A 54,435-nucleotide genomic window follows, 5' to 3' on the forward strand; every position below is an offset into this window, starting at 1 on the left:
CCCTCCTCTGTACAGCCGGCTGCACCACCCAGCCGTCGGTCGCCGGGGAGAACGCCACCCCAACCGTAGCGGACACCTCGCTCCTCGTCTACTCCGGCGCAGGCCTCAAGAAGCCGATGAGCGAGATCGGAGAGGCATTCACCGATAAATACGGCATCGGTGTCGAGTACACCTTCGCCGGTTCGGGCACGCTCATGACCCAGATGGAACTCTCCCGGAAGGGCGACGCCTTCATCCCCGGCGGAACGCCGGACTACCGCATCGCCCGGGAGAAAGGGCTGGTCGGAGAGCCGGGGTACGTCGCCTACCACGTCCCGGTGATCGCCGTCCAGAAGGGCAACCCGCACAACATCACGTCGGTCGACGACTTCGCCCGGCCGGGGCTGAAGATCGCGCTCGGCGGCGTGAACTCGACCTCGATCGGCAGGGCCGGCGACAAACTCTTCCGGGCGCACGGTATCCACGACGCCGTTGAAGCGAACGTCGTTCTCCGGGCGCCGACGATCAACGAAGTCGTGGTCGCGATGAACATGGGCACGGCCGATGCCGCGCTCCTCACGCTGGACCAGATCAACCCCGAGAAGATGGATGCGATCGATCTCCCACAGGAGGACAACCTCGCCCTCATCGTTCCGATAGGAGCGACCACCTTCACAACGCAGCCCGACGCCGCTCAGGCGTTCGTCGAGTTCGTCACCTCCGACGAAGGGAAGGCGATCTTTGCAAAGCACGGGTTCCCGACCTACCCCGACCCGGCGTACGCAGGGATCGAACCATGAGCGGTGCTGAGTACCCCTGCAGGGCCATCGGGATCGCCCGGACGCCGTTCTCCGATCCGGCCGCCACCCCGATCCAGGCGGCCTTCTCCACCGCCCGCGGGACGGTGGAGGTCTACCCTGAGTTCCGGGACGGTCTTGCGGCCCTCGCGGAGTTCTCCCACATCATCCTCATCTATCGGTTCCACCGGGCCGCCGGCGAAGAACTCAGCGAGCGGGCGCTCATCGACGGTGCGGAGCCGCACGGCATCTTCGCCACCCGGCACTTCAACCGCCCGAACCGGCTCGGCATATCGGTCGTCAAGATCGTCGGGATCGACGGCACGACGCTCACCGTCGAGGGTGCCGATCTCCTGGACGGGACTCCGGTCCTCGACATCAAGCCCTATATCCCGGCGTTCGACTGCATCCCGAATGCGACCTCCGGGTGGGTGACGCCTCAACACGTCGGGCGGATCAGAAACCAGAGCGCATCCATCTAGGTTGGTCGGCCGTGCCCCCGAACCGGGATGCCCTCCCCCACCCCACACCGTTCAAGGCGCTCTTTCTCGCCGCCCTCTTCGGCCTTATCGCCTACATGGTCGTCGTCATCGTCGGCCTCGTTGCCTATCCGCCGCTCCCGGCCCTCCTCGAGAGTCTCGCATCCCCCGAGATCCTCTTTGCCGTCGAACTCTCGCTCGTCACCTCCGCGATCTCCACCGCCCTCTGTGTAACCGCCGCCGTGCCGGTCGCCTACTCGCTCGCCCGGTTCTCGTTCCCCGGCAGGAGGATCGCGAACACCATCTTCAACATCCCGCTCGCCCTCCCGCCCCTCGTAGCGGGCGTGGCGCTGCTCATCTTCTACGGTCCTTCAGCGTTCGGGCAGATGCTCTCCGCCTGGGGGCTCGACGTCGTCTACACCCCGCTCGGCATAATTGTCGCCCAGTTCTTCGTCAACCTCCCCTACATGGTCAGGGTCGCCCGGTCGGCCTTCGAGACGATCAACCCCCGCTACGAATATGTCGCCCGGACACTCGGCTGCACCGAATGGGGCGCGTTCCGCCAGGTCACCCTGCCTCTCGCCCGAAACGGCCTTATCGCGGGCCTGGTCATCACCTGGTCGAAGTCCATCGGCGAGTTCGGCGCGGTCCTCATGCTCGCGGGAGCCACGCAGATGAAGACCGAGACCCTGCCCATCGCGCTCTTCCTGAACATGTCGACCGGGGACCTCGACCTCGCCATCGCCGCATCCGTCATCCTGATCGTCATATCGGTGGCGTCGCTCTCCGTCTTCGAACGGTACTCCGATACCCGGGAGGTCTTCTGAGATGCTCGGGATCGCCGGACTCTCCAAACGCCTCGGGGATTTCACGCTCACCGATGTGAACCTGACCGTCGCGGACGCCGAGTACTTCATCATCCTCGGCCCGACCGGCGCCGGGAAGACGATACTCCTTGAGACGATCGCGGGGATCTACGCTCCCGACGCGGGAACGATCACCCTCGACGGCCTCGATGTGACCGCCACCGACCCGAAGGACCGGGAGGTCGGCATGGTCTACCAGGACTACATGCTCTTCCCCCACCTCACGGTCGCGGAGAACATCGGGTTCGGTCTCCTGCAGCGCAAGGCCGAACCCGCCCGCATCCGGGAGAGCGTGCAGGAGATCGCAGGCCTCCTCGGGATCGGCCACCTTCTTGAACGCACGCCGGGGACGCTCTCCGGCGGCGAGCAGCAGCGGGCGGCGATCGCCCGGGCGCTCGTCCTCCGGCCCCGCGTCCTGCTCCTCGACGAACCGCTCTCGGCGCTCGACGCCGTCACACGGGACCGGCTCCGGGAGGAACTGAAAGCCGTTCACCGGGCGACCGGGACGACGGTCGTTCACATCACCCACCACTTCGAGGACGTATTCGCCCTCGCCGACCGGGTCGCAGTGATGCAGGACGGAAGGATCGTCCAGACAGGCACGCCCGACGAGATCTTCCGGAGACCCGCCACCGAGTTCGTCGCCGCCTTTACCGGCATGGAGAACGTCTACTGCGGGGTATCACGCGTCCGGAACGGGGAAGCGGCGATCGACCTCGGGGAGATCGTCGTCCGGACGGTCACCGCGATAGAAGGCGACGTCTGCGTCGGCATCCGGCCGGAGGAGGTGATCCTCTCCCGCCAACCGTTCGAGTCGAGCGCCGCGAACACCTTCCGGGGCACGGTCACGGCGATCCGGCAGAACGGCATCTTCTCGCGGGTCTTCGTGGACACAGGGCTGCCCTTCGTCGCCGTCCTGACCCCGCAGAGCGTCGCCCGCCTGGGCCTCGTCGAGGGGGAGCCCGCCTACGTCACCTTCAAGGCATCTGCGGTCCACGTCTTCAAACGGTAGCATTTATCCGGTCGCCCGGCGCAGGGGCGAACCGATGGAGACCGACGAGATCCGGGAAGAACTCATCTTTGCCGCCCAGGAAGCCGCCCTCGCCGAGCGGTTCGGGATACCTGCCGAGGCGCTCGTCCCCCTCCTCTTCTCACTGTGCTACGGGGGCGACTGGAGCTACGCCGCGGAGGGTCTCACCGCCATATCGGCCGTGAAGAAGACCACGGTCTACGATGATGAACGGCTGGTCGGCTACTCCCTCGAAGAGATCTACCTCTTCGTCGACCCGGTACTCCTGCACCGGGAAGGAACCGTCTACCGGCTGGAGAAGTGCGGCAGCGCTCCCGCACGGCTACTCGTAAAACGGCCCTACCGGGTACGGCTCGGCGCCCGCCGTATCATCAGGGCGACCGTTCACCCGCTTGAGCGGACGATCCGGACTGAAGACCTCGGTGCCGTGGAGATGGCGTTTACGGGCTCCACCGCCTACGGGATCGACCACGAGATGGAGCACCTCGCCGGACGCGGGATCCACGGGGAGGGGCTCCGGACCTTCCGGTGGGGAGGTTGAGAGTCCACTCCGCGGCTCTCGCGCTCAAAAAGACTTCCTGCCCTCTCATACGCCGGATCTTCGTGGGGCTCTGACCTGCCCCTTACGCCTTCCGGAACAGGTTCTTCTCCGCACCGCACCGGGAGCACGCCCAGGTTTCGGGCAGGTCTCCAAACTCCGTGCGGGGCTCGATACCGTGACCGGGCTCGCCGGCCCTGGGGTTGTAGACGTAGCCGCAGAGTCCGCACCGGTATGAATCCATCATCTCTTCACCTCACCGCCCCGACCGGCCGCAACGTCGACGGGGGCACGGCACCATGTACCCTCGTGGGGATAAGTACTCCGGTCAGGGGATCGGGAGATAAGGTTCCCTGCCGAGAGGGTCGTCACGGCCGAATCGCTCTTCGAGGCGGGGAGATGGGGGTTCCGGTTCAGGCGAAAAAGAGGAGGCAATACGCCAATCGGCGCATATCGCCGGGATAAAAGACCGAATCCCGGTCAAGAAAGGCTCTCCCTTACACCTTCTTAAACCGGCTCTTCGGCGCACCGCACCGTGGGCACTTCCAGGTCTCGGGCAGGTCTTCAAAGGCAGTGCCGGCCTTGACACCATGGGCGAAATCGCCGACAGCGGGACTGTAAACGTAGCCGCACAGCGTGCAGCGGTATGAATCCATTGCTTCATCACCTCTCCGCCCACCGGCCGCGAGGGCGGCAGGACATGAGATCTCGTATACTCCTGCGTGAGAATAAACACTCCGGTCACGAGCCCGGAAAGAGCAACTCTTTCCCCGTGCACCCGTCGAGAACGATCGAGCGGTCTCCCCGCTCCGAGGCGAACCGGATCAGGTAGACCGGGTAGTAGATCGTATCGAACCCCACGATCTCCGCCGTGGGTTCGAGCCCTTTGAGGATCGTCCGGAGCGACGACTCCGTGGCCTTCGCCTCGAGAGACTCCCCGCGGAGGGGCTCCATCGGGAGGTCGCCTGACCCCGGACGGAGAGCGGAGAGCGCGGGGACATCCTCCGCGAGCAGGGGGACGTAGACCGTCGTGTCGCCCACCGTCTTCATCTCCGTGATGAGTTTCGCACCGGTAAGACTCTTTATCGCCTTCTTCACCGCAGCCGGCGGGAGATGGGTGTCGGCCTCGATCTCGGTCAGGGTCGAGCCGCCGTTCGCGAGCCCGGCAACGACCCTCACCGCGGCCTCATCGAGCCCCAGGAGCTCCGAGAACCCCGGCCGGACTTTCAGGCCGCGATCCATCTCGACGATGCAGCCGGTAAACCCGTCGATGACGAACGACGCTGTTTTCGTAGATCTCCGGAGCAACCCGCCGATGTAGCGGATATCCACCCGGTGGAGCGGCCGGTAGACCCGCTCTCCGGAGACGATCCGCTCTTCCGGCTCAAGGATCAGGAACCGGCGTTTCCGCCTGGCCTTCGCGATATCGAGCGCCTCCTCGCGGAGCAGCACCGGGATAACCGCATTCGCGGCGGCCTGCGGTGCTTCTGCCGGTTCTTCCCGGGGGAGATCCTCGGGGCCGCACGGTTCGGTGCGGGCCGGTTCCGCCCGGGCGGGTTCGGCCGGCCTGGGCTCTGCCGGCCTGACCGGCCGCGCGGGCACGAGCCGGGGCGTCAGCCCCCGGTGCTCGCAGAGCCGGTCGCGAAACCGCATCCTCACCTTCTCGCGGGAGAGGCCGCCCATCACGAAGAACTCCCCCGGCTCGAGTTCCGCGAGCTCCGCGACCTCTTTACGGGACGAAAAGAAGAGGCTGACCGCTTTTAAGTCGTTTTCGATCGAGAGTTTCCCGATGACCTGGTTGTTGCACTGCGAGAGGACGTTCTTCGTCACGAGCGACGGGCGCTGGGTCGCGACCAGCATCCCGAGCCCGCGTTTGCGCCCCCGGCGGGAGATCTCCTCGATCTTCTTGATGGAGTCGCCGGACTGGGGGATGAACTTGTCCGCCTCCTCCACGATCAGCAGGAAGGGTTTCTTGAGCCCGCTCTCGAGATCGTAGAGGATGTCGGCGAGGAGAGCCACCTTCTCCTGCATATCGGTCTCCGAGACGTCGAAGATCACCGCCGTCCGGGAACAGATCGCGTTCTGCATCAGTTCCCGGAGGTTCGCCCGCTCGATATCGATGTCGCAATCGTCGCCGGAACCGATCCAGAGGAGGTGGAACCGGTCCCTGAGCGAGGAGTACTCCCCTTCCGTATCGATGAGACAGAACCCCACCCGCGCCTGCAGGAGCTGCTCGCAGATGACCGCGATGCTCCAGCTCTTCCCGGCACCGGACTGCGCGATGATGCAGGTTCTTCCCGTGACCAGTTCCTGGGCGTCGACGGCGACGTCGCGGTCGCCGTCCTTCCCGATGACGATCTCCATCCGCTCAAGAAGATCACAGGACGGCGGGAGGTTTAACGCTTCCTTTTCGATTCAGGAGGGTTCGTTCGGGGGATTCGGAGCCTCTCATCACTATTTGTTCCTGCGGAGCGAGAGAACAACCCCGAAGGCCGAGAGGACCGCGAGCGCGAGGAAGATCAGGTGCAGGCTCAGCAGAAAGTCCGGGAACACCGCCGGCGTGACGACGGTCGACCCCATGACGACCGCAAAGACCACGAGAACCGCTCCCATGCTGAGCATCATGCCGAGCGACCGCATCATTGCCGTCATCGCGGATGCACACCCGTAATCCCGCTTCGTGACGGAGCCCATGATGGCGGTGGTGTTCGGGGACGAGAAGAGCCCGACCCCGACGCCCAGCAGGACCAGGAGGGCGACGATCGCGGCGATCGGCATCGTCGGAGAGAGGAAGGAGAAGCCGAAGAGGGCCACGGCCGAGAGCCCCATCCCCACCGAGGCGACGAGCCCGGGCTGTATTCGGTCGGCGAGGCGGCCCGCCGCCGGGGCGACGAAGATCTGGACGACCGGCTGGACCAGGAGGAGGGTGCCTGCGGCGGCGGGTTCGTAGCCCCGGACGTACTGGAGGTAGAGGGAGAGGAGGAACCCGACCGCATACGTGGCGCTGTAGTTGATCAGGGCGGCCCCGTTCGAGGCGGCAAAGACCCGGTTCGACGCAAGCAGCGAGACCGGGAGGAGAGGGGAGGGATGCCGCCGCTCCACCTGGTAGAAGGCTGCGCCGAGCAGGAGGGCTGCCGCGAGGAATGCGAGGCCGGTCGGGGTGGTCGCTTTGGCCAGACCCAGGAAGAGGCAGAGGATCAGGGCCGAGGAGAGGACCAGCCCGGGGATGTCAAAATCTTCGCGGTGCCGATCGTTCAAGAACGCCGGGAATTTGTCTGCAGAGAAGAGGACCGGGACGGCGATGAGCGCGGTCACGACGAAGATGCTCCGCCAGCCGAAGAACTGGGTCAGGATGCCCCCGAGGAACGGCCCGAGCGAGAGCGCGGCGTAGACGGCCGTGATGTTGAGCCCGATCGCATAGCCCCGCTCGCCGGGCGGGTAGAGGTGGGTGATCAGGGCCACGCTGTTTGCGTAGAGCATGGCGCCGCCGATCCCCTGCAGGAACCGGAAGATAAGGAGCGTGCCTATCGTGGGCGTGAAGATGGTGAGGATGGCCCCGGCGGTGTAGACCACGATCCCGGCCATGAAGACGGTGACCTTCCCGCGCGAGTCGCCAAGCTTCCCTGCGGGGAGGAGGAAGATGACCGACGCGAGGAGGTAGGCGCTGGAGACCCAGGCAAGCGTAGTGGCGTCGGCTGAGAACTCGGTCCCGATGACAGGCAGGGCAAGATTGATCGCGGTGCCTGTGAAGGGGTTGAGGAACGTGGCGATGGTGATCAGTATCAGGATGAGTTTTCGCGAATACGGCTTGCTGTCTTCCTGCTCCACGGATATCCCTCGTGCCCCCGAAGCGTCCCGATCCCGGCCCGGGTATGCGTGATAAGGGTATTTGCGGCGGGCGCAGATAAGGGCACCGTCGCCGCCCGCGGACTACTTTAACGAGAACAGCACCGGAGAGGATATGCCCGACCCTCCTCCGGAGACCCGGGAGGATCTCCACGACCTCTCGATCCGGCTCATCCTCCTCCTCGGCACGGCAAGCCTCTGCGGGAGCCTCGTCTCGAACGGTGCCAGAAGCGTCACCGGCCCCTATATCCTCCTCCTCGGGGGGAGCGCGGCAATCGTCGGGCTGGTCGCCGGGGCCGGCGAGTTCATCGGGTATGCCCTGCGGTCGGCCACCGGCATCTACGTCGGCAAAGACCACCACTACTGGAGGGCGGCGACGGCCGGCTACAGCCTGCTCGGCGCCATCCCGCTCCTCGCCGTCGCCGGCCGGTGGGAGACCGCCGCCGTCCTCATCATCGCCGAGCGGATTGGAAAAGCCGTCCGGACACCAGCCCGCGATACGATCCTCTCCCACGCGACGACCGCCGTCGGGAGGGGATGGGGGTTCGGCGTCCACAAGGCGCTCGATCAGGTCGGTGCGGTCGCCGGCCCGCTGGTCATGGTCGCCGCGCTGGCCGTCACCGGCGGATACGCTCCGGGATTCCTCCTGCTCGGGGTCCCTCTCGCCGGCGTTGCAGCCGCACTCTTCCTCGCCCGGTCGGAGGTGCCGGTGCCGGGATGCCTGGAAAGCGAGGAAGAGGGGAACAGGAACGATCTACCCGGGATCGTGCCGTATGCCGCGTTCATATTTCTCGGTATGGCCGGGTTTGCCGGTTTCCCGCTCATCTCCTTCCACTTAAAAGCCCAATCGGTCGTCCCCGACGCCGCCATACCCCTCTTTTACGCCGCCGCGATGACGGTCTCGGTCGCCGTGGCACTGCTTGTCGGGCGGGCCTTCGACCGCGCCGGCACCCACGTCCTCCTCGCCATCCCCGTCCTCAGCATCGCAACGGTCGTGCTCGCATTCTCGCCAGAACCGGGCGCGGCCATCGCGGGATCGCTTGTCTGGGGAGCCGGGATCGGGATCTTCGAACCGGTTCTCCGGGCATCGATCGCAGAGTCAACGGCGCTCGACCGGAGAGGGATGGTCTACGGAAGCGTGAGCGCGGTCTTCGGGACGGCATGGTTCGTGGGGAGCGCCGTGATGGGCGTCCTCTACGAGGTGTCGATCGGGCACATCATCGCATACGTCGTCGCCGTCGAGGCTGCGGCGGTCGCCGCCTACCTCTGGATGTACCGCTCCCGGATCGCGGTGAGGCTCCAGGAGGGGCTCGGGGATATCATCCCGTGACCCTGCACCGCGAGACCATCCATGCTTTCAGCGCCCCGCCGATCGCACCGCCGACGGCGCCGAGGATACCGAAGTAGACAGCGAGGGCAAAGAGGAGGACGGCGATCCCGAGGCCGATGAGGGCGCCGATAGGGCCGAGGAGCGCCGTCCCGCCGACGACGGCGACGACCGAGAAGATCGCGGCGACGATGAGCCCGCCGAAAAGTCCGCCGAGCGCGCCCCGAGCCGCCCCCGGAGGCCCGAGATAACCGCCGATGATTCCTCCGACGATCGGACCCCCTACCGGGAAGAACGGGCTGATGAAGAGCATGAATACGATGCCTACAAGCGCAGAAAGCCAGTAGGGGCGATCCTGTTTCGCCAAACGCGCCTCCGAAATGAGAAAAACCGGGGAAGGGGGCCGGCGTTCGACCTCCGATTACCGCCGGATCGCCCCGGCGATGACGCCGCCGATCAGGGAGAGAAGACCCTGGTAGACGAACGCCATCACGATGATGACGAGCGACGTTCCAAGGCCCGCGATGAACCCGAACGCCCCGAGGAGAACCGTGCCGCCGATGAGAAGCAGCACCGCGATGACGACGGCACCGAGGATGCCGGCAAACAGCCCGGCCTTCGCACCGTTCCCTACCCCGCCCCGGACCATCCAGCCCGCGACGAACCCGCCGATCAACGGCCCTATGACCGGCAGCAGGAAGCCGAGAACAAGCCCCACGAGCCACCCGACGATGACGCCGGTCCAGAAGTTATCCGCCATATTCTTCCATCACCGCCGGGGATTCGGAGACGTGGTATATAAGCGTTGGGGCGGGTGACCGGTCACGGGCGGATCCGGGTTCCCGCCCGCCCGGAAAGCGCCCGGAAGGCACCCTCCAGCGACGCGATGGTCGCCCGCTTCCCGCCGGCTTCGAGGAACCCGAGAGCCGCCTCGATCTTCGGCCCCATCGTCCCGGGAGGAAACTGCCCCGCCGCGAGGTGGCGTTGCGCTTCGCGAACCGTCATCTCGCCGATCTTCTGCTGGTCCGGCCGCCCGTAGTTCAGGGCGACACGCTCGACGTCGGTCAGGATCAGGAGGTCTTCGGCACCGACGAGCCGGGCAAGGAGGGCTGCGGTGAGGTCCTTGTCCACGACCGCCTCGACGCCCCGGAGGGTGCCTCCACCGTCCGCGACCACCGGGACGCCTCCGCCGCCCGCGGCGATCACGATCGTCCCGGCTGAGAAGAGGGTGGCGATCGCCCGCTCCTCCACGAGAGCGACCGGACGCGGGGAGGGGACGACACGCCGGGAACCCTGCCCCGGGATCCGGACCATCCGCCAGCCCTTCTCACTTTCGAGCCTCCTCGCCTGCATCGCGGTGTAGAACGGGCCGATGGGTTTCTCGGGGTTCGTAAATGCCGGATCGTCGCCGTCGACCAGGGTCTGGGTGAGCACCGTCGCGACCGGGCGGTCGAGCCCGGCCTCCCGGAGCGCCTCCTGCATCGACTGCTGGAGCATGTAGCCGATCATCCCCTGGCTCTCCGCCCCGCAGACGTCGAGCGGCATCGGCGGGAGGGTCTCCTTCGCGAGCTCGTTTTTGAGGAGGATGTCCCCCACCTGCGGCCCGTTCCCGTGGGTGACCGCGACGGCGTAGCCTTCGGCTGCGATCGTTGCGATCTGCCGCGACGCCTTTTGGACGTTCGCGAACTGCTCCTCGGCCGTCCCCGTCTCCCGGTGCTGCAGGATGGCGTTGCCGCCGAGCGCGATCACCACGGCTCTCCCCGGCATCCCGTCACCCCCGCTCCAGCGTGCAGGTCATGCAGTGGGGGCCGCCGTAGCCCCCCGTCAGGTTCTCGAGGTGCAGCGGGAAGACCTCGATGCCGTGCCGGGCGAACTCCGGCTTGTGCGGGAAGATCCGGCCTTCGTTCATTATCCGGCGATAATCCTCCTTCGCGTGGCGTAAAAGCCGCCCGTAGCGCTCCGGGTCGCGGGCGGCCTTCCGCTCCAGGTTAAGGAGCACCGTCCGCATCACCCGTTCCCCCTCCACCGCGAGGATGCTCCCGTCCCGGACACAGAGGACGTTTGCGGCGTAGGAGAGCTGTTCGAGAATAGAGAGATCGATCACGGAGAACCCCTTCGACCGGATGTAGTCATAGAGGGTTGTCGTCTCGCCGGAAGGCTCGTAACCCCCTTCCGACCGGTGCCGGACCTCGACCTGCGCCCGCCGGAGGAGACGCTCTGAACCGAGCACCACCCCGCTTCCCGCGACGTTGAAGTAGGTGTCGAGGTGCATGTCGACCATCGGGTCGGGCCGGTCGCCCGGGATGAGCGGGTGGCCCGGCTGGTGAACGATGCCGATCTCGTCGAACCCCGGGGCGAGATCGAGGAACCGGGATACCCCCTCGCGGTTCGTCCGATCTCCGGTGCCGACGAGGGCGAACTCCCCCATCGGCATGAAGTCGCCGCCCTCGAACGTCCCCGGGTCCTCGACCGTCCCGGCGATCGGGATGCCGAGGATCTCCCAGAGGAACCGGGTGATCTCGGGCTCCCTTGCCCGCTGCCGTTTTGCTGGCCGGCCGACGACGAGACCGCGGGCGGTCGCCGCCTGCTGGTCGCGCATGAAGTAGAGGTTTGCAAGCGGGCTCTGCCCGAGGATACGGACGTCCACCCCCCCGCGGGCACCCCTCCCGCCCACGTCGATGATCGGATTCAGGAGCAGGAGGGTGAAGAAGTGCAGCGAGTCCAGGGCATCGGCGTTCTGCTCCATGCTTCGCCGGGCTTCCGCCACCTCCCTTCTGCCGCCCCGGACGGCGACGGTCTCGTGCACCCAGTCGACGAGCCGCCGCCGCACCGCCGGATCGCGGTCGGCTGCATCGAGAATCGTCTCCTTGAGCCGTAGCACCCGAACCCCGAACTCCTCCCCGAGCGTGCGCTGGAGAGCGTCGTGCTCGCACCGCGCCTCGTAGCGGCTGAACGCCCGTTCATAGAGCGCCGCGTACGGCTCAAGCAGCCCGAAGAACATCTCGATCCCCGGCCGGTGGACGGCCACCGTCCGGAGGCGGTCCCATTCCGCCCGAACCCCCGCCGCCATCCGGTTCACCTCTCCCCCCGGGGAGCGGCGAAGAAGTACGCGATCATCACCCCGACCGCCGTCGCCGCCGCGAGCACCCAGTTCACCCGGCCGCCGAGGGTGAAACTGATGCCCGCAAAGACGATGAACGCAAGTATACCGTAGAGGAGGAGTTTTACGTATCGCTGCATCGGAAGAGTTTCCTCTTCCGGAGAACGGATAAACCTGTCGTAGGCCGGGGCCGGAATCCGGGATCCGGGAAACAGTGCAGGAAAACCGGTTTCGGGGCTTCAGATGCGCCCGTACCCGGCCGGGAAACAAAACCGCAAAAAATATCACCCGGAGAAACAACCCACACTCAAACCAGTGCTCTATCCGGCACACGGAGGTGTCCACATGAGGATCAGACCGTATAAACCCCCCATCTCGACGACCGCAAAGCCGTTTCGAATAGTGCGGAGACTGCAGCGCAACCCGACCTACACCCCGATCAGGATCGGGCCGGCGATGAACGCCGCCGTCCTCGCAGCCCTCTCGGCGACATCCTCCATGTCGGGGCTGACCATCGGGGTCTGTATGCGTCTCGTGGGGCTGTGATACGCTCCGGACGCGGAACCGGATCTGTTTCCCTTCTTTCCGCCGGAGATCGCACCGTTAGCCTGCGCTGTCCAGAAGCGACGTCCTGACGGAACAGAGTTCGAGAAGACGCGAAGGGGAAGACAGTTACAACCCGATAAGATCCATCGCCCAGAGCCCGAACCGGACCATCCCCGTCCGCAACGTGCCGAGGAGGTTGTTCCCCTCGACCGTGGCCGTGCCGTTTTGCATCGCCGCCCGGAAGGTGTCGAACGGCCGGTCGGAGACCATGACCTCCTCCACCGTCGCGGCGTCGGCGGTCACCGTGGCGATCGGGTCCGGGCAGCCCTTCGCGTCGAACTGGACGATCTTTTTGTCGTGGAACGTGATCCCGATGACCAGCACGCCGTCGGGAGACACGACGTAAAGGTTGACCTTCTCATCCGCAAACGGCCCGGTCACCCATCCCGGCAGCCGGTCGGCGTACTCGTTGTAGGTCAGGGTATACTCCCGCATCGCGAAGAGGAGTTTCACCTCCGCCGGGGTCAGGTCGGCGTTCTCGACCACGAGCGCGCCCGCCGGTGCGGTGAGCGCCAGCGCCGCGAGGAGAAGGACGAGGACCATCCGGGCGCCCGGGGTCATCGAAGAGCCCCCGCCCGCGCTCCGCGCTCCGGTGCGCCGGCCCGGGAAGCGATGCTCAGCGTGGAGCGAGCCCGCTCATCCCCTCCCCGGGTCGTCAAACTGCTGCCGTACATGCCGTCTCCGGAAATGGATGGCCTATCCTGGTATTTCAGGATATCTATCCGGCCCGGGTGCCGAAGGGACGCCGGGGCGTATTTGCCGCCCCGGCCGGCACCCCGAAGACGCGGGGGGGGCGACTGCGCAGGTTCACGCACGGGGCCGCCGCATTCCGGGAGGGAAAAGGAGATATGACGGCATCGTGCATGGGGTATAAAGGCGCGGGAGCGGACGGCAACCGATGGGAGGAGACGATATCATCGAGGTGCGAGACCTCGAACATGCGTTTGGCGACTTCGCGGCGGTTCGCGGCATCAGTTTCACCGTCAGAAGAGGCGAGATCTTCTCCTTCCTCGGCCCTAACGGCGCGGGGAAGAGCACCACCATCAACATCCTGACGACCCTCCTCCCCCTCCAGAAGGGTGCGGTGCGCGTGGCCGGGTACGATGTCGCACGGGAGTCCGGGGAGGTCAGGAAGGCGATCGGCATCGTCTTCCAGGACGACGTGCTCGACCGGGATCTCACCGTTCAGGAGACGATGGAGTTCCACGGCCGGCTCTACAGCATCCCCCGGGAAGAACGGCGGCGGCAGATCGACGACCTGCTCCGGGTCGTCGAACTTGAGTTCAAACGGGACGAGCGGACAAAGAACCTCTCCGGCGGGATGAAACGGCGGCTCCAGATCGCTCGCGGCCTGATGACCCGGCCCGAGGTGCTCTTCCTGGACGAGCCGACGCAGGGGCTCGATCCCCAGACGCGGATGCGGATCTGGGACTATATCCGGCAGGTGAACGGGGCCGGGACGACGATATTTTTGACGACGCACTACATGGAGGAGGCCGATATGCTCTCCGACCGTATCGGCATCATCGACCACGGCAGGATCGTCGTCACCGGAACCCCGGCCGAGCTGAAGAACGCCCTCGGCGAAGACGTCGTCTACCTGGAGACCGACGACGACAGAAGGGCCAGGGATGCCCTTTCGGGGATCGAAGAGATCCGGTCGGTCACGGATTCGACCCGCGGCCTCTCGGTCACGATATCGGCAGACGGGAGTCACTGCCTTCCGATAATCGTCGATGCGGTGCGCAGCGCCGGTATTGGGATCTCGAGCGTGAACCTGAAGAAACCCACGATGGACGACGTCTTCGTCCACTACACCGGAAGAGAACTGCGCGATACGGGGGCATGAACGGATGGCATGGGAGTTCCTTACCGTCTACTGGCGGGAGATGATCCGGTTCGTCAGGTTCAGGACACAGCTCTTCTCGTCGCTCCTGCAGCCGGCGCTCTGGATGGCGTTCTTCGGCGTCGCGATGTCCTCGAACTTCGACCGGTTCACGTCGTCGATCCCGGCCCCGGCCGGCGTCGTCCCCCTCGACTACCTCACCTTCATGGCCGCCGGGGTGATCGCGATGACGACCCTCTTCACGAGCCTGTTCGGAGGGATGAGTCTCCTCTTCGACAAGAACTGGGGGCTGATGCGGGAGATGCTCGCAAGCCCCATGCCCCGGACGCACATCATGCTCGGGGTCAGCCTCTCGGGGATGACGAAATCGTTCATCCAGGTCTCCATCATCATGGCCTTCGGCCTCCTCCTCGGGGTGCAGTTCTTCCCGGGGTATTCGGCCGCCCGGACCGTCCTCTCGATCCTCGGCATATTCGCGTTCGTCGCCGCCTTCTCGCTCGGGTTCCTGCTCTTCTCCTCCGCCATCTCGATGCGCCTCGAAAGCCCCGAAGGGCTGCAGGGGATCATGACGCTCCTCACCCTGCCGCTCTTCTTCGTTTCGAACGCCCTCTACCCGATCCAGGCGTTCCCGCCGCTTTTGCAGGCGCTTTCGATCTACAACCCCCTGACCCACCTGGTCAACGGGATCCGCTACTTCGCCCTCGGAAACGATTTCTTCGCCGTCGGCGCCCGCTACACCTCCAGCACGGTCGACGTCCTCGGGTCGTTCGCGTACCTGGCAATCTTTGCGGCGGTGATGTATCTCCTTGCCCGGCGGACGTTTGAGAAGGCGGTCGTGACGTAAGGGTAATCTCCTATTGCAGCAGAGAGAACGACCATGCAGCGAACCGTATACGCGGTGCTGGCCCTTGCCGTCCTCACCACCGTTCTTGCCGGATGCACCGGGGTGCCGGGCCTCGAGGAGACGGAGCAGTTCGACCGGACGGTCGCGATGGAGCCCGGGAGCGGCATCGTCGTGATCAACCGCAACGGAAACGTCGCCGTGACCGTCCGCGAGGGGAATGACGTCGGCATCACGGCGGTCAAACGATCCGTATACGGCCGGGGCGAACTCGATAAGGCCAGAATCGAGGTGACGGAGGGCGATCCCCTCAGGGTGGAGACGGTGCATACCGGGTTCAACCCGCGGGTGAGCGTCGACTACACGATATCCCTGCCGCCGACCGTCGTCCTGCAGAGGATCGAGAGTTCGAACGGCGGGATCAAACTCGCGGGAGTGCGGGTTACAGAGACGGAACTCCTGACGTCGAACGGCCGGGTGATCGTCGACGGCGCTCCCGGCGGCGATCTCGCGGCGACCTCCTCGAACGGCCGGATCGAACTCTCGGGCGTCGAGGGCTACGTTACTGCGACGACCAGCAACGCCGGCATCACGGTGGAGGACTGCGGGGGAGTTGCAGGGCTCTCGACCTCGAACGGAGCAATATCCACCGAGATTTCCGCCATCCGGGGGGACGTGACGGTATCGTCGAGCAACGCCGGCATCACGCTCAGGTTCGCAGAGGATCTGGACGCCCGGCTGGCCGCCACCACCTCGAACGGCAGGATAGCGGTTCACGGTCTTATGCTCCGGCTCGAAGAGTCGACGGGTACCTCGGTCTCGGGAACGCTCGGCAACGGGGGGCCGACCGTCACCGTCACGACCTCGAACGCCGGCATCGACCTCTTCGGCCCCTGACCGGCGCGCTCCCCGTAACCTTTTATCTCCTCCGCACATATCTTCGAGCATCCGATGATCCGCCATGACGCACCTTCTGTTCTTTGCCGTTGAGGGGATACCCTGCGCTCTTCCTCTCGCCGATATCCGGCAGGTTGTCGGCATGGTGGAACTCCAGCCGGAGACCGGCAAACGCCGCGGGGGAGCGGGAACCATGAACCTGCACGGCAGAACCGTCCCGGTCTACTCGCTCCGGAGTCTTCTCGGGCTCGCCGAGCGCCCTCCTCTCCCCACCGACGTCCTCATCATCGCTCACCCCCCCGGAGAATGCGCGGCCCTCTGGGCGGACGGGGTGCGGGGGGTGCAGGAGAGCCGGGTGCAACTCCCGCCCGACGCCTCCCCCTCTCCCGGCGCGCTGCCGACCGAAGAAGGAGAGATCATCATCCACGATCTCGGCGCGTTCCTTGCAGCGGAAGAGACCGCGCACCACCTCCTCCCGGCCGGCGCGACCGTTACCGGGGGGGCGGCACCGCCTCACGACGCCGAAAAGGCCGGTGAGATCCTCGCAGAACGGGCGCGGGCGTTCGCGCGGCCCGAGAAAGAGAATGGCGAGACCCCGTTCTCGGAACTCCTCACGTTCAGGCTCGCGGGTCAGGAGTACGCCATCAAGACACAGTACATCCGCGAAGTCTTCATCATGCACGAGATCACCCCGGTCCCCGGGGTTCCCGACTTCATCGTCGGGATCTGTGCCGTCAGGGGCGAGATCATCTCCGTCGTCGATCTCCGCGCACTCTTCTCGATCCCGAAACACGGCCTGACCGACCTCAACCGGGTCATCGTCCTCTCCGACGGGACGGTGACCTTTGGAATTCTTGCGGACTACATCACGGACATCTACATCCGGCCGACCGATCAGTTCTCCCCCATAGAGCCCGGCACGACGCCTATCGAGCAGCGTTACCTCCTGGGCGCCATAGACGAATCGGTGATCGCCCTCGACGCGGCCGCGATCCTCGCCGACCCCGCGATGGTGATTGACCAGACGAGAAAATAGACCGGTTTTATATCCCAATTAGCGGTAACGGGAGCCCTGAACGTCATTCACGGGACAGATCATTATTTAACCCGGAGTGTGCATCAATCTATTAAGTCGTCGTACAAGAGCGAGTGGAACGGAAGTAGCATGTTCACATTTTTTTCAGACATGAAGGTCGGGACGAAGATCCTCGTCATCTGCCTATTTCTGGCGATCATCCCGACGCTTATGCTCGGCATAGTGGCGTATACCAGTTCGAGCGGTGTGATCAACGACCAGATCGAGACGCTGCTCGAGACGCAGGTGCACGACGCGCGGGGATGGACCAACGACGTCTACAAACTCACGCGCAACAAGGTGAACAGCGACCTCAACGTCCTCCGGGAGAACTTCTATGCGCGGGGCACCCCCGAGGTCATCGACGGGAAACTGACCCTGGTTGACGGGGACAGCAACCCGTACGTCATCAACGACAACTTCGAGATCGTCGACCAGGTGCAGTCCCTGGTCGGCGGGGCGGCAACGGTATTTCAGGTCTACGACGACAACGCCATCAGGGTCTCGACAAACGTCATCGGGACCGACGGCAGCCGGGCGGTCGGGACGGAACTGACCCAGAACGTCTACGACGTCGTGGTGAACCAGGGGGAGACCTACTACGGGAGCAGGGATCTCTTCGGCAAGCGTTACGTCACTGCGTACGAGCCGATAAAGGACAGCCGCGGAAACATCGTCGGCGTTCTCTTCGTCGGGACGGAGGAGCAGGAGACGCTCGACGTCGTCAAATCAAGCCTTAAAGAGACCGTCATCGGCCAGAACGGCTATATGTTCGTCGTCGACAGCAACGGCCAGCTGCTCGTGCACCCGGCCCGGGAGGGGGAGAACATAGCCGACGAGGATTACATCCAGGAGATGATCGAGAATAAGGTCGGCATCATCCGCCACCAGGTCGACGGAACGGATATTATCGACGCCTACACCTACTTCGAACCGCTCGACTGGCACATCGTCTCGCGTGCCGAACTCTCCGACTTCACCGGGCCGATAGACACAATCAGGAACACCATCGTCATCGTCGTCCTCGCATCCATCGCCTTCGGCGTCGCGATCGCCATCCTCTTCGGCCGCTCGATCTCCGAACCCCTGCAGCAGGTCGTGCTGATGCTCAATGAGCTCCGGAGCGGGCATCTCTCCGCCCGGCTCAACATCAAGCGGCAGGACGAGATCGGGGTCATGGCCGCAATGATGGACGAGTTTGCCGGCGACCTCCAGACGAACGTCGTCGGGAACTTAAAAAAGATCGCCCTCGGCGAGTACGTCCAGGAGTTCCCGGTCGCCGACGAGGGCGACGAGATCCGCCCCGCGCTCGCGATGATGGTCCAGTCGCTCGACCATCTCCACAAAGAGACGCTCAAACTCACCGACGCCGCCCGGGCGGGCGACCTCTCCATCCGCGGCGATGAGAAGGCGTTCCGCGGCGGCTACCGGATGATCATCGCCGGGTTCAACAAGACCCTCGAGTCGATCACCGAACCGGTGAACGAAGCGATGCGGCTCGCGCGATTCTACGCTTCCGGCGACTTCACCGCCCGGTTCGACGAGAAGATCCCGGTCGCCGGCGAGTTCGTCGCCTACCGCGACGCTCTCAACACCATCGGCATCGAACTCTCGCGGCTGATGAAACTGATCAGCGAGGAACTCTACGAAGGCGTCTCGGTTCTCTCGCTCGCTTCAAACGAGATCCTGGCGGTCACGACCCAGCTCTCCGCCGCCAGTTCCCAGACCGCCGCAACGGTGAACGAGACATCGGACTCGGTCGAGAGCGTCAGGAAGAAGACCGAACTCGTGAACCAGAAGACGAAAGGCGTCTCGGAGAAGGCGATGCGGGCGCTCGACGTCTCCAAAGACGGCCAGAAGTCCGTGCGTGAGATCCTGGAGGGGATGAACCAGATCCAGCGGGAGATGGATATCGTCCGGATGAACGTCATCCGGCTCTCCGAGCAGAGCCAGGCCGTCGGCGAGATCATCGCGACCGTGACCGACATCTCCGAACAGTCCAACCTGCTCGCGGTGAACGCCTCCATCGAGGCTGCAAAGGCCGGAGAGTTCGGGAAAGGGTTTGCCGTCGTCGCGAACGAGATCCATAACCTCGCCGAGCAGTCGAAGAAAGCAACCTCGAACATCCGGGCTATCCTCACCGATATCCAGCAGGGGGTCTCCTCGACCGCGGTCTCGACCGAGCAGGGGATCCGGTCCGTCGCGGACGCGGTCCGGCTGACGAACAACGCGCAGGAGGCGATAGAGGTGCTCGCCCGGTCGATAGCCGACTCCTCGCAGGAGGTCATCGAGATCGCCTCCTCGATCCAGACACAGGCCTCCGGGGTCGATCAGATCTCGCGCGCGATGGAGAACATCCGTGACGCGGCACAGAAGAACCTCGAAACCACCCATAAGGCGGAGAAGACCGCCGAGGACCTGCACGAGCTCGGTGCCCGCTTAAAGAGGATCACCCAGCAGTACCGGGTCTAGCACGACCTGCCATGACCGGACCGGACGACGTATTTCGTGCCCGTCTCCTCGAGACGTTTCGCGAGGAGGCGGACGGGCACCTTGAAGCAATCACCGAGGGGCTGATCGCGCTCGAGAAGGCCGGGCCGACGCCCGAACTGGTCGAGCGGATTTACCGGACGGTCCACAGCCTGAAAGGAGCGTCGCGCGCGGTCAACCTCCGGGATATCGAGTCCATCTGCCAGAACATCGAGACCGTCTTCTCCCTTGTGAAGCGGGGCGAGTACGTCCCGGGAGCGGACGACTTCGATCTCTTCCACCGGGCAATCGCGGTCATAAAGAGTCTCCTCCGGGGAGAGCGGCCCGAGACCCCGCCGGCGGAGATTAACGCGGCGCTCCGGGCCGTCCCCGGCAGGAAGGAGACGACCGGGAGCGATCTCCCGGAAGATCGGCCGGCCGGATCGGGTCCGGCCTCCGGGGGGAACCACGCGGCCGATATGCCGGGGCCCTATAACGGCAGCGAGCAAGGAGCCGACCGGGGCATGGTGCGGATCGCCGCCCACAAACTCGACCGGCTCACCGCCGGAGCCGAGAGCCTCCTCACGACCCGGCTCTTCATCACGCAGAGGATACGCGAACTCGAGGAGATGCTGACCCGTTTCTCCCTCTGGCAGTGGAACTACTCCCAGGCGTTCAACGACCTGCAGGTGATCCGCGGGAGAGCCTTCGGGGAAGAGAAGGCGACGATTCCTCCCGATCTTGTCCTGCCGCTCCAGCGGACGGTCGAGTTTCAGGAGTACAACCGCGAGTTCATAACCAACCTCCAGCACGATGTCGCCACGCACCTGCGTTCTATGGAGATCGACCGGTCGGCACTCGAGACGAGCACATCCGAGATCTCCGACCTCGTCCACGATGCCGCGCTGCTCCCGGCTTCAACCATGCTCGCCCCCTTCTCCGCGTTCGTGAGAGAGTTCTCCCGCACCTCGGGGAAATCGGTCGACCTCGCGATCGAGGGGGGCGAGATCGAGGTCGACCGCCGGATCCTCGATGCGTTGAAGGATCCCATCACGCACCTCATACGGAACAGCATCGATCACGGCATCGAGAGCCCTGAGGCCAGAAGAGCGGAGCAAAAACCGGCCACAGGTTCCGTGCGGATCCGGGTCTTCCACCGGTCGGGGAGCAGGGTCGGCATCGAGGTGGCCGACGACGGCGCCGGCATCGACAGCAGCGCGATCCGGAGGACCGCCGTCGAGAACGCCGTGATCACGGAGGACGAGGATAGAGCCCTCACGGACAGCGAGGCGATCTGGCTCATCTTCCGCTCGGGGATGACCACGAGCCGGATCGTCACCGATCTCTCGGGGAGGGGGCTCGGGCTTGCGATCGTGGAAGACACCGTCTCCCGTCTCGGGGGAACAGTGACGGTCTCCTCGACCGTCGGCAGGGGGACGGCGATAACCCTGACCGTCCCGGTGAGGATGGCCACCCTCCGCGGGCTGCTCGTCCGCTCTGAGCGGCAGGTATACGTCCTCCCGATGCAGCAGGTGAAGCAGGTTCTCCGGGTTCGCCCGGACTCCCTGACCATCACGAAGGGGCGGCCGACGATCAGCCTCGCGGGGGAGACGATCGAGGTCATCCGGCTCACCGACGCCCTGGGCATCCCCTCGTCCGGCCCTGCCGGGGAGGAGGAGCGGCCGAAGCCCCTCGTCATCATCGCCTACGGGGCCGGGCAGATCGCGGGGATGGTCGACGAGGTGATCCGGGTCCAGGAGATCGTCGTCCGGCCGCTCGGAAGCCAGCTCGTCTCTGTGCGGAGGATCGACGGGGCCGTGACCCTCGGGGACGGCCGTCTGGCGCTCGTCCTCGATCCGCTCGAACTGATCCAGGACGCGATGCAGGCGGAACGGCCGGTGCCTGCATCCGCGCTCCCGCAGGCGGCACAGCAGCGGATCCTGGTTGTCGATGACTCGGTCACGTCGCGTGCCCTGCTGCAGGCGATACTCGAAGGGGCCGGATATCAGGTGGAGACCGCTGTCAACGGGATCGACGCATTCGCAAGGCTTAAGCAGCATGAGTTTGATATGGTCGTTTCAGATGTTGATATGCCCCGGATGAACGGTTTTACGCTCACCGAGAAGATCCGGGCCGAAGGCGGGCAGGTTGCCCGGACCCGGGTGGTGCTCGTCACCTCGCTCGGTTCACCTGAAGACCGGGAGCGGGGAAAGACGGTCGGGGCGGATGGATATATCGTCAAGAAGAGCTTCGAGGCGGAAGAGTTTCTCAAGATAGTCCGGCGCCTGATGCGCCGCCGCGAGGGAGAGAGAGAGGAGCGATGATATGGAAGGGAAGCATGCAGGAGGAACGAAAATGCGCGTTCTGGTGGTAGAGGATAGCAGGACGCAGGCCGAGTTCATCCGTTACGTTCTTGAGACGGAAGGATACGACGTCACCCTGGCCGCCGACGGCACCGAGGCGATACGGCGGATGGAGGTCGACATGCCCGATATCGTCCTGACCGACATCATGATGCCCGGGATGGACGGGTACGAACTCTGCCGCCGGATCAAGCAGCAGAGGCCGGATACACCCGTCATCCTGGTCACCAGCCTCTTCGATCCCGCCGACGTGCTGAAAGGGCTTGCATCGGGAGCGGACAATTTCATCGTGAAACCCGTCGACCCGGAGCACGTCCGCTCCCAGATCGAGGCCGTCACGCGGGTGCGGGAGATCTCCGAACCGGAAGATTCTCCCGCCGAACTGGAGATCCCCTTCGCCGGCAGCACCTACACCATCGCCGCAGGACGGCTCAAGATCCTGAACACCCTTCTCTCGACGTACACGATCGCGGTGACGAAGAACACCGAACTCCAGGAGGCGCAGGAGCAGCTGCACTCCCTGAACGAACAGCTCCAGGAGGCCGTCGCGGATCTCTCGCGCAGCAACGAGAGCCTGGCCGCCGAGAACCAGGAACGGCGCCGCGTGGAGAAAGCGCTCGCGGATGCCAACCGGAAACTCCAGCTCATGGCAAGCATCACCCGCCACGACCTCTTGAACCAGCTCGCGGCGCTCTGGGGGTATCTCGACCTGGCCCAGATACTGCGCGAGCGCGAACCGGAAAACGCGTGGCGCCACGTCGATAGCGCTGCCGAGATGGTGAACCGGATCAACAACACCGTCCGGTTTACGGCCGAGTACCAGAAGGTGGGGTCGGCGGCTCCGACCTGGCAGGAGATCAGGACGATTGTGGAGCGGTCGGAGAAGTACGTCTCGACGGGCAAGGTCACCCTTGAGAACGCCGTTCCGGCGGGGGTGGAGATCTTCGCCGACCCGCTCATCGAGAAGGTATTCTCGAACCTTATCGAGAACGCGCTGCGCTACGGGGAGACGATCACCACCATCACCTTCAGCCTCAAACAGGACAAAGAGACCTACACCCTCCTCTGCGAGGATGACGGGGTGGGGATTCCTGCCGACGAGAAGGAGAAGATCTTCACCTACGCGCACGGCATGAACACCGGACTCGGTCTCTTCCTCGCGCGGGAGATCCTGGCCATAACCGGGATCTCCATCCAGGAGACGGGGACCCCCGGGAACGGAGCACGGTTCGAGATCCTCTGCCCGGCAGAGACGATCCGCGCTCCCGGCCGGCAGACCGGATGATCCAGGACGATAACCACAGGCTCCCCTCATGAACGTCACCGACATTCAGACCGCGCTTGTCACCGATACGCGCAACCGCATCGCGATCATCGCCGGGCTAGCCGTGCTGACCCTCGGCGGCAACCTGCTCGCCATGGTCCTCGGCGCACCGGAGAGCCTTCTCCCCCTCCCCACCCTCCCGCTCACCATCCCGATCATCATTGCGAGTTACTGGTACCCGCGGCGGGGCATCCCCGTCTCCGTCTGCTTCGCATCCGTCTATGCCGTCACGACCTACATCCTCTCTCCGCCGGGCCCCCTGCTCGCGTATACCATCCTCCTGCGTGCGATCCTCCTCGTCCTCATCGGCGGCGTGGTTGCGTTTCTCGCGACGAAACTCCGGGAGTCCGAGCAGCAGATGAACCAGATCATCGAGTTCCTGCCCGACGCGACCTTCGCCATCGACCGCGAGGGGAAGGTCATCGCCTGGAACCGCGCGATCGAGGAGATGACCGGGGTGAAGAAAGAGGCCATCCTCGGTCGGGGGGGCTACGAGTACGCCGTGCCCTTCTACGGCGAACCGCGGCCGCTGCTTGCAGACCTTATCCTCCACGGCGATCCCGAGACCGGGTACCCGTCGGTCAGGAGGGACGGCGACGTCCTCGTCGCGGAGATCCACACCCCTCTTCTCAGGGGCGGGCAGGGGGCGCATATCAAGTTCGCGGCGACCGCGCTTCTCGACCGGAGCGGAGAGGTCACCGGGGCCATCGAGTCCATCCGGGACGTCAGCGACGAAGTGATGACGGAGGCCGCACTGCAGAACGCCGGCCGCCAGTTGAGCACCCTCACGGGGATCCTGCGCACCGACCTGGCGAACCGGCTTGCGGTCCTGTACGGGCATCTCTCGGTGGGCGTGATGAAGTTCGACGATCCCGCGGTACTCTCCTTCATCGACGACCTGAACAATGCCGCAAACGGGATCCGGCGGCAGATCGAGATCTCCCGCGAGTTCCGCGACATCGGGACGTCGCCGCCGGCGTGGATCCCCGTGCAGCAGGCTGTCCGGAAGGCAGCCGCCACCCTCTCCTTCGGGAACGTCTCCCTCGATGCGTGGACGGAACGGCTCGAGATCTTCGCCGACCCCCATCTTGCGACGGTCTTCACGCACCTCTTCGAGAACTCGCTCGCTCCGGCGACGAAGGCGAGCAGGATCGTCGTCACCTACCACCTGCGCCCGGAGGGCTGTGCGATCATCGTCGAGGACGACGGGACCGGTATCCCGGACGCGGAGAAGAAAGGTCTTTTTGCGCAGAAGGCGGAGAGTTACGGGCACGGGCTCTTCCTCGCCCACGAGATCCTTGCCATCACCGGGATCTCAATACGCGAGACCGGGACGTTCGGGACGGGGGCGAGGTTCGAGATCCTGGTGCCGCCCGAAGGATACAGGGTGGTATGAGGCTATCGGGATGATAACGGCTGTTATTTCAGGAAACGGGATGGCGGCAACCGGGATCCGGCCGGAGGTTCGTGAACTGACGAGCGCGGAGTTCCCCGCTGCAAACGAGGTATGGCGCGATTACCACGGCACAATCGGCGAACCCGCACGGGACCGGATCTTCGCGACCTTCCTTGCAGGGCAGATCGTCTCTCTCGCCCGGTGCAGGGGACCTCGCCCGGGTCCAGGCCCGGCAGCGGCTCGTCTTGCAGGGCAGATCGTCTCTCTCGCCCGGTGCAGGAGGCATCCCGACGGCCTGGAGGTCGACGGCGTCTTCACGCCCGACGCCTGCCGCAACAAGGGGTATGCCCGGATGGTGATGAGCGCTCTTGTTGTGGCCTGCCACAACGACGACCTCTACATGTACGCCGTCGAGAGCCTCGCCGGGTTCTACGCGGGATTCGGGTTCATCTCGATACCGGAACGCGACCTCCCGCCCGGTATCCGGGAGCGCTACACCTGGGCGGCGGGGAACATGGAAGGCGCCGAGGTCCGGCCGATGTTCAGGAGAGCCGGGCTGTTGTAGGCCCGGCGCCTCACGGACTTTCATCGCAGTCGCACCTCCGGTGCTCATGCTCCGGTTCTTACGAACCATCGCGCTCCGAACCGCCGCACTCGCATCTGCGGTGCTCAAGCTCCGTTCCCTTCGAGAAAAGTCGTCCTTCGTGGCTTCGCGCTCTTCGCGCGAGACTGTACTGGTATCTTCACCCATCAACTCACGCGAAGGCGCGAAGAACGCGAAGGGAAGTCGACGGGTTGACCTTTTGAGAACGACCTCAGCCATTTTAGCGAAGTACTGAGACTGTATCGTTATCCCCGGCAAGTAATTCACGCGAAGAACGACATTCATCGCACCTAACGGTGCTCAAACTCCGTTCCTGACGAAACGTCGTAAGTCACACCTGATGATGCTCAGGCACTCACGCCCCGCCGCCGCGCTCCTCGAAGTAGCGCAGCGCCTCGGGAACCTGCGCCCTGACCGTCCGCAGGAAGTAGTTCGTGAGGTCGGGGTCGGCCACCAAGAACGAGTGCTGCATCGCCCGTTCGGTATCCTTGGTGAGCCCGCCGCGCTCGTCTATCTCCGCTCTCATGTCATGGACGGCGTTATCGACGTCCTGTTCGCTCTCCCACTTCAATACCGATATCGTTCGTGCCATTGCTCTTCACCCCACGGCGCCGCCGTATGGGGAGAGGTTCTATTTCAGGTTAACCCTCGCGGGATTGGGAAAAAAGGGTCAGACGTCTCCCGGATCGAGGAGCATCTTTTCGGCTTTCTCGCTGACGAGCGCGCTGTTCCCGGCAGGATCCTCGAGGATGACCGTGAACGGGAAGGCCACCTCCCGTGCGGCGGCGATCGTCTCCATCATCCTGAGTGCGGCCGCCCGCTCGTCTTCGCTCCCGGGGTTCGCGAGGATCGTCTCCACCGCCTGCTCGAAGCGGTAGAGGACCCCCTCGATATTGGTGACGAACCCCTCGCAGGCGGTGCCGGGTTCGACCGCGAGGCCGAGTTCCGGGATCTCGATCGTCCCCGTCGTGCTCCGCGCCACCCGGATGGCAAGGTCGCCGGGCTCCTCCACCCGCACCGTCCACCGGACGGGGACGCCCTCCCCGAGGATGATGGTGTCGGTGTGCCGGTAGCCGCAGGCGTCACAGGCGATAGAGACGAGCAGGAGGTCCGGGAAGTGGGGGATGTCGAGACGGTGATGGACGATCCGGATCTCGCTCCCGCAGGCGGGGCAGGTTCCCGGATGGGACTCCCGCACTAGAGGCCCCCGCCGATCTTCTCGCGGGAGACCTTGACGGACATGGGCGTGATGACGACGTACTTCTGCTCGCCGAGGCCGACGATGTCGCCGTTCACGTCCTTTGCCACGTCGCGAAGATCCTTTAAGACCCGCTCGAACGTCACCTTGTCCATCTTCAGCCGCCCGATGTCGACGATGACGATATTGCCGTTGTAAACTTCGTCTTTGACGCGGGGGGTGTCTTTGAGATCGGCGATGGTGGCGATCTTGATGTACATGGATGCCGGCACTTCTTCGCTTGATCCCTCGTAGGAGGCGAGATCGAGTTCCATGTAGTCCTCTTCGTTCCGGGCCGGACTTTTGCCGAGGATGCTGTCAAAGAGTTTTTTAACCATAGAAAAATTGAGGAATGAATTTTATTTAATAGTATCCATTATTTTCTCCGTCAGATCTCCAGATTCCAGAGATCGTCCCCGACATAGTGGACGCTTTTGACGGACTTGCCCTTCTCCTGCTGCTCCATATCGGCTGCATCCAGGAGCGCAATCCCCACAGCGAGCGGTTTTCCATGCCGTTCCTCGACGACCTGCACCGGGTGCCCCAAACAGACGTCCGGCGAGATCGATACGATCCCGGGGCGCATGGCATCCGCGCCGTTTGCTACGAACCTGACCGCGCCGGAATCGACCACCACCCGCCGCTCGGGGATCGGGTGCTCGACGAGCCCCCGCAGGGTCGGAAAGGCCCAATCTTCGGCCCCCATCAGGAGGGGTTTTTTGTCGACGAGGTAGATCCCGACGGGAGCATCCGTATCCACCCGCTCGATCCTGTCCGACCGGAAGAGGTCGGCGGATGCCCCGATCTCGTCGGTGAGCCGCTCGAGAAGTTCGCTGATCTGCGATTTCCGGATAACGTGGCGTTTTTTAACGGTAATCTTTGGCATGTCTCGAAACCTCGGGGTGCGCTGACGTTCGCGCAGCAACGCGGTTATATTTAAGTAGCTTCCTCACTCAAATATATTACTCCAGAATGGACGGCAAAGGGTAATCATATGACGCCAAGACCGTTGGATATTTTAGATCAGGTACTGAATCGTCAGCCCGTCATCATCAGCCTGAAAGGTGGGAGGGAGATCCGGGGGATCCTCCAGGGATACGACGTTCACATGAATCTGGTACTGGACAAGGCAGAAGAAGAAGTGGACGGCGCGGCGCAGAAACTCGGCACGTTGATCGTCCGCGGTGACAATGTGATCTACATTACCCCTTCAGTCGAGTAACATTAGGTGAGAGAGCATGTCAAAAGGCACACCATCGATGGGCAAACGCCAGAAGCGCACTCACATCGCCTGCAGGCGATGCGGCAAGATCTCGTTCCACGCACAGCACAAAGTCTGTGCGGCCTGTGGATTCGGCAAGAGCCGGAGGATCCGCAGTTACCGCTGGACGGAGAAGAAGGCAAAGGTACCGACGCATTAGAGTTGCATCATGTGTGGTATCGTTGGCATCGTCGATGCTGGCGGTGTCTCGTTTCCGCTGTACTACGCCCTGTACGCTCTCCAGCACCGGGGGCAGGAGAGCGCAGGGATCTCCACTTTTGAAGGCACGACCCTGCACACGCACAAAGCCCAGGGGCTCGTGGCCGAAGTCTTCAACAGCCAGACCCTGCAGGATCTGCCGGGGAACGCCGGAATCGGACACGTCCGCTACCCGACAACCGGGTCGAAGGTCTCAGAGAACGTTCAGCCGTTCAATTTCCGGTACCGGGGCCTCAATCTCTCGATCGCCCATAACGGCAACCTGGTTAATACGGCCGAACTCCGCGAAGAATACGAACGCCGGGGACAGATCTTCTGTACCACGACCGATACCGAGATCATGGGGAACATCATCGCCGATGCGCTCCGGACCTCGAAGAGCATGGAGGATGCCGTCCTGCTCTGTATGCGGCGGCTGCGCGGCTCCTACGCCACCGTGGCTCTCCTGAACAACACCGTATACGCCTTCCGCGACCCGCTCGGCATCAAACCGCTCTGTATCGGGAAACTCGATCACGGCTACATCGTCGCGTCGGAGAGCGTGGCCATCGATGCGCTGGACGGCACGTTCGTCCGGGACGTGCGTCCCGGCGAACTCGTCCGGATCGACGAGTCCGGGCTCACTTCCATTCAGATCGCGACCGCGAACCGGAAGGCGTACTGCATCTTCGAGTACATCTACTTCGCCCGCGCCGACTCGGTGATAGACGGGACGCTGGTCTACGACGTCCGGCGGCGTATCGGGCAGAAACTCTACGACACATGCCCCATTGAAGGCGACACGGTCTGTCCGGTTCCCGACTCCGGGATCGCGTACGCCGCGGGCTACGCCAAGCAGTCCGGGATCCCGTTCCTCGAGGGGCTGATGAAGAACCGTTACATGGGCAGGACGTTCATCATGCCGACCCAGCAGCAGCGCGAGCGGGCGGTCCGGATCAAGCTCAACACCGTTCGGGGAAACCTGAAGGATAAGCGGGTGGTGCTCATCGACGACAGCATCGTCCGGGGGACGACCTCCCGCCGGATCGTGAACATGATCCGGGATGCGGGGGCCGAAGAGGTCCATCTCCGGGTCGGTTCCCCGCCGATCATCGCCCCCTGCTATCTCGGGGTGGATATGCCCACCCGCACGGAGTTGATTGCAAGCGGCAAGGAGGTCGAGGCGGTGCGCAAAAGCATCGGCGCGACGTCGCTCACCTACATCCCGCTCGAAGACCTGGTGGAGGCGATCGGGTGCGGCGAGCGGAACCTCTGCACCGGGTGCCTGACGGGATGCTATCCGGTGGAGATCAACAACGAGAAGAGCTGCCACTGCATCGTGGACTACGGGGCCGGCACCCACCAGTCCGACCTCTCGACGTTCAGGGCCGGAAAGGGACGGACATAGGCGGCCGTTCCGGATCGCCGTTCCCTTTCTCCGGCACGACGAGATTTTTTGTTTCGTCCGGACTCGTTCGAGTCTGGACCCCTTCTGCGCGGCTCACAACCCTTATCTCAGGCGGAGCGGCCGCATGCATGTGTTTCGTCCGGGGAAAAACCTGAGGTGCAGGAGACGGATAACGAAGAAAAAACGTGCAAAAACAAGAAGCACCTTTCATAGCGAGGGATGGATTTGAACCATCGATCTACGGGTTATGAGCCCGCCGGGATATCCTGACTACCCCACCTCGCTTCCGGCCTGTGAGGTATATGCATTGTTTTTTGAGGGATATATATCTTTGTGCGGGCCGACCGGCGCGGGTCCGGGGTGCCGGTGCCCGGCGCAGGGCTAACCATTTAATATGAGCGAGCGGCATACTTCCGTCATATGGATGGAGAGAGGCCGCTTGACGACGAACTGCAGCGTCTCCGGGAAGAACGTCTCCGGAAACTCGAAGAACGGCTGACGGGTACGCCGGGCAGTGTCATCGAGATCGACGATGGTGCGCTCCAGAAGATCCTGCAGGAGCACTCCGCCCTGGTCGTCGACGTCTGGGCGGAATGGTGCGGCCCCTGCCGGATGGTGGCCCCGGTCGTCGAGGACCTTGCGCGTGAGTTCGCCGGCAGCGTGACCTTCGGCAAGTGCAACGTCGATCAAAACCCCACGATAGCAGCGAGTTTCAGTATAACGGCGATACCCACGCTCCTGTTCTTCGCGAACGGCATGCTGGTCGACCGGGTGGTCGGCGCACTCCCGAAAGAGGCGATCAAAGCACGGGTCATGCGGTCGTTCGGCACCGGCTAGAGGAACGCGCCCTGCCGGCACCGGAGCCACTCGGAGAGCCGCGCGGCCATGACGAAGTCGTTTTGGGAGAGTCCGCCGATGGCGTAGGTATACCAGGCGACGTCCACGTACCTCGCAGCGTGGATACCGAGGTCCGGAGGATGGTTCTCCCGCGCGGCAAATTCGGCGACCTCGTTGAGGAACGTCACCGCTTCATCGAACCCTTTGCAGGAGAACCGGGCGGTAAGCCGCCCGTCTTCGAGCGACCAGTCCGGGACTTCCGGCAGGAGGTCGGCGATCTCCCGCCGGGTCAACGGTGCCGTATCCGCGACATCCGGGACGATCGCCTTAGACGAAAGATCCATGGTGATCTCTCATCGGAGAGGAAGAAAAAGGTTATTCCCCGGAGCGCTGGCGCCTGAAGACTTTCAGGTTGCGTCAACTACCCCGCCCTGAAGGGCGGGGCTTGAGACTCTATCTTGTCGATAGTTCTCGTCCGGGTGGTTGACTGCACCCCTGCACCTCCAAGGTATACCTGTAGGTGCGTGCTCTGGACTCGATGTTCCGAGCACCGATAAGATCGGCATGGAGGGAGTGCCGGCAGCATTCGCAGACAAACGACCTTCCATTCCGATTATCCTTGCTGATATGGTTGCATCGGGGGCAGGTCTGGGAGGTATAGGCAGGATCGACATAGACCGTCGATATACCCTTCTCCCGCGCCTTATACTCGATGAAGGACTGAAGTTCAAAGAACGCCCAGGAATGATGGGTGTATCTCCGCTTCTTGGGAGGGGTATCTGGCCGATCCCTGATCCCGGAGAGATCCTCCAACCCGATCACATCGACCCTGTTCTGAACGGCAAACCAAACGATCTCCTTCGAGACGCGGTGGTTCATATCAGTCATTAGCCGTCTCTCCCGGCCGGAGAGATGCTTCAGCATCCTCTTTGCCGACCGGGTGCCCTTCGACTGCAACCGTTTCCGCATAGTAGAATAGATGTTGCGGAGATCCTTGGCTTTCCCGCCACAGAAGAACCGACACTTTTTGTCGGTCGTCGAGGCAACCGCAAGGAAGTTCTGCCCCACATCCACTCCCATAAAGGTTGAAGACTCCGCGACCTCACGACTCTCTGTCTCCCTCTCGCAACAGAGGTGGAAGTAGTATGTCCCGTCCTTGTGTTTCACCAGTTTCGACGCGCCAAACTTCCAGGTTCCGTCGAGATACTGTATCATGTGAGGATACCGGAAGAACCGGTACTTCTTTCTCCCTTCGAGGGTCGTAAGACCGATCTTGTCTCCGTCAAGGGAGAAGTCTCGCCCGAAGGAGAAGGTCATAGAGGTGGGAGCATACGTGACCTGCTGCCACTCTGTTTTTTTCGTTCTGACCTGTTCCTGAAGTGTCCGATAGGTTCCAGCAACCTGTCGGACGACATTGCAGGACATCTGGGATTTCAGACCGATCTCTTCTCGGAGGGCAGGATAGACGATCTTCTGGAGGGCAGTAGAACCTTTTGGTTTCCCGAGGTTGTATACGACCGCAGAGACGTAGTTCATCCCCTCGGTGTAGGTCTGTACCGTCCGGTCAAGAAGATCGGAGTCGGGACAGTCCATCTTGAGGATGACGGTCTTCGTGGTGAGCACACATACCAATTTCACTCAAAAATATTTAGTGTTGTGTGGGTGAACCGCGATTCCTCCCCGGCCTGAAGACCGGGGACTCCTTGCGGAATTACTTGAACTCCCTTCAGGCGCGAAGAACGCGAAGATCGGTTATCCGAGAAGAAACCCCCTTCGCGGCTTCGCGCACTTCGCATGAGTTGATCTCAGTGGGCTGCACACTAACGCAGCTTCTTGATCAGGAATGCGACGTTCTCGGCGAATCGCCGGACCGTTCTCATCCCTTCTTCGTCGCCCAGGGCTTCTCCCGGCGTCCTCCCGAAGACCATATTCCAGTAGGTCGAGCCCGGCACGATCATGTCGTTGATGAGGTAAAACATCAGCAACTCCTGGAGCGTGGCGGTATGCCCGCCTCGCCGGGCCACGGCGATCGGGCCGCCCACCTTCCGCGAGAGGAAGGAGTCGGACGACATCGAGACCATCCCGATCCGCTGCAGGGCCGCCGTGACGTCGCCGCGGGCGGTGCCGAAGTAGACCGGGGTCCCCACGATGAACCCCCCGGCCTCCCGGATCTTCTCGATGATCTCGTTCAAGCCGTCGTCGAGGGAGCATTCCCCTTCGGTGCAGAGCCCGCAGGCGGTGCAGGAGAGGATACGCATCTCTCCGAGCATGACGGTCTCGGTCTCGACACCCTCGCGCTCGAGGACCTTCGCGCACTCCCCGAGCACCTGTGCGGTGTTCCCCTCGCGCCGGGGGCTCCCGCAGAGCAGTACAACTCTTCCGGTCGACATCTCACACCTCGATCAGCCGGTAGGTCTCTTCCCCGAGCCCGATCCCGGCGGCGTAGGCGAACTGGTACCTGCCGTCCGTGTAGTCCCAGATCCCCTTAAACTTGTCCTCCCCGGGAGCGAAGTTCCCCGCAAGCAGCGTCCGGGAGAACCCCTGCTCGCTGTTGACGAGGTCGAAACTCGCGCGGTCGATCGCGACCGGGTCGGTGGAGGCGAGGATCCCGATGTCGGGGACGACCGCCGCGTCGCTCCAGGAGACGCAGTCGCAGTCCGGGGTGATGTTGAGGAGGAAGTTGATGTAGCCGACCCTTCCGGGTTTGCCGCGGACGGCGCCGAGGGCATACTCGCAGAGCCGCTCGATGAACGGGCGGATCTCCGTCGTCCAGTCGAACTCGATCGCGCCCGTCGGGCAGGACCGCATGCAGTCGCCGCACCCGACGCAGTGCTCCGGGTTGAGCACCGCCCGCCCGTCGGCGAGGGTCATCGCCGCCTGGGGGCAGACCGTGGTGCACTTCCCGCACCCGCCGCACCGCTCGATCTCCACGTACGGGCGGCCCGCGTGCTGCTCCGCCTTTCCCGACGACGGGGCGCAGCCCATCGCCAGGTTCTTGATCGCGCCGCCGAACCCGGCAAGGTCGTGGCCCTTGACGTGCGAGAGGACGATCATGCTGTCGGCGTCGAGGATGCTCCCGGCGATCCGGACGCGTTCGAAGTGCTTTCCGCCGACGGCGACCTCCCTCCAGTAACCGCCGGTAAGGCCGTCGGCGATGATGACCGGGGCGCCGGCCACCGCGTAGGCGAACCCGTGCTCGATCGCGGTGACGGTGTGCCGGACGGCGTCGGCCCGGCTCCCGGCGTAGAGGGTGGCGGTATCGGTGAGGAACGGCTGCGCTCCACGCTCTTTTATCTTATCGACCACCTGCCGGGCAAAGAGCGGGTGGATGTAGGTGTCGCACCCGCGTTCGCCGACGTGCAGTTTGACGGCCGCAAGGTCCCCCGGCCGGATAGCCGCGTCAAACCCGGCCGCGTCAAAGAGGCGGCGGATCTTCGCGACTTTGCTTTCGTGCGGACCCCGTGCCCTGAGGGCGGCAAAATAGACGTCTGCCATCGATCCATGCTCCCTTGCGGGTACTTTCCGGCTGCCGGGGGATAAGAATTGCGCCGGGTCCCGGTAACCGTTCAAAGAGGGGAGAGAAAGACCTTCACCGGATCTCCCCACCCTTCAGCCGCACGCCGGGCTCCTTCGTCACCTCGCCGACCACCCGGGCGTCGGGGACGATCGCCCGGATCGCGGCGACGCTCTTTTCCGGGGCGACGAAGGCGTAGCCCATGCCCATGTTGAACGTCCGGTACATCTCCGCGTCGCTGATCTTCCCGGCCTCCTGCAGCCAGGAGAATATCTCGGGAACCTCCAGGGGATCGGTGATGGAGAACCCGTACTCCGAGAGCCTCTTGAAGTTCAGGAGGCCGCCGCCGGTGACGTGGCACATCCCGTGGATCTCGCAGGCCTCCGTCACCCGGAGCACCTCCGCGTAGATCCGGGTCGGCGTCAGGAGTTCTTCGCCGAGGGTCTTGCCGTTCGAGAGACGGGTCTCGTAGGATCCGCAGTCCTCGGCGACCTTGCGGGCGAGCGTCAGGCCGTTGCTGTGGATGCCGCTCGAAGGGACCCCGACGATCACGTCGCCGGGGACGATCCCCTCGCCGGTGACAACCTTCTCCTTCTTCTGGACCCCAAGACACGTCCCCGCGAGGTCGAGACCGTTCACGAGCCCCTTGAGGGTCGCGGTCTCGCCGCCGACGATGTTCATGTTCGAAAGTCTCGCCCCCTCGTTCAGTCCTTCGCCGATCTGGGCCATCTTCTCCGGCGAGAGGGCGTCGGTCGCGATATAGTCGACGAACGCCACGGGCTCGAGGTTCATCACGTAGAGGTCGTTCGTGTTCATCGCGATGCAGTCGATCCCGACGGTACTCCAGTCCTCGAGGGCGTCCGCGACGAGCATCTTCGTGCCGACGCCGTCGACCGCGAGCGCGAGGACGTACGGCCCGCAGTCGATCAGCCCGGCGAAGTGCCCGACCTTTCCGAGCATCGAGAAGTCGCCGGATCTCCGGTAGGTGAGGGAATCGATCAGCGCCCGGACCGCCCGGGCCTCAAGGTCGATATCGACCCCGGCTTCACGGTAGGTATGTTCTTCAGTCATCTGAGTTCTCCGATAGTCGGAATTCATCGTGCAGCACCTGCAGGGCGCGTTTCCCGTCCCCACCCTTCACGACGAAGGAGACGTTCACCTCGCTTGAACCCTGCGAGATCATCATCATGTTGATGCCGGCCCGGCCGAGCGCCGAGAAGATCCGGCCGCCGGTTCCCGGCGTGCCGGCCATCCCCGCACCGACTACCGCGAGCGCGGCGACGTCCCGGTCGTAGGTGACCTCGCGCACGACCCCCTGTTTCACGATCGGGTTGAGGGCGGCGATCGCGGCGTCCAGGTGCGACTCGTCGATGATGAGGGAGATGTTCGCCTCGCTCGAACCCTGCGAGATCATCATGACGTTCACCTCCCGCTCGGCGAGCGCGGAGAAGATCGTCTTCGCCACGCCGGGGCGGCCGACCATCTGGGCGCCGTTGATGTTGACCAGCGCCACCTTCTCGATAAGAGCGAGGGCCTTGACCACCCGCAACTCCCGGTGCTCGTCCCGGAGGACGAGGGTGCCGGGGACTTCGGGCCGGAACGAGTTCTTGACCCGGATCGGGATATCCTTCTGCATCGCGGGTTCGATCGAACGCGGGTGAAGGACCTTCGCGCCGAAGAAGGAGAGTTCCATCACCTCAAGGTAGGAGATGTCGTCGAGCACCCGGGCGTCTTTGATGATCCGGGGATCAGAGGTCATCACACCGTCGACATCCGTCCAGATCCAGATCTCGTCGGCATCGACCCCGGCGCCGACGACGGCGGCCGAGTAGTCGGAGCCGCTCCGCCCGAGGGTGGTGACGACGCCCTGCTCGGTCGTCCCCATGAACCCCATGATCACCGGGACGGTATCGGCGAGCAGCGGGGCGACCCGGGCACGAATGTTCTCAGCGCTCACCGGGAGGGCGCGGGCATCCCCGTGGTTTGCGGTCGTGACGATCCCGGCCTCGGCGCCGTCGAGGACGACCGAAGCGATCCCGCGCTGCCGCAGGGCGGCCGCGACGATCGGGGCGGAGAGCCGTTCCCCGAAGGAGATGATGTAGTCGCGGGACCGGGGCGTCAGTTCCTTTAAGGTATGCACCGCGGTGAGGATGTTCTGCAGCCGGGTGAGCCGGTCGTCGATGATCGCGGTCACCTCGCGGGCGTGGTCGGGAGCCACCTTCTCAAGGAGCCGGGTGTGCCGCTCCCGTATCACCGAGAGAGACGTCTCAATCCGGGGCTGCTCCTTGCTTGCCATGACCTCGTCGGTCACCGCGATGATCTGGTCGGTGACCCCCGAGCATGCCGATACGACTAATGCAACCTCGTCGCCTGCGCTACGATGCGATTCCACGATGTCTGCGACCCTCCCGATACAGTCGGTCTCTCCGACGGAAGTGCCGCCAAATTTCATTAAAAGCCTCATTCTGGCTCACTTGTCCCCTGCAATTACTTTATGGTATTATACAACGCACCGACTAATAAGATGCATGCAGACGAGATTGTGGACGCGCACGTGCTGGTTGTCGGAAGCGGCGGCGCCGGGGTGCGGGCCGCCATCGAGGCTTCCCGGTACGGCGACGTGGTCATGGTCTCCAAGACCATCGCCGGCAAAGGCGGGTGCACGACGATGGCGGAAGGCGGTTACAACGCCGTGCTGCGGGACCGGGACTCGGTCGACGTTCACCGCGAAGATACGTTGAAAGGCGGGGCGTACCTCAACGACCCGGCCCTCGTGGATGCGCTGGTCCGCGAAGCGCCGGAGCGGATGGCCGACCTCGTCCGGTGGGGCGCGGTCTTCGACGTCACGGAGGACCGAGAGATCGCGCAGCGGCCGTTCGGCGGGCAGCGGTTCCCCCGGACCTGCTACGCCGGAGACCGGACGGGCCACGAGATGATCATGACCCTCCTCGACCGGCTCGACGCGACCGATACGCACCTCTACCAGGAGGTCTCGGTCGTCGACCTCGTGAAAGACGAGAACGGTGCGGTCGCCGGTGCGATTGCTCTCGACCGGGACGGGGACGTCGTCCTCTTCCGCGCGGACGCGACGGTGCTCGCGACCGGCGGGGGGACGCAGGTCTACGATATATCGACGAACTCCGCCGCAGGAACCGGCGACGGGTTCGCTATGGGTTACCGGGCGGGGGCGGAACTGATCGATATGGAGATGATCCAGTTCCACCCGACCGGGGCTGTCTACCCCTACGACGCCCGCGGCCGCCTGGTGACGGAGGCCGTCCGGGGCGAGGGGGGCATCCTCTTGAATGCGCGGCGGGAGCGGTTCATGAAGCGCTACGACCCCGACCGGATGGAACTCTCCACCCGGGACGTGGTGGCGCGGGCGATCGCGACCGAGGTGCTGGAAGGCCGGGGAACGAACCGGGGCGGGGTCTACCTGGACGTGACCCACCTCCCCGCGGAAAAGATCGAGACCCGGCTCCCGGTGATGCTGGAGCAGTTCCTCGCCTACGGTGTGGACATCCGGCGGGAGCCGATGGAGGTCGCCCCGACCGCCCACCACATCATGGGGGGGCTGCGGATCACCCCGGAGTGCCGGACGACTCTCCCGGGCCTCTTTGCCTGCGGGGAGGTCGCCGGCGGGGTGCACGGGGCAAACCGTCTCGGCGGGAACGCTCTCGCGGAGACGCAGGTCTTCGGGAAACGCGCCGGGGAGTCCGCCGGGAAGGCGCCCGCACGGAACGGCCGGTTTGATGAGGGTGCAATCGACGAGCAACTCCGGATGCTCGACGGTTTCTTCGAGGGAGCGATAAGCCCCGCAGACGTCAGGAGAGACCTGAAACTCACGATGTGGAACCAGGCCGGGATCTTCCGCAACGCCCCCGACCTCCGGACGGCGCTCGGGCACGTCCGCCGGCTCGCCGACCAGCGGCTCTGCGCCGCCTCGACCGCGAACCTGCTTGAATGTTGTACGGTCCGGAACATGTGCACCACGGCGTCCCTGATCGTCCGGTGCGCACTCCTGCGGCCGGAGAACCGTGGGGCGCACGTCCGTCTGGACGCGGAGATCGCGACTGATCCGGCGACGTCGCCGTTCTCCCACACCTACGTCTCGCTCGCCCGCGAGGGGATCGAGCGGCGGGAGGTCACGGCATGAAGACGATCACGCTACAGGTCTCGCGTTTCGACCCGGCCGTGGACGCGGAGCCGCACTTCGAGGAGTACGCCGTCCGGGTCAACGAGGGCGCCCGGGTGCTTCACGCCCTCCACGCCGTCCGCGACGGGCACGACCCGACGCTCACCTACCGCTACTGCTGCGGGTCGGGGCAGTGCGGGAGCTGCGCCGTCCGGGTGGACGGGAAACCCGTCCTCGCCTGCATGGAGGAGGCCCGGGACGGGATGACGGTCGAGCCGCTGGACCTTCCGGTCTTAAAAGACCTGACGGTCGATATGGAGCCGGTGATCGCGAAGATCGCCCGGATCTGCCCGGCGCCGGACGCAGTGCTCCCGGCAAAGGAAGAGATCGAGGCGATCAAGCCGCTCCGGGACTGCATCGAGTGCCTCTGCTGCGTATCGGCCTGTCCGGCGCTCCAGGTGACGGATTTCGCGGGGCCGACGGTGATCCGGCAGGAGATGCGCCTCGCCCTCGACCCCCGCGACTCCGGGGACAGGATCGCCGACGCGATCGCAAAAGGGCTCTTCTACTGCACGACCTGCAAGCGCTGCACGGAGGTCTGCCCGAAAGAGATCGACATCCCGGGGAAGGCGATCGAGAAACTCCGGGAGATCGCGAACCGCCGCGGGCTGACCCTCCCCCGCCACCGGGAGGTGGCGCGGCTGGTGCAGGAGACCGGCCGGAGCGTCGAGCGGACACAGCCGACCTTCCTCGAACAGGTGCCGGAGGTTATCGAGCCCGACGGCCCCGTCCGCGGCGAGGTGGGGTTCTTCGTCGGGTGCATGTTCAACGGCCGGGTGCCGCAGACGGCGCTCGACGCGATGGAGGTGATGAAGCGCAACGGCATCCGGGTGATCGTCCCCCACGACCAGGTCTGCTGCGGTTCGCCGCTGATCCGGACGGGGCAGACATCGTTTGTAGAGGATCTTAAGAAGAAGAACATCGAGGCCTTCGCCCGCCGGGGGATCGCGACCGTGATGACGATCTGCGCCGGGTGCGGGGCGACGCTGAAGAACGACTACGAGACGCCGTTCGAGGTGAAAGACGTCACCGAGATCCTCACCGAATACGGGATCGAGCCCACGGCGCGACTGGACGTCACGGCGACCTACCATGATCCCTGCCACCTCCTCCGCGGCCAGGGGATCAGCGAGCAGCCGCGGGCGCTCCTCCGCGAGGCCGTCCGGGAGTTCGTCGAGATGCCGACGCAGTGCTGCGGCGCCGGCGGCGGCGTCCGGTCGGGGGTGCCGGAGGAGGCGAAGGCCCTCGGGGCGAAACGCGACGAGTGCGTGAAGGCGACCGGCGCGGACGTAGTGGTGACGGTCTGCCCGTTCTGCGAGTTCCATATTGCCGACTGCACGGACGTGCCGGTGAAGAACCTGACGACGATCCTCCTCGAGGGCTACCGGAAGAAGGACGCGGAGCGGGAAGGCTCCGCGTAATTCTCTTTTTTTTGTGTAACACCCGATAGCCGCCGGCCAGAAGGTATTCGGTGCCTCAAGAAAGTCGGCTTTGAGGCAGCGGGCACCCAGAAAAGCCATCAGATGCACCACAGGGAAACCAGGTGCGAAGATCTCCAGATATTCGGGGGGTTGATCGGGAACAGAAGAGATATGCTTGTTCCGCCACCCTAACTGGTACAGGACAGATGACATCTTGCCGGGGGTTCCTGGAGGCTTCGGTCACTGAGAGCGGGTGGGGAAAGAATGAAAGTGAGAGAATGCATAAAGATGATCGAAGCAGACGGATGGTATCTGGTGGCGACCCGGGGCAGTCACCGGCAGTACAAGCATCCGTCAAAGGCGGGCAGGATCACTATCGCCGGGCATCCGGCAGATGTTCTTGCTCCGGGGACGCTGAACAGTGTCCTCAAGCAGGCCGGGCTTAAAATGAGGGATGAATAATGTACCGATTTCTTGTTATCGTCGAGCAGATCGACAGCAATTACTCTGCATACTCCCCGGACCTTCCGGGGTGCGTGGCGACCGGGGCGACCCGTGAGGAAGCGGAAGAACGGATGCATGAGGCGATCGAACTCCACATCGAAGGGCTCCGGGAGGACGGGGTCCCGATTCCTCCCTCGCGGTCTTCAGCCGTCTATGTAGCAGTCAATCGAGGGTAACTCCACTCCGGTGTCGAGATCTTTTGCCGGGGCATCTCTACGGTTCGTTCCCTGTGCGGAACGACTTTCACGACACCGATAGAGGCCTTCGTATCGCCTATCAAACTGTAGACACCTACAATCCCTATCACGGGAGCGACAGGGATATCGAGGATACAATCCATCTCTGAGTGTTGTTCCAGGAGAGACTGGACGGCGATCTCCTGCGATCATTCATGGAACACCTGCAGGTTCGAGGGGAGCAGTGTGGAATCAGAATCGGCGGGGCGTCCTGTTCCGGAAGGGTGTCACTCCTGCCCGTCGCCGCGTTTCAAGAGCATCATGCTCGTGAAGATCCCGGAGAAGACGACCTGCATCCCGGCGAGGAAGAGGGCCAGCGCCCAGACGGCGTTTGCGATCTGGAAGAGCGGGCCGAACCCGGCGGCTGCCCAGTCCCGGAGGATCCCGAGCCCGACGAGGCCGCCGGCGGTCATCAGGAGGATCCCGGCGAGGAGCTCCCACTCGAGGCTGTGGTAACTCATGAGCTGGGAGATGAACGGGCCCGCCTCGCCGTAGCCCTGGACGGCCGAGTAGACGGCGATGTTGAGCCCGGCAAAGAGCGCCTGGAGCCCGCCGACAAAGAAGAGAGCGGCGAGGATGAAGGAGTGGATGAACGAGGTCTCGACCTCTCCCCGGAAGGCGAAGATGACCATCAGGAAGAAGCCGAAGACCGTGAAGAGCAGCCCGGGAACGGTGATGAACGGGATCGGCCGGTAGAGGAGCATGAACCGGACGTGCCGCCAGCCGTCGGAGAAGCTCTGCAGTTTCGAGGGGGCGACCCGGGCGGAGTAGGTGATCGGGACTTCGTCGATCCGGAGATTGGCCTTCGCCGCCTCGATGATCATCTCGCTTGCAAACTCCATCCCCCCGGTCTTGACGTTCATTCGTTCGAGCGCCTCCCGCCGGAACGCTCGAAACCCGGTGTGCGCATCCGATATCCGGATGCCAAACACCCGGTTCAGGAGCCAGGTGAGGAAGGGGTTTCCCACATAGCGGTGGAGGGGGGGCATCGCCCCCGGCCGGATCTCCCCCCGGAGCCGGGAGCCGAGGGCCATGTCGGCGCCGGCATCGAGCAGGGCGAGGAGTTTCGGGATCTCGAGGAAGTCGTAGGTGTTGTCCGCGTCCCCGATGACGATGTACTCCCCCCGGGCACGCGCGAGCCCCGCGAGGTAGGCGTTGCCGTAGCCCCGCTTCTCCGGCCGGACGACCGTGGCCCCAAGGTCCCGGGCGATCGCCGCCGTCCGGTCGTCGGAGGAGTCGGCGATGATGATCTCGCCGTTGATCGAGAGGTCGGCAAAGACCTTCCGGATCTTATTGATGCACTCGCCGATGGTGGCCTCCTCGTTGAGCGCGGGGAGGACGACGGAGAGGGCGGGAGCGGGGGTGTCCATATTCTCAAATAGTATCGGGCTTTCGCCGTATAGAGTGTATCGATTGAAGTTCGGGAAGCGCGGGGTGAAGGATCTCGAAAAGATCTCCACGGCCCTCTACGTGACAAAAGAGGTACCGGGCCGGGGATGCGGGGTCAGAGCACACCGGATCACCGAACTCAAGCCTCACATCACCCTTGATGAAGCAAAAGAGGCCGTTTGCTTCATCGACGAGATGTTTCAGGAGGCGGAACCGGTGATAAAGAAAGTCAGGGAGGGGGAGACCTGATGTGCCGGAGTTCGCCATCGAACTTCAGTGCTCCGGCCGCATCGTCACTTTTCCGCGCTATGATCAGTCGGCGCTGTTAGCACCCCGGTTCACCGGCAGGTTGCGGACCTCACTGATAGATTGCTACCACTCTCAAGGATGACGCGGAAAGAAGAGGAGTACAACTGCCGTGTTGCATAATGTCCACCGTGTTCCTCCTGCCGGTCTCTGTTGCGCTCTCGCTCAGACCACCATCGCCATCGGCATATTGTAGGTGTTTTCATCCTGACCTCGCGAAACATCCCTGCCCGGGACGTCGCTCGCACACCTTCGCCGAAGATCCGTTTGATGCTGGAGAAGACTCCTTCAGCTTTCCATCGCATCCCGTAGGTGGTTATCCACGACCACACCTGGTATCCTCCCCATCGGATCCGGCCTCTGACACACTCCGATAGGGCATCTGCAGGAAGACGTGAATGTAGGTCATCCACGCAATGAAAGGGCAGGATACAGATACGGGCGGCCATGTTTCCCGGCATTCATCTGCACGAGAAGCTCGTCCCACTGATTAATGAAATCAAGTGCGAGGTAGAACTCCCCGTGCCGCACCAGGTGTTCATTGAAATTGTCCCAAAACCTCTTTGCCGGGAGAGGGTGACGCCCCCTCCCGATCCCTCCCCCGAGTGGCGATATGCGATGGTTCGTAGAACCGGAGGAGAAGCACCGTCAGGTGCGATATCCGATGGGAAGCCGTTTCACCCCCCCTGCCCGGAAATATCGTTCAGAGGGTAGAATCCTCGGAGGTGAGCGTTCTGACCTGGGTGTACGGAACGTTTATAGATCTTTCTGGGATGACCTCAGTGACACGTCGACAACCTCGCCGTCATCGAGCACGACCTCCACTGAGCCCCGGGTCCTCTGGAAGGAGCGGTCGCGATCATCATACCGGACCCGGACACCGTATCCTGCGCCGACATGACTGCCGAACCTTCAGGGGGACGCAATTATTGTTATCGATGTAGTCTCTACCAGTCTACGATGTATCCGTTCACATCGTGGAAACCTTCATCGTGTAGACATGAGTATACATCTGTATGACAAGCATCACAGTCAGGATCGACTCCAACCTCCGGGACCGGCTCAACGCCCTGAAAACCCATCCCCGGGAGTCATATAACGAGGTGATCGGGCGCCTGGTTGATATGGCGGTCGATGAGGAGCCTCTCAGCGACGAGGCTATCCGGGATCTCGAACGGTCGCTTGAAGATCTTCGCGCCGGGAGAGTCTACACCCTGGATGAGGTCATGGCGGAGCTGAAGGGGGAATGACCTATCAGGTGATCATCACCGCGACGGCCCGCCATAACCTCAGGAACATTCCAAGGCCTATAGCAATCCGGATAGGTGAAGAGATTGCGTTGCTCGCCGACGAGACCGACCCGAAAGCACACCTCAAAAAACTGAAAGGTGCGGATAACCCACCGTTTTATTCGCTCCGGGTCGGGGATTATCGGGCGGTTCTTTCGATAATAGATGACCTCCTGGTGATCAATCTCATCGGTGTCGGACGCCGAAGCAGGATTTACCGGAAGTTTTGACCGGGGTATCACTACAGGGGTGCCTACGGACTCAACTGGTGCCCGGACCCGCGGGGAAGAGATTGCTCCGCTGCAAGCCTCCGGCGATGCGTATTCTATCAGAAAGCCATATCCGCACAATGAAATTAACGCAAAAAATCCAGAGTACCCTTCAATATCCCGGTCATCATCGCCTACATACCGGACGTTGAAGACTGGATCGACATACGAGCGAGAAGAGAATGATTCCAGAGAGATGCACCCTCTGTAAAGGAACCCTGCAGGAAGGAAAGACCGAGTTCATTGCACGGGTCGGGGACAAGATTGTTGTCGTCAGGGATGTCCCGGCGCTCGTCTGCGACCGGTGCGGCGAGGCATACTACAGTGCGGAGGTCTCAAGGAAGATCGACGCCGTGATGGCGGATGCCCATAGCAGCAGGCGAGGTTGAACTCACGGGGTGACTGCTCCCACGACCGAAGTCGTGGGCGTTCTCCCTATTCAATCGTACAGGAAGAGGCCGACAGGTCCGCCGGGACGGGTACAGTAACTTCTTTACCGGCGGCAACACTCTGCGACCGGATAAGCGTTTTTTTCAACGAGATTCCTGCATATAGTCGTCATGGTCAGGCTATTTCCCTCCACCGTCATAGTCTTCACCAGGATGACCGAAGAGAAGACTACCCGGGATCGCGGTCTTACGAGACGAACCGGGACGTGAAGTGGACCTGTAGAGCGCGACGGTTCGCTAGAACCGGAGCGTGAGAAGGCGAATCGTCTTCGAGGCGCGATGGGCCGTAGGGTGCGAACGTAGTGAACTTGAGAAGACCAAAGGTCTTTGAACCGGAGCACGAGCACCGCCAGGTGCGATTCCTTCCCCGGCGTGGACGGCATCTTCGGCGGCAATTCCGTCGGCGCCGAGGGCGATCGGGAGACACTCTCCGCTCAACAAACCATGATAAACAGAATATGACCGGACACTTTCTTCCACGGAGTTGTCATGATCGACGTATCTCATCCCCCATGCTATATGCATTATACACCACCCAAAACCCGGCGGCGCCCCGTTCTCCAATAAGATACCTTTTAACTTCCCGGAACCCAATTCTGACGTAACAGACCGGAGGATCACGAAACGATGCGGATAACTGTCGTCGGCGGCGGCTACGTCGGCCTGGTCACGGGGGCCTGCTTTGCCGAGCTCGGGCATACGGTCGATATCGTCGAGATCGATGCGGAGAAGGCGGCGGCGATCAACGCGGGGCGCGCCCCGATCCACGAGCGGGGGCTCGATGCGCTCCTGGAGAAGCATGCCGGCAAGCGGCTCCGTGCGGGGACGGACTATAGCCCGGTCGCCGACGCGGATATCTCGTTTGTCTGCGTCGGAACCCCGCCGGCTGCCGACGGGAGCGCCGACCTCTCGATGGTCGCCGCGGCGAGCCGGTCGATCGGGGAGGCGCTCCGCGCCGGGAAGGAATCGCACACCGTCGTGGTGAAGAGCACCGTGCCGCCGGGGACGACCGCGGGCCTCGTCGTGCCCACGGTTCTCGAATGCTCCGGCCGGGACGATGTCGGGTTTGCGATGAACCCGGAGTTCCTCCGGGAAGGGCGTGCGGTGGAGGACTTCCTGCACCCGGACCGGATCGTGATCGGGAGCCGGGACGATCGCTCCGGTGATATGGTCGCCGCGGTCTACCGCGGGCTTTCTGCCCCGGTGGTCCGGTGCGGGCTCACCGCCGCGGAGATGATCAAGTACGCCTCGAACGCCCTCCTCGCGACGAAGATCTCGTTCGCAAACGAGGTGGGGAACGCCTGCAAACGCCTCGGGATCGACGTCTACGAGGTGATGGACGGCGTCGGGATGGACCACCGCGTCTCGCCGCACTTTTTATCCGCCGGCGCCGGGTTCGGGGGGAGCTGCTTCCCGAAAGACGTCGCGGCCCTCGTCAGCCTCGCGGAGTCGCTCGGGGAAGAGCCGTCGCTCCTCCGGTCGGTCCTCGACGTCAACGACCGCCAGCCGCTCCGGATGGTGGGGCTGCTTGAGGAGAGGATCGGCGACCTCGCGGGGAAGCGGGTCGCCGTCCTCGGCCTCGCCTTCAAGGACAACACCGACGACATCCGGGAGTCCCGGGCGATCCCGGTCATCGCGGAACTCCTCCGGCGGGGAGCGACGGTCGCCGCCTACGACCCCCTCGCGGCGGCCCCGATGCGACGGGTCTTCCCCGGGATCGACTACGCCGCCTCGGCCGCGGACGCCCTCCGGGGGGCCGACGCCTGCCTGGTGATGACGGAGTGGCCGGAGTTCTCCGATCTCAACGGGGAGTTCGACCTGATGAGGACCCGGGTCGTCATCGAGGGGCGCCGTATCCTCTCCTGCGACGGGAAAGAAGGGATCTGCTGGTGAGCGGGAAAAGGTACTATGAGACGGCGCCACCGATCGTCGGATACTTCTCCAGAATCATTCTTCCTCCAGGTTCCGTGAATCGATGCAATGTTCGTTATCCTGTGTAGTCGGTAATTACCCGAAGGTCTCGAGTCGATGCTTCGCCACTCTCGCACGGTCACACCTTCCGGAGAGCGGAACCTATCCCGAAAACGGCGCGGCTCTGATCGAGTTTGTTCCAAAAGCCCCTGCCGGGAGGGGGACACCCGCTCCTGCCCCCGGGAATCGATTAACCCGAGCCGCGCGGGGGAGGTCGCCCTCATACCACCCGGTTACGGGCATGTGGCCGCCAAACGGTAAGGGGAAGTTCATCAATGTAACGGTCATGTCTCCGGCCGGACCACCGGCGCTTACCGATCACCTTAAGTGATTGTTGACCACAAAGTAGTATACTTATGTATCAACATTCCTTCGTAGACCGGGCAAGTGAACTGCAGTTCCTCACCGATCGATATCGTTCCCCGGTTCCGGAATGCCTGATCCTGTATGGAAGGCGGCGCGTGGGAAAGACAACGCTTCTTGCCCGATTCCTGCAGACTGTCCCGGGATTTTATTTCCTGGCCTCAGAAGAAGGGACGGCAAGGAATCTCCAGGATTTCTCCCACTACGCAGGGGAGTTCCTGAACGATCCGGATTTCGAGCGGAGCAGATATCCCGACTGGGAGACCGTCATAAAGGCGCTGGTCAGGCACCGGAATTTCTCCCCTCCTCCGGGGCAGAAAGTGGTGATCGTCATCGATGAGTTCCCCTATCTCATCGCACGCGACCGGGCCACGCCTTCCGTCTTTCAGAAGGTTTGGGACACGGTGCTCTCCCGGGAGCCGGTGATGCTTATCTTGTCTGGTTCATCGGTCAGCACGATGGAGACCGAGGTGCTGGGGTACACAAGCCCGCTCTACGGCAGGAGGACGGGGCAGTGGCAGCTTGAGCCTCTCTCCTATCCCTACCTTCGTCGGTTCCTCCCCTACGACGAGGAGGATCTCGTCATGACATGGTGCGCGATCGGTGGAGTTCCTGCCTATCTCCGTCTGTTTCGCCCCGACCGATCGTTCTGGGAGAACGTGGAGGAGCAGATTCTCCGCAAAGGAGCATACCTTTACTCCGAAGCCGAGATCCTGATGCAGTATGAGTTCCGCGAAGCAGGGAACTACATGGCCATTCTCCGCGCTCTCGCCGCGGGATACACCGTTCTGGGACCCCTCTGCCAGGAGACCGGGCTAGATAAAGGGTTGGTCTCCAAGTACCTTGCCGTCCTCTCGCGTATGCACCTGATCGACGACGAGGTGCCGGTGACCGCCCATGCCGGCTACCGGAGGAGGCATTATCGGCTGACCGATCCCTACCTCACGTTCTGGTTCCGTTTCGTGTATCCCCGGAGGGGGGAGACCGAGACGGGGCAGAGCGGGGAGGTGCTCGCCTCCATCAGGGAAGAGATCGCGCCGTATTGCGGGCAGATGTTCGAACAACTCGCTCTCGACCTCGTTCGCAGGGGGATCCTGTTTGGCTCCTCGTATTCGCGGCTGGGACGGTGGTGGCAGAAGGAGACGGAGATCGATCTCGTAGGCCTGAATGAGGCCTCCGGGGATGCCCTCTTCTGCGAATGTAAATGGTCTGCCCTCAACCGCCGCCAGGCCCGCGGCATCCTTGCGGTGCTCCGGGAGAAATCCCGTGAGGTGAGATGGCGAAACGAGAGCAGGAACGAACGCTTCGCCCTGGTAGCAAAGAGCATAGAAGGCAAAGAGGGATTGAGAGAGGACGGCTACCTGGTCTGCGACCTGGAGGATATCGCCCGGCTTTCGCGGGAGTACCTGACACGGATGGGCGGGTGAGGGAGGAGATCCCGCTGCATGTCGCGTGATCGTTCCCACCCGCCGTTTGAGGTCTCGGGCAGGTGTTCGAGCACCGGAGGTGCGACTTGAGGATCTTGAGGGCCGGCTCCACAGAGGGCTAGAGCCTGCCATAGCGTTTATGCGCCTGCTCGATGGTCATCAGAGCGCGGTAAACGATCGGCCGATATGGAGGCGAAATACCTCCATGCCATCCGTATTCAGGCGTTCTTTGTCTCCCCCGCTGCCGGGATACGGATCGGTCTTCAGAACAGCAAGCTTTTCCGTGATGATGCGTCGCGACTTCTCAGGCAGGCGCATTCAGGAAGTCAGCCGCCTGAACAGAACAATGAGCCATCGCCGTGAGATCTCCACGAGGTCCTCCGTCCCCTGGATCCGCTTGATCTCTTCGACAAGCCGCCGCTTCTTCTCGTGCTCGATCATCTCCTCCAGCAGATCCGAGAACGTCAGCCCCGGCTCACCCCGGCGTGCAGTCATTCCGGGAGAAGACGGTCCCGGAGCATCGCCCGAATCAGATCCCGGTATCGATTCATCACGGGAAGATCGTCCTTGAGCACCCCATAGACCTCGTCCAGATCCAGCCGGCAGTAAAGGTGGACCAGAACGTTCCGAAAGCCCGCGAGGTCTGAGAGCTGGGCCCCGAGGTCTTCCGGAATCAGCCCCTCATCACAGAGAATGATGAAACTCTCCCGGTAGGTTTCGGGCCGCCGGGAGCTCGAGGCCGCGACCAGGTGGTTGGCGATATCGATCGATGCCTGGATGCTGACGAGGAGCGCATGCAACACCATGTTCCTCTTATCGCGGTCGGTTCTCAGATCTTCGAGGCTGATGGATCGGTAGCGTTCCCAGTCCCCGGAGGTGAGCGAGGACCCCTTCGTCCCGGACCATCCTCAGGCCCTCGTGAGCAGAACCCGGTCGAACCAGTCGAGCGTATCCGCGTAGTCGAGGTACAGGGAGAGCACGCCCGCCTCGTACCGGACCCTCCGCTCTCTGTCGCGCAGGAATACGGGTCGGCCGCTCTTGATGACCTCGTACTGGAACGAGACCGGGACGGTGTTGAGGATCTTCACATCGGCCTCAAAACGGTAACAGAACCCTCGCTCAAGTTCCCGCTCGATCTTCCGCGCGAACCGCATCGCCTGGTAGGGGATAGGGTCGCCGGTGACGAGGATTGCCACGTCCACGTCGCCGAAATCTCCCTGCGAGAACGTTCCAAAGACATACCCCACCTCGATCTCGTCAAATCCGGCGAGGACCGTGCGGATGGTGCGGACAACCCCTTCTTTCTCTTCCGCATCAAGCAGGTGGCGTTGTCTCATAGTATCGTATCCTTCCCGCATCGCATATCATTCTTTCCCGTCGCAGGAGAGGGGGCGGCACCCACCATATTCTCGCTCCACCCCGGGGAGGTGGTGCCGGGGACTGAGGTGATGGTGCGTGGTGAAGGCGAGGTGTGCGCAGGATGAACGTGAAGGGGGGTGGTCCCCTGATGCCGTCTGTCCGCAATTGTCCGGATACTGCTACCGGGTTCAATGCCCGTTCCTCTGATTTTCGGCAGTTTTGCTCGTTGGGTATGGGTTTTACCCTTCTCCCTCAGTCCGGGTTCTGTCCGGGATTGTCCGCAACTGTCCGCAATGACCGCAATGTTGGATTGAGCACATATCGCCGCAGTCACCCCTCCCGTTTCACAGCAATGATACCCATTTCGGCAAGAGCGGAGAGATCGCGTCGGGCAGTCCGTGCGGTGCATCCGTAGCTGTTTCCGTACTCTTCTGTCGATATGGAGGGATGCATCTTGAGGTGCTCTATAACTCCACGCTGCCGCTCATTCAGCAGTTCCGGGCGCTCTAGTCGAGGGGTGGCGGCGATTCTGCGGGTGAGGATGGCAAAACCGTCGTGCTCACCCCTGTCCGACACCAGCACCCTCTCCCGAAAACCCTAAATAGTACACTCTATAGTATGTTACTTATGGGTGTCTTCCTCAACCGGGGCCGGGAACTCTCCCACCTCCATGAGCGGTACCGGAGCGACGGTGCAGAATTCGTCGTGCTCTATGGCCGGCGGCGGGTCGGAAAAAGTGAACTGATCGACCAGTTCCTCCGTACCGCCACAGGAATACACCTGGTCGCACGGGAAGAGTCGAAACACCTGCAGCTCCGGAGATTTTCTGCAGACCTGAGCGCCTATTTCCAGGATCCATTTCTTCAGAAAAACGGTTTTTCTGACTGGGACAGCTTTTTCGAGTATCTTATCCAGCACGCGACCGATCGTGTCGTGATCGCCATCGATGAATTCCCCTATCTGATCAAGGAGGATCCCTCCCTCCCTTCGATGCTTCAGGAATACTGGGACAGGCGCCTGAAAGAGACCCGGATATTTCTCATTCTGTCGGGGTCGAGCATATCGATGATGGAGTCCGCGACCCTGGAGTATGGGAGCCCTCTTTTTGGCAGGAGGACGGGGCAGATCCTCCTGCAGCCCCTCCGGTTCATCCATGTGCTCGATTATATAGGGAACATGAAGAGGGCGGTCGAGTTCTACGCGGTCTTTGGGGGGACGCCGGCATACATCATGGCCGTCGATCCGGAACGGGACATCCTGAAGAACATCGAGGAGAAGGTGATGAGGGAAGATTCGTTTCTCTTCAGGGATGTGGAGTTCGTGCTCAGGGCCGAACTTGTCGAACCGAGGTATTACTTCTCCATCCTCTTCTCTCTTGCCGGGGGAAACCACCGGATCGGGCTCATCTGCAACGATACCGGCCTTTCCAAGAGTGTCGTCAACAAGTATCTCTCGATCCTTATCGACCTGAAGCTGGTGCACCGGCGCATTCCCGTGACTGAAGGCCACAGGAGCAGAAAGGGGCTCTACTTCCTCTCGGACAACCTCTTCGACTTCTGGTTTTCTTTCGTCAATCCCCATCTTGATATGCTCGAACGCGGCAATGCCCCGCTGGTTGTGGACCAGTATGTACGGCCGCAATTCGCGCGGTATGTCGGAAAGCACTTCGAGGAGATGGTGATGGATCTCTTCGACCATATCAACGGAGAGGGTTTCCTGCCGTTCGTATTCACCAGGAGCGGGAGCTGGTGGCACCGCGGGGAGGAGATCGATATCGTCTGTCTTGCTGAGAACCCGTACCGGATCCTGTTCTGCGAGTGTAAATGGCAGGATGGGGTCGATGCCGCAGAGGTCTTTGCGGGGCTGCGGCGGAAGGCACCCCTCGTCTCCTGGCACAACGACCGGCGGAGCGAGTACTTCTGCGTCGTTGCGCGGTCGTTCTCGCGCAGGGCCGAAGGGGAGGGGATCACTCTGGACCTCGATGATTGTACGGCGCTCATGGAACGTGGGCAAAGGGGCAGGGAGCGAGTTTCCCCGCCCTGACGGATGGGGCCTCCTGCTAGATCCTGAACAGTTTGGCGAATTTTACATTGACCTCTGCCTGGAGGCCGTCATCAAGTTCTCCAAGTTCTCCGACCATCAGGTCTTTCAAGACCGTTGCGATCTTGTCCAGTCGGATCACCGAATCAACTTTGAGACCGCTCTTCAAGAAACCTGCGTGGGAGGCGGTCACCATAACCCCTGCCGGGCCCGCTCCGGCATAGACCTTTGGCGAGATGAAAGCAAGGACAACGTCGCGTTCACCCTCATAGAGACCAAGCGCAGGGCGCAGCTTTGCTGCCGTAAGGTCGTTGAAAGGAAACGGTAGCAGAACAATCTTCCCTTTTATCGGTACACAGCCCTGATATCCTTGATGGTATAGAGGTCGGGCTCCTCGGAAAGAAATACCGGCTGATGACTCCGTGCCTCCGGTGATGAAAGGTCTATGTATGATCAGCGCCTATCAGGATTCAATGTCTGTTACGGAGAACATACCCGTATCGGAAGAGACCTATAATCAGATCCTGGATCTCAGGCGCCCGGACGAGACGCTCAACGACACGCTCGCGAGACTTGTAGATAAAATAAAAAAGCAGAGACTCACGGACGATATCGAAGAAGTCATGGCCCGCGATGAGTTCGTGGAGTTAGACCTGTGACATTCCGCCTCATGGCGGATGAGCGTGCGCTCAATTTTTTAAATTCTCTCGATGCCAAAGACCAACGGGTTATCAAAGCCAAACTGAAAATTCTACGGGATATTCCTTATCCCGGTTCGGATGGGGACAAAGAAAAACTTCACACCAATAAAAAGCGTGAATCGTACCGACTCCACATCGCACGTACGTTCACCGTAATCTACAATATCAATTCGGACGAAAAACTCGTTTATATCACCCACATCATGCCCATTGAAAAGGCACATCGAAGATACGGGCGCATTTGAACTCCCCGGCGGTAACCGGGACACGAGGTAGAACAGCCCGAGTGTTGTGTTGAATAAGTCCGGTCACCCGACCACAAACGTAAAGATGACGGGTGCCCAGACCGGACCACCGGCGCTTACCGACGGCCTCAAGTGGGTCGTTGACTAGAAAGTAGTATACTTATGGGTCAACGTTCCTTTGTGAACCGGGAACGTGAACTGCAGTTCCCATCCAATTATAGCGCGGAGACCCCGCCTTCAACCGGGGAGAGGCAGCCCCGTCAGAGAGGAGTTACCGGGTAGGTTCGCTATCGAGCATCTCCTCGACCACCCCCGGGCGACATTCATCGAGGGAAGCATCACCGACCTCGATCTGCTCGTGGAGACGTGATGGCCCGGGAGGCCGGAGCGATGGGAGGATCTCCTCCCGGTTCACTCCAGCGCGCAGTCGTCACTCCGGGAGGAGGCGGTCCCGGAGTATCATCCGAACCAGATCCCGGTACCGGTTTACGATCGGAAGGTCGTCCTGAAGCACCCCGTAGACTTCGTCCAGGTTCAGCCGGCAGTAGAGGTGGACCAGAACATTCCGAAAGCCCGCGAGGTCTGAGAGCCGGACCGCGAGGTCTTCCGGGATCAGCCCCTCGTCACATAAAATCGCGAAACTCTCCCGGTAGGTCTCGGGCCGCCTGGAGCTGGAGGCCGCGACCAGGTGGTTGGCGATATCGATCGATGCCTGGATGCTGACGAGGAGTGCGTGCAGCACCATGTTTCGTTTGTCCCGGTCGATCCTGAGGTCTTCGAGGGTGATGGACCGGTAGCGTTCCCAGTCCAGAGCTGCCTCGTCCAGTTCCCGGAGGTGACCGAGAACCCCTTCGTCCATGATCATTCTCAGGCCCTCGTGAGCAGAACCCGGTCGAACCAGTCGAGCGTCTCCGCATAGTCGAGATACCGGGAGAGCACGCCTGCCTCGTACCGGACCCTACGCTCTCTGTCGCGGGAGAGCACGAGTCTGCCGCTCTTGATGACCTCGTACTGGAAAGAGACCGGGGCGGTGTTGAGAATCTTCACGTCAGCCTCAAAGCGGTAACAAAACCCCCGTTCGAGCTCCCGCTCGACCCGCCGCGCGAACCGCATCGCCTGGTAGGGGGCGGGCTCGCCGGTGACAAGGATTGCCACGTCCACGTCGCCGAAATCCCCCTGCGAGAACGTTCCGAAGACATACCCCACCTCTATCTCGTCAAACCCGGCGAGGATCATGCGGATGGTGCGGAGAACCTCTTCTTTCTCTCCGGCTTTTAGCAGGTGGCGGCGTCTCATAGCATTGTATCTCTTCCCGCATCGCATATCATTCTTTCCTGCTTATTTCCCGGGGCATACCGGACACTCCTGAGGATGTACGGCGCGAGAGCCGGCTTGACGGTATCGCGGTCGACGAGGTCGACTCTCTTCCTGAAGAGCTCTTCAAGGAAGAACTTGAAATCCATATACGCATCAAACGAGCGTCCTCCCTCCTCGAACTCGATGAGGATATCGAGATCACTCTCTTCGCGCTCTGTTCGAAACCCATCGGGTTTCTCAAACTCCGCTCTTTCAGGACGTCGTTCTCCGGAGCGTCGTTCCTATCGGGACATCGCACCCTTCAGCCAGTCGCGTTCCAGAGCGTCGTTTCCCCCCGGACGAAAGAGCCAAAGAGCCCGATCCGCCGGATGCCGAGGCTCCTGATCCGCTCCCAATGCTCCGCCAGCGTTCCGAGGATGCTCTCAGCCGTAAGACTCGCACCTGGCGGTGCTCGCGCTCCGGTCCTCGCACCTTTGGTGCTCATGCTTACTATGTTCGCACCTCGAAGACCTTCGGTCTTTTCGAACTCCGCTCCGCGAAGCGTCGTTCCTACCGGACCATCGCGCATACCCGATCATATTTCTGTTACCCGCCGATCAGGATAACGCTTTTCCCCGGGTTTGCCGGTCGCGATGAGGGAAGGGCACAAACGCTACACCGGGGCGAGAGATGCCCGGCAACGATCCACCTGATAGGCACACTGCTCCCGACCGGCGACAATGAGTCATCTTTAACCATCCCAGAGCCCAATTTTGACTAACGAACCGGAGGATTACGAAACGATGCGGATAACTGTCGTCGGCGGTGGGTACGTCGGCCTGGTCACGGGGGCCTGCTTTGCCGAGCTCGGGCATACGGTCGACATCGTCGAGATCGATGCGGGGAAGGCGGCGGCGATCAACGCAGGGCGCGCCCCGATCCACGAGCGGGGACTCGATGCGCTCCTGGAGAGGCATGCCGGAAAGCGGCTCCGTGCGGGGACGGACTACGATCCGGTCGCCGCCGCGGACCTCTCCTTCATCTGCGTGGGCACCCCGCCGGCAGCCGACGGGAGCGCCGATCTCTCGATGGTCGCCGCGGCGAGCCGGTCGATCGGGGAGGCGCTCCGCGACGGGA

At 63.0% G+C, this 54,435-nt stretch carries 63 protein-coding genes, 1 tRNA gene and 2 pseudogenes (1 of these 66 only partly in view); 34 read left to right on the forward strand and 32 right to left on the reverse strand.

Annotated elements, in window-relative coordinates; all coding sequences use genetic code 11:
• The 5 genes from modA to L21_RS02350 form a co-directional block, all read left to right on the forward strand.
• A partial coding sequence (gene modA / locus L21_RS02330; protein ID WP_074368894.1) for a molybdate ABC transporter substrate-binding protein occupies window positions 1–779 on the forward strand: 779 nt, incomplete at its 5' end.
• Window positions 776–1,258 carry a tRNA (N6-threonylcarbamoyladenosine(37)-N6)-methyltransferase TrmO gene (gene tsaA, locus L21_RS02335; protein WP_074368895.1) on the forward strand — a complete coding sequence of 161 codons (483 nt, stop codon included), beginning with the start codon at window positions 776–778 and terminating at the stop codon, window positions 1,256–1,258. The genes modA and tsaA, both read left to right, overlap by 4 nt.
• A gap of 11 nt (window positions 1,259–1,269) precedes the next feature.
• Window positions 1,270–2,082: an ABC transporter permease gene (locus L21_RS02340; RefSeq protein ID WP_074368896.1), complete on the forward strand. Its 813-nt coding sequence runs from the start codon at window positions 1,270–1,272 to the stop codon at window positions 2,080–2,082.
• Window position 2,083: 1 nt separating this feature from the next.
• Window positions 2,084–3,133, forward strand: a complete 1,050-nt coding sequence (locus tag L21_RS02345; RefSeq protein WP_074368897.1) for an ATP-binding cassette domain-containing protein — start codon at window positions 2,084–2,086, stop codon at window positions 3,131–3,133.
• A gap of 34 nt (window positions 3,134–3,167) precedes the next feature.
• On the forward strand, window positions 3,168–3,692 hold the full coding sequence (locus tag L21_RS02350; RefSeq protein WP_074368898.1) for a hypothetical protein: 525 nt from the start codon (window positions 3,168–3,170) through the stop codon (window positions 3,690–3,692).
• Between the two features lie 82 nt (window positions 3,693–3,774).
• Here L21_RS02350 and L21_RS02355 read toward each other — a convergent pair whose 3' ends face one another.
• The 4 genes from L21_RS02355 to L21_RS02370 all read right to left on the reverse strand — a co-directional run bounded on the left by L21_RS02355 (window position 3,775) and on the right by L21_RS02370 (window position 7,517).
• Window positions 3,775–3,936, reverse strand: coding sequence for a rubredoxin (locus L21_RS02355; protein WP_394329524.1), 162 nt, complete (start codon window positions 3,934–3,936; stop codon window positions 3,775–3,777).
• A 250-nt stretch (window positions 3,937–4,186) separates the two neighbouring features.
• On the reverse strand, window positions 4,187–4,345 hold the full coding sequence (locus tag L21_RS02360; protein ID WP_074368899.1) for a rubredoxin: 159 nt from the start codon (window positions 4,343–4,345) through the stop codon (window positions 4,187–4,189).
• 85 nt (window positions 4,346–4,430) lie between these two features.
• On the reverse strand, window positions 4,431–6,053 hold the full coding sequence (locus tag L21_RS02365) for an ATP-binding protein (protein ID WP_074368900.1): 1,623 nt from the start codon (window positions 6,051–6,053) through the stop codon (window positions 4,431–4,433).
• A gap of 90 nt (window positions 6,054–6,143) precedes the next feature.
• Window positions 6,144–7,517 carry an MFS transporter gene (locus L21_RS02370; protein ID WP_074368901.1) on the reverse strand — a complete coding sequence of 458 codons (1,374 nt, stop codon included), beginning with the start codon at window positions 7,515–7,517 and terminating at the stop codon, window positions 6,144–6,146.
• Window positions 7,518–7,650: 133 nt separating this feature from the next.
• Between L21_RS02370 and L21_RS02375 the strand changes: the two genes are divergently transcribed.
• Window positions 7,651–8,865 carry an MFS transporter gene (locus L21_RS02375; protein ID WP_074368946.1) on the forward strand — a complete coding sequence of 405 codons (1,215 nt, stop codon included), beginning with the start codon at window positions 7,651–7,653 and terminating at the stop codon, window positions 8,863–8,865.
• On the opposite strand, the gene L21_RS02380 is transcribed toward L21_RS02375, so the two are convergent.
• From L21_RS02380 to L21_RS14030, 5 genes are all read right to left on the reverse strand, one after another.
• A complete protein-coding gene (locus L21_RS02380; protein WP_143727189.1) occupies window positions 8,855–9,229 on the reverse strand; it encodes a DUF5518 domain-containing protein in 375 nt (124 codons plus the stop codon). The genes L21_RS02375 and L21_RS02380 overlap by 11 nt on opposite strands.
• Before the next feature lie 54 nt (window positions 9,230–9,283).
• Window positions 9,284–9,622: a DUF5518 domain-containing protein gene (locus tag L21_RS02385; protein ID WP_074368903.1), complete on the reverse strand. Its 339-nt coding sequence runs from the start codon at window positions 9,620–9,622 to the stop codon at window positions 9,284–9,286.
• 62 nt (window positions 9,623–9,684) lie between these two features.
• Window positions 9,685–10,629: a carbamate kinase gene (gene arcC / locus L21_RS02390; RefSeq protein WP_074368904.1), complete on the reverse strand. Its 945-nt coding sequence runs from the start codon at window positions 10,627–10,629 to the stop codon at window positions 9,685–9,687.
• A gap of 4 nt (window positions 10,630–10,633) precedes the next feature.
• On the reverse strand, window positions 10,634–11,932 hold the full coding sequence (locus L21_RS02395; protein WP_074368947.1) for an arginine deiminase family protein: 1,299 nt from the start codon (window positions 11,930–11,932) through the stop codon (window positions 10,634–10,636).
• 5 nt (window positions 11,933–11,937) lie between these two features.
• Window positions 11,938–12,102: a hypothetical protein gene (locus L21_RS14030; RefSeq protein ID WP_178377668.1), complete on the reverse strand. Its 165-nt coding sequence runs from the start codon at window positions 12,100–12,102 to the stop codon at window positions 11,938–11,940.
• 205 nt (window positions 12,103–12,307) lie between these two features.
• On the opposite strand from L21_RS14030, the gene L21_RS13745 reads away from it, so the two are divergent.
• The gene (locus L21_RS13745; protein ID WP_143727190.1) at window positions 12,308–12,508 is read left to right on the forward strand and encodes a hypothetical protein; all 201 of its coding nucleotides are present in this window, start codon (window positions 12,308–12,310) and stop codon (window positions 12,506–12,508) included.
• Between the two features lie 126 nt (window positions 12,509–12,634).
• On the opposite strand, the gene L21_RS02400 is transcribed toward L21_RS13745, so the two are convergent.
• Window positions 12,635–13,129, reverse strand: coding sequence for a hypothetical protein (locus L21_RS02400; protein WP_074368905.1), 495 nt, complete (start codon window positions 13,127–13,129; stop codon window positions 12,635–12,637).
• Between the two features lie 337 nt (window positions 13,130–13,466).
• Between L21_RS02400 and L21_RS02405 the strand changes: the two genes are divergently transcribed.
• From L21_RS02405 to L21_RS02445, 9 genes are all read left to right on the forward strand, one after another.
• Complete coding sequence (locus tag L21_RS02405) at window positions 13,467–14,417, forward strand: ATP-binding cassette domain-containing protein (RefSeq protein ID WP_074368906.1); 951 nt, start codon at window positions 13,467–13,469, stop codon at window positions 14,415–14,417.
• 4 nt (window positions 14,418–14,421) lie between these two features.
• Window positions 14,422–15,258 (forward strand): ABC transporter permease, encoded by an 837-nt coding sequence (locus L21_RS02410; RefSeq protein ID WP_074368907.1) that lies wholly within the window; start codon window positions 14,422–14,424, stop codon window positions 15,256–15,258.
• Between the two features lie 33 nt (window positions 15,259–15,291).
• Window positions 15,292–16,152 (forward strand): DUF4097 family beta strand repeat-containing protein, encoded by an 861-nt coding sequence (locus tag L21_RS02415; RefSeq protein ID WP_074368908.1) that lies wholly within the window; start codon window positions 15,292–15,294, stop codon window positions 16,150–16,152.
• A gap of 64 nt (window positions 16,153–16,216) precedes the next feature.
• Window positions 16,217–17,188, forward strand: a complete 972-nt coding sequence (locus tag L21_RS02420) for a chemotaxis protein CheW (protein ID WP_074368909.1) — start codon at window positions 16,217–16,219, stop codon at window positions 17,186–17,188.
• A gap of 150 nt (window positions 17,189–17,338) precedes the next feature.
• Entirely contained in the window at window positions 17,339–19,699 is a 2,361-nt protein-coding gene (locus L21_RS02425; RefSeq protein ID WP_256712056.1) for a methyl-accepting chemotaxis protein, read from the forward strand.
• An 11-nt stretch (window positions 19,700–19,710) separates the two neighbouring features.
• A complete protein-coding gene (locus L21_RS02430) occupies window positions 19,711–22,020 on the forward strand; it encodes a hybrid sensor histidine kinase/response regulator (RefSeq protein WP_074368911.1) in 2,310 nt (769 codons plus the stop codon).
• 31 nt (window positions 22,021–22,051) lie between these two features.
• Entirely contained in the window at window positions 22,052–23,344 is a 1,293-nt protein-coding gene (locus L21_RS02435; RefSeq protein ID WP_256712059.1) for an ATP-binding response regulator, read from the forward strand.
• A gap of 28 nt (window positions 23,345–23,372) precedes the next feature.
• A complete protein-coding gene (locus L21_RS02440) occupies window positions 23,373–24,779 on the forward strand; it encodes a PAS domain S-box protein (RefSeq protein ID WP_074368913.1) in 1,407 nt (468 codons plus the stop codon).
• Between the two features lie 40 nt (window positions 24,780–24,819).
• Window positions 24,820–25,344, forward strand: a complete 525-nt coding sequence (locus L21_RS02445; RefSeq protein WP_256712062.1) for a GNAT family N-acetyltransferase — start codon at window positions 24,820–24,822, stop codon at window positions 25,342–25,344.
• Window positions 25,345–25,738: 394 nt separating this feature from the next.
• Here L21_RS02445 and L21_RS02450 read toward each other — a convergent pair whose 3' ends face one another.
• The 4 genes from L21_RS02450 to L21_RS02465 form a co-directional block, all read right to left on the reverse strand.
• On the reverse strand, window positions 25,739–25,975 hold the full coding sequence (locus L21_RS02450; protein WP_074368915.1) for a hypothetical protein: 237 nt from the start codon (window positions 25,973–25,975) through the stop codon (window positions 25,739–25,741).
• 78 nt (window positions 25,976–26,053) lie between these two features.
• Entirely contained in the window at window positions 26,054–26,581 is a 528-nt protein-coding gene (locus L21_RS02455; RefSeq protein WP_074368916.1) for a ZPR1 zinc finger domain-containing protein, read from the reverse strand.
• Complete coding sequence (locus L21_RS02460) at window positions 26,581–26,958, reverse strand: cell division protein SepF (protein ID WP_074368917.1); 378 nt, start codon at window positions 26,956–26,958, stop codon at window positions 26,581–26,583. Before L21_RS02460 ends, L21_RS02455 begins: the two co-directional genes overlap by 1 nt.
• 50 nt (window positions 26,959–27,008) lie before the next feature.
• The gene (locus L21_RS02465; RefSeq protein WP_074368918.1) at window positions 27,009–27,506 is read right to left on the reverse strand and encodes an RNA-binding protein; all 498 of its coding nucleotides are present in this window, start codon (window positions 27,504–27,506) and stop codon (window positions 27,009–27,011) included.
• Between the two features lie 108 nt (window positions 27,507–27,614).
• Here L21_RS02465 and L21_RS02470 point away from each other — a divergent pair, with 108 nt between their 5' ends.
• Genes L21_RS02470 through purF form a run of 3 tightly spaced genes read left to right on the forward strand, consistent with a single transcriptional unit; the run spans window position 27,615 to window position 29,487 of the window.
• A complete protein-coding gene (locus tag L21_RS02470; protein ID WP_011843085.1) occupies window positions 27,615–27,842 on the forward strand; it encodes an LSM domain-containing protein in 228 nt (75 codons plus the stop codon).
• Between the two features lie 16 nt (window positions 27,843–27,858).
• Complete coding sequence (locus L21_RS02475; protein ID WP_011843084.1) at window positions 27,859–28,041, forward strand: 50S ribosomal protein L37e; 183 nt, start codon at window positions 27,859–27,861, stop codon at window positions 28,039–28,041.
• Between the two features lie 9 nt (window positions 28,042–28,050).
• Window positions 28,051–29,487 carry an amidophosphoribosyltransferase gene (gene purF / locus L21_RS02480; RefSeq protein WP_074368919.1) on the forward strand — a complete coding sequence of 479 codons (1,437 nt, stop codon included), beginning with the start codon at window positions 28,051–28,053 and terminating at the stop codon, window positions 29,485–29,487.
• Window positions 29,488–29,697: 210 nt separating this feature from the next.
• Here the strand turns inward: purF and L21_RS02485 are convergent.
• Window positions 29,698–29,772, reverse strand: a tRNA-Met gene (locus tag L21_RS02485).
• Between the two features lie 135 nt (window positions 29,773–29,907).
• On the opposite strand from L21_RS02485, the gene trxA reads away from it, so the two are divergent.
• On the forward strand, window positions 29,908–30,324 hold the full coding sequence (gene trxA, locus L21_RS02490; protein WP_074368920.1) for a thioredoxin: 417 nt from the start codon (window positions 29,908–29,910) through the stop codon (window positions 30,322–30,324).
• Here the strand turns inward: trxA and L21_RS02495 are convergent.
• The 6 genes from L21_RS02495 to L21_RS02520 all read right to left on the reverse strand — a co-directional run bounded on the left by L21_RS02495 (window position 30,321) and on the right by L21_RS02520 (window position 36,290).
• On the reverse strand, window positions 30,321–30,668 hold the full coding sequence (locus L21_RS02495; protein WP_074368921.1) for a 4a-hydroxytetrahydrobiopterin dehydratase: 348 nt from the start codon (window positions 30,666–30,668) through the stop codon (window positions 30,321–30,323). The genes trxA and L21_RS02495 overlap by 4 nt on opposite strands.
• A gap of 109 nt (window positions 30,669–30,777) precedes the next feature.
• Window positions 30,778–31,947: an RNA-guided endonuclease InsQ/TnpB family protein gene (locus L21_RS02500; protein WP_074368922.1), complete on the reverse strand. Its 1,170-nt coding sequence runs from the start codon at window positions 31,945–31,947 to the stop codon at window positions 30,778–30,780.
• Between the two features lie 197 nt (window positions 31,948–32,144).
• Complete coding sequence (locus L21_RS02505; RefSeq protein ID WP_074368923.1) at window positions 32,145–32,714, reverse strand: flavodoxin family protein; 570 nt, start codon at window positions 32,712–32,714, stop codon at window positions 32,145–32,147.
• 1 nt (window position 32,715) lies between these two features.
• The gene (locus tag L21_RS02510) at window positions 32,716–33,819 is read right to left on the reverse strand and encodes a DUF362 domain-containing protein (protein ID WP_074368924.1); all 1,104 of its coding nucleotides are present in this window, start codon (window positions 33,817–33,819) and stop codon (window positions 32,716–32,718) included.
• 94 nt (window positions 33,820–33,913) lie between these two features.
• Window positions 33,914–34,909, reverse strand: coding sequence for a phosphoribosylformylglycinamidine cyclo-ligase (gene purM / locus L21_RS02515; RefSeq protein WP_074368925.1), 996 nt, complete (start codon window positions 34,907–34,909; stop codon window positions 33,914–33,916).
• On the reverse strand, window positions 34,902–36,290 hold the full coding sequence (locus L21_RS02520) for an aspartate kinase (protein ID WP_074368926.1): 1,389 nt from the start codon (window positions 36,288–36,290) through the stop codon (window positions 34,902–34,904). The genes purM and L21_RS02520 overlap by 8 nt, the downstream gene beginning before the upstream one ends.
• Before the next feature lie 72 nt (window positions 36,291–36,362).
• Between L21_RS02520 and tfrA the strand changes: the two genes are divergently transcribed.
• The 4 genes from tfrA (at window position 36,363) to L21_RS02540 (ending at window position 40,134) form a co-directional block, all read left to right on the forward strand.
• Window positions 36,363–37,994, forward strand: a complete 1,632-nt coding sequence (tfrA, locus tag L21_RS02525) for a fumarate reductase (CoM/CoB) subunit TfrA (RefSeq protein WP_074368927.1) — start codon at window positions 36,363–36,365, stop codon at window positions 37,992–37,994.
• Window positions 37,991–39,454: a fumarate reductase (CoM/CoB) subunit TfrB gene (gene tfrB, locus L21_RS02530; protein ID WP_074368928.1), complete on the forward strand. Its 1,464-nt coding sequence runs from the start codon at window positions 37,991–37,993 to the stop codon at window positions 39,452–39,454. The genes tfrA and tfrB overlap by 4 nt, the downstream gene beginning before the upstream one ends.
• 264 nt (window positions 39,455–39,718) lie before the next feature.
• Window positions 39,719–39,916 carry a type II toxin-antitoxin system HicA family toxin gene (locus L21_RS02535; protein ID WP_074368929.1) on the forward strand — a complete coding sequence of 66 codons (198 nt, stop codon included), beginning with the start codon at window positions 39,719–39,721 and terminating at the stop codon, window positions 39,914–39,916.
• The gene (locus L21_RS02540; protein ID WP_074368930.1) at window positions 39,916–40,134 is read left to right on the forward strand and encodes a type II toxin-antitoxin system HicB family antitoxin; all 219 of its coding nucleotides are present in this window, start codon (window positions 39,916–39,918) and stop codon (window positions 40,132–40,134) included. Before L21_RS02535 ends, L21_RS02540 begins: the two co-directional genes overlap by 1 nt.
• Before the next feature lie 287 nt (window positions 40,135–40,421).
• Here the strand turns inward: L21_RS02540 and L21_RS02545 are convergent, their stop codons facing one another.
• Window positions 40,422–41,564 (reverse strand): glycosyltransferase family 2 protein, encoded by a 1,143-nt coding sequence (locus L21_RS02545; protein ID WP_074368931.1) that lies wholly within the window; start codon window positions 41,562–41,564, stop codon window positions 40,422–40,424.
• A gap of 34 nt (window positions 41,565–41,598) precedes the next feature.
• Here L21_RS02545 and L21_RS02550 point away from each other — a divergent pair, with 34 nt between their 5' ends.
• Entirely contained in the window at window positions 41,599–41,832 is a 234-nt protein-coding gene (locus L21_RS02550; protein ID WP_143727191.1) for a hypothetical protein, read from the forward strand.
• Window positions 41,833–42,089: 257 nt separating this feature from the next.
• Here the strand turns inward: L21_RS02550 and L21_RS13750 are convergent.
• A pseudogene (locus L21_RS13750) lies at window positions 42,090–42,263 on the reverse strand (IS5/IS1182 family transposase); the annotation flags it as partial.
• Between the two features lie 642 nt (window positions 42,264–42,905).
• On the opposite strand from L21_RS13750, the gene L21_RS02555 reads away from it, so the two are divergent.
• From L21_RS02555 to L21_RS02575, 5 genes are all read left to right on the forward strand, one after another.
• The gene (locus L21_RS02555) at window positions 42,906–43,139 is read left to right on the forward strand and encodes a DUF7557 family protein (protein ID WP_074368933.1); all 234 of its coding nucleotides are present in this window, start codon (window positions 42,906–42,908) and stop codon (window positions 43,137–43,139) included.
• An 8-nt stretch (window positions 43,140–43,147) separates the two neighbouring features.
• On the forward strand, window positions 43,148–43,408 hold the full coding sequence (locus L21_RS02560; RefSeq protein ID WP_256712083.1) for a type II toxin-antitoxin system RelE family toxin: 261 nt from the start codon (window positions 43,148–43,150) through the stop codon (window positions 43,406–43,408).
• Window positions 43,409–43,629: 221 nt separating this feature from the next.
• A complete protein-coding gene (locus L21_RS02565; protein ID WP_074368935.1) occupies window positions 43,630–43,836 on the forward strand; it encodes a type II toxin-antitoxin system MqsA family antitoxin in 207 nt (68 codons plus the stop codon).
• A 687-nt stretch (window positions 43,837–44,523) separates the two neighbouring features.
• A complete protein-coding gene (locus L21_RS02570) occupies window positions 44,524–45,789 on the forward strand; it encodes a UDP-glucose dehydrogenase family protein (RefSeq protein WP_074368936.1) in 1,266 nt (421 codons plus the stop codon).
• Window positions 45,790–46,223: 434 nt separating this feature from the next.
• Window positions 46,224–47,657, forward strand: a complete 1,434-nt coding sequence (locus L21_RS02575) for an ATP-binding protein (RefSeq protein WP_074368937.1) — start codon at window positions 46,224–46,226, stop codon at window positions 47,655–47,657.
• 318 nt (window positions 47,658–47,975) lie between these two features.
• Here L21_RS02575 and L21_RS14035 read toward each other — a convergent pair whose 3' ends face one another.
• The 4 genes from L21_RS14035 to L21_RS14575 form a co-directional block, all read right to left on the reverse strand.
• Entirely contained in the window at window positions 47,976–48,152 is a 177-nt protein-coding gene (locus L21_RS14035; RefSeq protein WP_178377667.1) for a hypothetical protein, read from the reverse strand.
• The gene (gene hepT / locus L21_RS02585) at window positions 48,149–48,463 is read right to left on the reverse strand and encodes a type VII toxin-antitoxin system HepT family RNase toxin (RefSeq protein WP_256712087.1); all 315 of its coding nucleotides are present in this window, start codon (window positions 48,461–48,463) and stop codon (window positions 48,149–48,151) included. The genes L21_RS14035 and hepT (L21_RS02585) overlap by 4 nt, the downstream gene beginning before the upstream one ends.
• Before the next feature lie 102 nt (window positions 48,464–48,565).
• Window positions 48,566–48,994 carry a nucleotidyltransferase domain-containing protein gene (locus tag L21_RS02590; RefSeq protein ID WP_256712089.1) on the reverse strand — a complete coding sequence of 143 codons (429 nt, stop codon included), beginning with the start codon at window positions 48,992–48,994 and terminating at the stop codon, window positions 48,566–48,568.
• Between the two features lie 352 nt (window positions 48,995–49,346).
• Window positions 49,347–49,598, reverse strand: coding sequence for a DeoR family transcriptional regulator (locus tag L21_RS14575; protein WP_074368938.1), 252 nt, complete (start codon window positions 49,596–49,598; stop codon window positions 49,347–49,349).
• Window positions 49,599–49,643: 45 nt separating this feature from the next.
• Between L21_RS14575 and L21_RS02600 the strand changes: the two genes are divergently transcribed.
• Complete coding sequence (locus L21_RS02600; RefSeq protein ID WP_074368939.1) at window positions 49,644–51,059, forward strand: ATP-binding protein; 1,416 nt, start codon at window positions 49,644–49,646, stop codon at window positions 51,057–51,059.
• Window positions 51,060–51,075: 16 nt separating this feature from the next.
• Here L21_RS02600 and L21_RS02605 read toward each other — a convergent pair whose 3' ends face one another.
• Complete coding sequence (locus L21_RS02605; RefSeq protein WP_305954466.1) at window positions 51,076–51,513, reverse strand: type II toxin-antitoxin system PemK/MazF family toxin; 438 nt, start codon at window positions 51,511–51,513, stop codon at window positions 51,076–51,078.
• A gap of 16 nt (window positions 51,514–51,529) precedes the next feature.
• On the opposite strand from L21_RS02605, the gene L21_RS02610 reads away from it, so the two are divergent.
• Both L21_RS02610 and L21_RS02615 read left to right on the forward strand, forming a co-directional pair.
• The gene (locus L21_RS02610; RefSeq protein WP_074368949.1) at window positions 51,530–51,715 is read left to right on the forward strand and encodes a hypothetical protein; all 186 of its coding nucleotides are present in this window, start codon (window positions 51,530–51,532) and stop codon (window positions 51,713–51,715) included.
• On the forward strand, window positions 51,712–52,002 hold the full coding sequence (locus tag L21_RS02615; protein ID WP_083608724.1) for a type II toxin-antitoxin system RelE family toxin: 291 nt from the start codon (window positions 51,712–51,714) through the stop codon (window positions 52,000–52,002). Before L21_RS02610 ends, L21_RS02615 begins: the two co-directional genes overlap by 4 nt.
• A gap of 430 nt (window positions 52,003–52,432) precedes the next feature.
• On the opposite strand, the gene hepT (L21_RS02620) is transcribed toward L21_RS02615, so the two are convergent.
• The 4 genes and pseudogenes from hepT (L21_RS02620) to L21_RS02635 form a co-directional block, all read right to left on the reverse strand.
• Window positions 52,433–52,861 carry a type VII toxin-antitoxin system HepT family RNase toxin gene (hepT, locus tag L21_RS02620; RefSeq protein WP_241481196.1) on the reverse strand — a complete coding sequence of 143 codons (429 nt, stop codon included), beginning with the start codon at window positions 52,859–52,861 and terminating at the stop codon, window positions 52,433–52,435.
• Window positions 52,862–52,869: 8 nt separating this feature from the next.
• On the reverse strand, window positions 52,870–53,298 hold the full coding sequence (locus tag L21_RS02625) for a nucleotidyltransferase domain-containing protein (RefSeq protein WP_083608725.1): 429 nt from the start codon (window positions 53,296–53,298) through the stop codon (window positions 52,870–52,872).
• A pseudogene (locus tag L21_RS02630) lies at window positions 53,295–53,519 on the reverse strand (nucleotidyltransferase family protein); the annotation flags it as partial. The pseudogene L21_RS02630 and the gene L21_RS02625, both read right to left, overlap by 4 nt.
• 101 nt (window positions 53,520–53,620) lie before the next feature.
• Window positions 53,621–53,803 carry a nucleotidyltransferase family protein gene (locus L21_RS02635; protein WP_143727193.1) on the reverse strand — a complete coding sequence of 61 codons (183 nt, stop codon included), beginning with the start codon at window positions 53,801–53,803 and terminating at the stop codon, window positions 53,621–53,623.
• Between the two features lie 298 nt (window positions 53,804–54,101).
• On the opposite strand from L21_RS02635, the gene L21_RS02640 reads away from it, so the two are divergent.
• Window positions 54,102–54,435 carry the 5' portion of a UDP-glucose/GDP-mannose dehydrogenase family protein gene (locus tag L21_RS02640; protein WP_074368943.1) on the forward strand. The gene runs 71 nt beyond the window's last position, so the window shows 334 of its 405 coding nt (coding positions 1–334); it begins with the start codon at window positions 54,102–54,104; its stop codon lies beyond the right edge, outside the window.

The sequence above is a fragment of the Methanoculleus chikugoensis genome, from assembly GCF_900095385.1.
GTDB classification, from domain to species: Archaea; Halobacteriota; Methanomicrobia; order Methanomicrobiales; family Methanoculleaceae; genus Methanoculleus; species Methanoculleus chikugoensis_A.

What these genes read in the sequence shown, in the direction of transcription:
- tsaA (WP_074368895.1), top strand. Translation starts at nt 776, where the DNA reads ATGAGCGGTGCTGAGTACCCCTGCAGGGCCATCGGGATCGCCCGGACG.
- L21_RS02345 (WP_074368897.1), top strand. Translation starts at nt 2,084, where the DNA reads ATGCTCGGGATCGCCGGACTCTCCAAACGCCTCGGGGATTTCACGCTC.
- L21_RS02350 (WP_074368898.1), top strand. Translation starts at nt 3,168, where the DNA reads ATGGAGACCGACGAGATCCGGGAAGAACTCATCTTTGCCGCCCAGGAA.
- L21_RS02355 (WP_394329524.1), bottom strand. Translation starts at nt 3,936, where the DNA reads ATGATGGATTCATACCGGTGCGGACTCTGCGGCTACGTCTACAACCCC.
- L21_RS02360 (WP_074368899.1), bottom strand. Translation starts at nt 4,345, where the DNA reads ATGGATTCATACCGCTGCACGCTGTGCGGCTACGTTTACAGTCCCGCT.
- L21_RS02365 (WP_074368900.1), bottom strand. Translation starts at nt 6,053, where the DNA reads ATGGAGATCGTCATCGGGAAGGACGGCGACCGCGACGTCGCCGTCGAC.
- L21_RS02375 (WP_074368946.1), top strand. Translation starts at nt 7,651, where the DNA reads ATGCCCGACCCTCCTCCGGAGACCCGGGAGGATCTCCACGACCTCTCG.
- L21_RS02385 (WP_074368903.1), bottom strand. Translation starts at nt 9,622, where the DNA reads ATGGCGGATAACTTCTGGACCGGCGTCATCGTCGGGTGGCTCGTGGGG.
- arcC (WP_074368904.1), bottom strand. Translation starts at nt 10,629, where the DNA reads ATGCCGGGGAGAGCCGTGGTGATCGCGCTCGGCGGCAACGCCATCCTG.
- L21_RS02395 (WP_074368947.1), bottom strand. Translation starts at nt 11,932, where the DNA reads ATGGCGGCGGGGGTTCGGGCGGAATGGGACCGCCTCCGGACGGTGGCC.
- L21_RS14030 (WP_178377668.1), bottom strand. Translation starts at nt 12,102, where the DNA reads ATGCAGCGATACGTAAAACTCCTCCTCTACGGTATACTTGCGTTCATC.
- L21_RS13745 (WP_143727190.1), top strand. Translation starts at nt 12,308, where the DNA reads ATGAGGATCAGACCGTATAAACCCCCCATCTCGACGACCGCAAAGCCG.
- L21_RS02400 (WP_074368905.1), bottom strand. Translation starts at nt 13,129, where the DNA reads ATGACCCCGGGCGCCCGGATGGTCCTCGTCCTTCTCCTCGCGGCGCTG.
- L21_RS02405 (WP_074368906.1), top strand. Translation starts at nt 13,467, where the DNA reads ATGGGAGGAGACGATATCATCGAGGTGCGAGACCTCGAACATGCGTTT.
- L21_RS02410 (WP_074368907.1), top strand. Translation starts at nt 14,422, where the DNA reads ATGGCATGGGAGTTCCTTACCGTCTACTGGCGGGAGATGATCCGGTTC.
- L21_RS02415 (WP_074368908.1), top strand. Translation starts at nt 15,292, where the DNA reads ATGCAGCGAACCGTATACGCGGTGCTGGCCCTTGCCGTCCTCACCACC.
- L21_RS02420 (WP_074368909.1), top strand. Translation starts at nt 16,217, where the DNA reads ATGACGCACCTTCTGTTCTTTGCCGTTGAGGGGATACCCTGCGCTCTT.
- L21_RS02425 (WP_256712056.1), top strand. Translation starts at nt 17,339, where the DNA reads ATGAAGGTCGGGACGAAGATCCTCGTCATCTGCCTATTTCTGGCGATC.
- L21_RS02430 (WP_074368911.1), top strand. Translation starts at nt 19,711, where the DNA reads ATGACCGGACCGGACGACGTATTTCGTGCCCGTCTCCTCGAGACGTTT.
- L21_RS02435 (WP_256712059.1), top strand. Translation starts at nt 22,052, where the DNA reads ATGCGCGTTCTGGTGGTAGAGGATAGCAGGACGCAGGCCGAGTTCATC.
- L21_RS02440 (WP_074368913.1), top strand. Translation starts at nt 23,373, where the DNA reads ATGAACGTCACCGACATTCAGACCGCGCTTGTCACCGATACGCGCAAC.
- L21_RS02445 (WP_256712062.1), top strand. Translation starts at nt 24,820, where the DNA reads ATGGCGGCAACCGGGATCCGGCCGGAGGTTCGTGAACTGACGAGCGCG.
- L21_RS02450 (WP_074368915.1), bottom strand. Translation starts at nt 25,975, where the DNA reads ATGGCACGAACGATATCGGTATTGAAGTGGGAGAGCGAACAGGACGTC.
- L21_RS02460 (WP_074368917.1), bottom strand. Translation starts at nt 26,958, where the DNA reads ATGGTTAAAAAACTCTTTGACAGCATCCTCGGCAAAAGTCCGGCCCGG.
- L21_RS02465 (WP_074368918.1), bottom strand. Translation starts at nt 27,506, where the DNA reads ATGCCAAAGATTACCGTTAAAAAACGCCACGTTATCCGGAAATCGCAG.
- L21_RS02470 (WP_011843085.1), top strand. Translation starts at nt 27,615, where the DNA reads ATGACGCCAAGACCGTTGGATATTTTAGATCAGGTACTGAATCGTCAG.
- L21_RS02475 (WP_011843084.1), top strand. Translation starts at nt 27,859, where the DNA reads ATGTCAAAAGGCACACCATCGATGGGCAAACGCCAGAAGCGCACTCAC.
- purF (WP_074368919.1), top strand. Translation starts at nt 28,051, where the DNA reads ATGTGTGGTATCGTTGGCATCGTCGATGCTGGCGGTGTCTCGTTTCCG.
- trxA (WP_074368920.1), top strand. Translation starts at nt 29,908, where the DNA reads ATGGATGGAGAGAGGCCGCTTGACGACGAACTGCAGCGTCTCCGGGAA.
- L21_RS02495 (WP_074368921.1), bottom strand. Translation starts at nt 30,668, where the DNA reads ATGGATCTTTCGTCTAAGGCGATCGTCCCGGATGTCGCGGATACGGCA.
- L21_RS02505 (WP_074368923.1), bottom strand. Translation starts at nt 32,714, where the DNA reads ATGTCGACCGGAAGAGTTGTACTGCTCTGCGGGAGCCCCCGGCGCGAG.
- L21_RS02510 (WP_074368924.1), bottom strand. Translation starts at nt 33,819, where the DNA reads ATGGCAGACGTCTATTTTGCCGCCCTCAGGGCACGGGGTCCGCACGAA.
- purM (WP_074368925.1), bottom strand. Translation starts at nt 34,909, where the DNA reads ATGACTGAAGAACATACCTACCGTGAAGCCGGGGTCGATATCGACCTT.
- L21_RS02520 (WP_074368926.1), bottom strand. Translation starts at nt 36,290, where the DNA reads ATGAAATTTGGCGGCACTTCCGTCGGAGAGACCGACTGTATCGGGAGG.
- tfrA (WP_074368927.1), top strand. Translation starts at nt 36,363, where the DNA reads ATGCATGCAGACGAGATTGTGGACGCGCACGTGCTGGTTGTCGGAAGC.
- tfrB (WP_074368928.1), top strand. Translation starts at nt 37,991, where the DNA reads ATGAAGACGATCACGCTACAGGTCTCGCGTTTCGACCCGGCCGTGGAC.
- L21_RS02535 (WP_074368929.1), top strand. Translation starts at nt 39,719, where the DNA reads ATGAAAGTGAGAGAATGCATAAAGATGATCGAAGCAGACGGATGGTAT.
- L21_RS02540 (WP_074368930.1), top strand. Translation starts at nt 39,916, where the DNA reads ATGTACCGATTTCTTGTTATCGTCGAGCAGATCGACAGCAATTACTCT.
- L21_RS02545 (WP_074368931.1), bottom strand. Translation starts at nt 41,564, where the DNA reads ATGGACACCCCCGCTCCCGCCCTCTCCGTCGTCCTCCCCGCGCTCAAC.
- L21_RS02555 (WP_074368933.1), top strand. Translation starts at nt 42,906, where the DNA reads ATGACAAGCATCACAGTCAGGATCGACTCCAACCTCCGGGACCGGCTC.
- L21_RS02565 (WP_074368935.1), top strand. Translation starts at nt 43,630, where the DNA reads ATGATTCCAGAGAGATGCACCCTCTGTAAAGGAACCCTGCAGGAAGGA.
- L21_RS02570 (WP_074368936.1), top strand. Translation starts at nt 44,524, where the DNA reads ATGCGGATAACTGTCGTCGGCGGCGGCTACGTCGGCCTGGTCACGGGG.
- L21_RS02575 (WP_074368937.1), top strand. Translation starts at nt 46,224, where the DNA reads ATGTATCAACATTCCTTCGTAGACCGGGCAAGTGAACTGCAGTTCCTC.
- L21_RS14035 (WP_178377667.1), bottom strand. Translation starts at nt 48,152, where the DNA reads ATGACTGCACGCCGGGGTGAGCCGGGGCTGACGTTCTCGGATCTGCTG.
- hepT (WP_256712087.1), bottom strand. Translation starts at nt 48,463, where the DNA reads ATGGTGTTGCATGCGCTCCTCGTCAGCATCCAGGCATCGATCGATATC.
- L21_RS02590 (WP_256712089.1), bottom strand. Translation starts at nt 48,994, where the DNA reads ATGAGACAACGCCACCTGCTTGATGCGGAAGAGAAAGAAGGGGTTGTC.
- L21_RS02600 (WP_074368939.1), top strand. Translation starts at nt 49,644, where the DNA reads ATGGGTGTCTTCCTCAACCGGGGCCGGGAACTCTCCCACCTCCATGAG.
- L21_RS02610 (WP_074368949.1), top strand. Translation starts at nt 51,530, where the DNA reads ATGTCTGTTACGGAGAACATACCCGTATCGGAAGAGACCTATAATCAG.
- hepT (WP_241481196.1), bottom strand. Translation starts at nt 52,861, where the DNA reads ATGGACGAAGGGGTTCTCGGTCACCTCCGGGAACTGGACGAGGCAGCT.
- L21_RS02625 (WP_083608725.1), bottom strand. Translation starts at nt 53,298, where the DNA reads ATGAGACGCCGCCACCTGCTAAAAGCCGGAGAGAAAGAAGAGGTTCTC.
- L21_RS02635 (WP_143727193.1), bottom strand. Translation starts at nt 53,803, where the DNA reads ATGAGCACCAAAGGTGCGAGGACCGGAGCGCGAGCACCGCCAGGTGCG.